General features: G+C 68.1%; 53 protein-coding genes and 1 pseudogene (1 of these 54 only partly in view). 24 read left to right on the top strand and 30 right to left on the bottom strand.

From position 1 onward, the window contains the following. Together MQH31_RS16320 and MQH31_RS16315 are read right to left on the bottom strand one after the other, a co-directional pair. On the bottom strand, positions 1–491 hold the beginning of the coding sequence (locus MQH31_RS16320; RefSeq protein WP_243012903.1) for an APC family permease. Its footprint begins 760 nt before the window's first position; the window shows 491 of its 1,251 coding nt (coding positions 1–491); the start codon lies at positions 489–491; its stop codon lies beyond the left edge, outside the window. A gap of 175 nt (positions 492–666) precedes the next feature. Continuing rightward, entirely contained in the window at positions 667–1,680 is a 1,014-nt protein-coding gene (locus tag MQH31_RS16315; RefSeq protein ID WP_134535800.1) for a LacI family DNA-binding transcriptional regulator, read from the bottom strand. 243 nt (positions 1,681–1,923) lie between these two features. Here MQH31_RS16315 and MQH31_RS16310 point away from each other — a divergent pair, with 243 nt between their 5' ends. The 5 genes from MQH31_RS16310 to MQH31_RS16290 all read left to right on the top strand — a co-directional run bounded on the left by MQH31_RS16310 (position 1,924) and on the right by MQH31_RS16290 (position 8,815). Next, positions 1,924–3,171: a sugar ABC transporter substrate-binding protein gene (locus MQH31_RS16310; RefSeq protein ID WP_243012902.1), complete on the top strand. Its 1,248-nt coding sequence runs from the start codon at positions 1,924–1,926 to the stop codon at positions 3,169–3,171. 39 nt (positions 3,172–3,210) lie between these two features. Then, positions 3,211–4,194 carry a carbohydrate ABC transporter permease gene (locus MQH31_RS16305; protein ID WP_243012901.1) on the top strand — a complete coding sequence of 328 codons (984 nt, stop codon included), beginning with the start codon at positions 3,211–3,213 and terminating at the stop codon, positions 4,192–4,194. Next, positions 4,194–5,012, top strand: coding sequence for a carbohydrate ABC transporter permease (locus MQH31_RS16300; RefSeq protein ID WP_134535797.1), 819 nt, complete (start codon positions 4,194–4,196; stop codon positions 5,010–5,012). Before MQH31_RS16305 ends, MQH31_RS16300 begins: the two co-directional genes overlap by 1 nt. Positions 5,013–5,122: 110 nt before the next feature. After that, positions 5,123–6,859, top strand: a complete 1,737-nt coding sequence (locus MQH31_RS16295) for an amylo-alpha-1,6-glucosidase (RefSeq protein WP_243012900.1) — start codon at positions 5,123–5,125, stop codon at positions 6,857–6,859. A gap of 15 nt (positions 6,860–6,874) precedes the next feature. Beyond that, positions 6,875–8,815 (top strand): glycoside hydrolase family 127 protein, encoded by a 1,941-nt coding sequence (locus MQH31_RS16290; protein WP_243012899.1) that lies wholly within the window; start codon positions 6,875–6,877, stop codon positions 8,813–8,815. 34 nt (positions 8,816–8,849) lie between these two features. Here the strand turns inward: MQH31_RS16290 and MQH31_RS16285 are convergent, their stop codons facing one another. Together MQH31_RS16285 and MQH31_RS16280 are read right to left on the bottom strand one after the other, a co-directional pair. Then, on the bottom strand, positions 8,850–10,583 hold the full coding sequence (locus MQH31_RS16285; RefSeq protein ID WP_243012898.1) for a SulP family inorganic anion transporter: 1,734 nt from the start codon (positions 10,581–10,583) through the stop codon (positions 8,850–8,852). Between the two features lie 145 nt (positions 10,584–10,728). Then, the gene (locus MQH31_RS16280; protein WP_243012897.1) at positions 10,729–11,772 is read right to left on the bottom strand and encodes a hypothetical protein; all 1,044 of its coding nucleotides are present in this window, start codon (positions 11,770–11,772) and stop codon (positions 10,729–10,731) included. A 244-nt stretch (positions 11,773–12,016) separates the two neighbouring features. Here MQH31_RS16280 and MQH31_RS16275 point away from each other — a divergent pair, with 244 nt between their 5' ends. Further along, complete coding sequence (locus MQH31_RS16275) at positions 12,017–13,111, top strand: iron-containing redox enzyme family protein (RefSeq protein ID WP_243012896.1); 1,095 nt, start codon at positions 12,017–12,019, stop codon at positions 13,109–13,111. On the opposite strand, the gene MQH31_RS16270 is transcribed toward MQH31_RS16275, so the two are convergent. The 6 genes from MQH31_RS16270 to MQH31_RS16245 all read right to left on the bottom strand — a co-directional run bounded on the left by MQH31_RS16270 (position 13,108) and on the right by MQH31_RS16245 (position 19,260). Further along, positions 13,108–13,704: an acetate uptake transporter gene (locus MQH31_RS16270; RefSeq protein ID WP_134535788.1), complete on the bottom strand. Its 597-nt coding sequence runs from the start codon at positions 13,702–13,704 to the stop codon at positions 13,108–13,110. The two genes, MQH31_RS16275 and MQH31_RS16270, sit on opposite strands and share 4 nt — an antisense overlap. A 51-nt stretch (positions 13,705–13,755) precedes the next feature. Next, positions 13,756–15,054: an MFS transporter gene (locus MQH31_RS16265; protein ID WP_243012895.1), complete on the bottom strand. Its 1,299-nt coding sequence runs from the start codon at positions 15,052–15,054 to the stop codon at positions 13,756–13,758. A gap of 64 nt (positions 15,055–15,118) precedes the next feature. Then, on the bottom strand, positions 15,119–15,529 hold the full coding sequence (locus MQH31_RS16260) for a GNAT family acetyltransferase (protein WP_243012894.1): 411 nt from the start codon (positions 15,527–15,529) through the stop codon (positions 15,119–15,121). 49 nt (positions 15,530–15,578) lie between these two features. After that, a complete protein-coding gene (locus MQH31_RS16255; protein WP_243012893.1) occupies positions 15,579–16,064 on the bottom strand; it encodes an aminoacyl-tRNA deacylase in 486 nt (161 codons plus the stop codon). A 30-nt stretch (positions 16,065–16,094) separates the two neighbouring features. Next, on the bottom strand, positions 16,095–17,021 hold the full coding sequence (locus MQH31_RS16250) for a Ppx/GppA phosphatase family protein (RefSeq protein WP_243012892.1): 927 nt from the start codon (positions 17,019–17,021) through the stop codon (positions 16,095–16,097). Between the two features lie 37 nt (positions 17,022–17,058). Next, on the bottom strand, positions 17,059–19,260 hold the full coding sequence (locus MQH31_RS16245) for an Ig-like domain-containing protein (RefSeq protein ID WP_243012891.1): 2,202 nt from the start codon (positions 19,258–19,260) through the stop codon (positions 17,059–17,061). A 233-nt stretch (positions 19,261–19,493) separates the two neighbouring features. On the opposite strand from MQH31_RS16245, the gene MQH31_RS16240 reads away from it, so the two are divergent. The 3 genes from MQH31_RS16240 to MQH31_RS20735 all read left to right on the top strand — a co-directional run bounded on the left by MQH31_RS16240 (position 19,494) and on the right by MQH31_RS20735 (position 23,890). Further along, positions 19,494–20,744, top strand: a complete 1,251-nt coding sequence (locus MQH31_RS16240) for an alanine racemase (RefSeq protein WP_243012890.1) — start codon at positions 19,494–19,496, stop codon at positions 20,742–20,744. After that, positions 20,741–22,054, top strand: a complete 1,314-nt coding sequence (locus MQH31_RS16235; RefSeq protein WP_243012889.1) for a D-arabinono-1,4-lactone oxidase — start codon at positions 20,741–20,743, stop codon at positions 22,052–22,054. Before MQH31_RS16240 ends, MQH31_RS16235 begins: the two co-directional genes overlap by 4 nt. 186 nt (positions 22,055–22,240) lie before the next feature. Then, positions 22,241–23,890: a glycoside hydrolase family 1 protein gene (locus MQH31_RS20735; protein ID WP_279239078.1), complete on the top strand. Its 1,650-nt coding sequence runs from the start codon at positions 22,241–22,243 to the stop codon at positions 23,888–23,890. Between the two features lie 29 nt (positions 23,891–23,919). Here the strand turns inward: MQH31_RS20735 and MQH31_RS16215 are convergent, their stop codons facing one another. Together MQH31_RS16215 and MQH31_RS16210 are read right to left on the bottom strand one after the other, a co-directional pair. Then, positions 23,920–24,654 (bottom strand): ABC transporter permease, encoded by a 735-nt coding sequence (locus tag MQH31_RS16215; protein WP_134535483.1) that lies wholly within the window; start codon positions 24,652–24,654, stop codon positions 23,920–23,922. Then, positions 24,651–25,445, bottom strand: coding sequence for an ABC transporter ATP-binding protein (locus tag MQH31_RS16210; protein WP_243012887.1), 795 nt, complete (start codon positions 25,443–25,445; stop codon positions 24,651–24,653). Before MQH31_RS16210 ends, MQH31_RS16215 begins: the two co-directional genes overlap by 4 nt. Positions 25,446–25,616: 171 nt before the next feature. On the opposite strand from MQH31_RS16210, the gene MQH31_RS16205 reads away from it, so the two are divergent. Together MQH31_RS16205 and MQH31_RS16200 are read left to right on the top strand one after the other, a co-directional pair. After that, positions 25,617–26,183, top strand: coding sequence for a LemA family protein (locus MQH31_RS16205; protein ID WP_134535485.1), 567 nt, complete (start codon positions 25,617–25,619; stop codon positions 26,181–26,183). 12 nt (positions 26,184–26,195) lie between these two features. Then, on the top strand, positions 26,196–27,083 hold the full coding sequence (locus MQH31_RS16200) for a M48 family metalloprotease (RefSeq protein ID WP_243012886.1): 888 nt from the start codon (positions 26,196–26,198) through the stop codon (positions 27,081–27,083). Between the two features lie 10 nt (positions 27,084–27,093). Here MQH31_RS16200 and MQH31_RS16195 read toward each other — a convergent pair whose 3' ends face one another. Then, complete coding sequence (locus tag MQH31_RS16195) at positions 27,094–28,305, bottom strand: winged helix-turn-helix domain-containing protein (RefSeq protein WP_243012885.1); 1,212 nt, start codon at positions 28,303–28,305, stop codon at positions 27,094–27,096. 59 nt (positions 28,306–28,364) lie between these two features. On the opposite strand from MQH31_RS16195, the gene MQH31_RS16190 reads away from it, so the two are divergent. Next, positions 28,365–29,732 carry an AI-2E family transporter gene (locus MQH31_RS16190; protein ID WP_243012884.1) on the top strand — a complete coding sequence of 456 codons (1,368 nt, stop codon included), beginning with the start codon at positions 28,365–28,367 and terminating at the stop codon, positions 29,730–29,732. Next, a complete protein-coding gene (gene ilvA / locus MQH31_RS16185; protein WP_243012883.1) occupies positions 29,729–30,964 on the top strand; it encodes a threonine ammonia-lyase in 1,236 nt (411 codons plus the stop codon). Before MQH31_RS16190 ends, ilvA begins: the two co-directional genes overlap by 4 nt. Before the next feature lie 29 nt (positions 30,965–30,993). Here the strand turns inward: ilvA and greA are convergent, their stop codons facing one another. Together greA and MQH31_RS16175 are read right to left on the bottom strand one after the other, a co-directional pair. Next, the gene (gene greA, locus MQH31_RS16180; RefSeq protein WP_134535490.1) at positions 30,994–31,485 is read right to left on the bottom strand and encodes a transcription elongation factor GreA; all 492 of its coding nucleotides are present in this window, start codon (positions 31,483–31,485) and stop codon (positions 30,994–30,996) included. A gap of 144 nt (positions 31,486–31,629) precedes the next feature. Beyond that, positions 31,630–32,061 (bottom strand): DUF4307 domain-containing protein, encoded by a 432-nt coding sequence (locus tag MQH31_RS16175; RefSeq protein WP_243012882.1) that lies wholly within the window; start codon positions 32,059–32,061, stop codon positions 31,630–31,632. A 69-nt stretch (positions 32,062–32,130) separates the two neighbouring features. On the opposite strand from MQH31_RS16175, the gene mca reads away from it, so the two are divergent. Together mca and MQH31_RS16165 are read left to right on the top strand one after the other, a co-directional pair. Continuing rightward, entirely contained in the window at positions 32,131–32,994 is an 864-nt protein-coding gene (gene mca, locus MQH31_RS16170; protein WP_243012881.1) for a mycothiol conjugate amidase Mca, read from the top strand. Further along, positions 32,991–33,275 (top strand): hypothetical protein, encoded by a 285-nt coding sequence (locus MQH31_RS16165; RefSeq protein WP_134535492.1) that lies wholly within the window; start codon positions 32,991–32,993, stop codon positions 33,273–33,275. Before mca ends, MQH31_RS16165 begins: the two co-directional genes overlap by 4 nt. Positions 33,276–33,303: 28 nt before the next feature. On the opposite strand, the gene trhA is transcribed toward MQH31_RS16165, so the two are convergent. Then, positions 33,304–34,059, bottom strand: coding sequence for a PAQR family membrane homeostasis protein TrhA (trhA, locus tag MQH31_RS16160; protein WP_279239077.1), 756 nt, complete (start codon positions 34,057–34,059; stop codon positions 33,304–33,306). 68 nt (positions 34,060–34,127) lie between these two features. Here trhA and MQH31_RS16155 point away from each other — a divergent pair, with 68 nt between their 5' ends. The 3 genes from MQH31_RS16155 (at position 34,128) to phoH2 (ending at position 37,588) form a co-directional block, all read left to right on the top strand. Then, positions 34,128–34,913, top strand: a complete 786-nt coding sequence (locus MQH31_RS16155; RefSeq protein ID WP_134535494.1) for an isoprenyl transferase — start codon at positions 34,128–34,130, stop codon at positions 34,911–34,913. Positions 34,914–34,921: 8 nt separating this feature from the next. Next, complete coding sequence (locus MQH31_RS16150; protein WP_134535495.1) at positions 34,922–36,043, top strand: aminotransferase class V-fold PLP-dependent enzyme; 1,122 nt, start codon at positions 34,922–34,924, stop codon at positions 36,041–36,043. A gap of 195 nt (positions 36,044–36,238) precedes the next feature. Further along, positions 36,239–37,588, top strand: coding sequence for an RNA 5'-3' helicase PhoH2 (gene phoH2, locus MQH31_RS16145; protein ID WP_372488177.1), 1,350 nt, complete (start codon positions 36,239–36,241; stop codon positions 37,586–37,588). Positions 37,589–37,678: 90 nt separating this feature from the next. On the opposite strand, the gene MQH31_RS16140 is transcribed toward phoH2, so the two are convergent. The 5 genes from MQH31_RS16140 to xseA are packed head-to-tail and all read right to left on the bottom strand — an operon-like array spanning position 37,679 to position 42,004. Beyond that, positions 37,679–39,097 (bottom strand): class II fumarate hydratase, encoded by a 1,419-nt coding sequence (locus MQH31_RS16140; protein ID WP_134535496.1) that lies wholly within the window; start codon positions 39,095–39,097, stop codon positions 37,679–37,681. Positions 39,098–39,155: 58 nt separating this feature from the next. After that, positions 39,156–39,821, bottom strand: a complete 666-nt coding sequence (locus tag MQH31_RS16135; RefSeq protein ID WP_277612636.1) for a carbonic anhydrase — start codon at positions 39,819–39,821, stop codon at positions 39,156–39,158. A gap of 17 nt (positions 39,822–39,838) precedes the next feature. Next, positions 39,839–40,501: a DUF4245 domain-containing protein gene (locus MQH31_RS16130; protein ID WP_243012880.1), complete on the bottom strand. Its 663-nt coding sequence runs from the start codon at positions 40,499–40,501 to the stop codon at positions 39,839–39,841. Further along, positions 40,498–40,752, bottom strand: a complete 255-nt coding sequence (locus MQH31_RS16125; RefSeq protein ID WP_243012879.1) for an exodeoxyribonuclease VII small subunit — start codon at positions 40,750–40,752, stop codon at positions 40,498–40,500. The genes MQH31_RS16130 and MQH31_RS16125 overlap by 4 nt, the downstream gene beginning before the upstream one ends. 1 nt (position 40,753) lies before the next feature. After that, positions 40,754–42,004 carry an exodeoxyribonuclease VII large subunit gene (xseA, locus tag MQH31_RS16120; RefSeq protein ID WP_243012878.1) on the bottom strand — a complete coding sequence of 417 codons (1,251 nt, stop codon included), beginning with the start codon at positions 42,002–42,004 and terminating at the stop codon, positions 40,754–40,756. Between the two features lie 89 nt (positions 42,005–42,093). Between xseA and MQH31_RS16115 the strand changes: the two genes are divergently transcribed. Continuing rightward, positions 42,094–43,134: a 4-hydroxy-3-methylbut-2-enyl diphosphate reductase gene (locus MQH31_RS16115; protein WP_134535584.1), complete on the top strand. Its 1,041-nt coding sequence runs from the start codon at positions 42,094–42,096 to the stop codon at positions 43,132–43,134. Positions 43,135–43,179: 45 nt separating this feature from the next. Here MQH31_RS16115 and MQH31_RS16110 read toward each other — a convergent pair whose 3' ends face one another. Together MQH31_RS16110 and fbaA are read right to left on the bottom strand one after the other, a co-directional pair. Next, positions 43,180–43,740: a DUF6264 family protein gene (locus MQH31_RS16110; protein WP_243012877.1), complete on the bottom strand. Its 561-nt coding sequence runs from the start codon at positions 43,738–43,740 to the stop codon at positions 43,180–43,182. Between the two features lie 97 nt (positions 43,741–43,837). After that, positions 43,838–44,863, bottom strand: a complete 1,026-nt coding sequence (gene fbaA / locus MQH31_RS16105; RefSeq protein WP_134449498.1) for a class II fructose-bisphosphate aldolase — start codon at positions 44,861–44,863, stop codon at positions 43,838–43,840. 246 nt (positions 44,864–45,109) lie between these two features. Here fbaA and glpX point away from each other — a divergent pair, with 246 nt between their 5' ends. Next, the gene (glpX, locus tag MQH31_RS16100) at positions 45,110–46,042 is read left to right on the top strand and encodes a class II fructose-bisphosphatase (protein ID WP_243013017.1); all 933 of its coding nucleotides are present in this window, start codon (positions 45,110–45,112) and stop codon (positions 46,040–46,042) included. A 142-nt stretch (positions 46,043–46,184) separates the two neighbouring features. Here glpX and MQH31_RS16095 read toward each other — a convergent pair whose 3' ends face one another. Genes MQH31_RS16095 through MQH31_RS16085 form a run of 3 tightly spaced genes read right to left on the bottom strand, consistent with a single transcriptional unit; the run spans position 46,185 to position 48,868 of the window. Beyond that, positions 46,185–47,555, bottom strand: a complete 1,371-nt coding sequence (locus MQH31_RS16095; RefSeq protein WP_243012876.1) for a DNA recombination protein RmuC — start codon at positions 47,553–47,555, stop codon at positions 46,185–46,187. Between the two features lie 59 nt (positions 47,556–47,614). Continuing rightward, positions 47,615–48,226: a hypothetical protein gene (locus MQH31_RS16090; RefSeq protein ID WP_243012875.1), complete on the bottom strand. Its 612-nt coding sequence runs from the start codon at positions 48,224–48,226 to the stop codon at positions 47,615–47,617. Between the two features lie 24 nt (positions 48,227–48,250). Continuing rightward, the gene (locus MQH31_RS16085; protein ID WP_243012874.1) at positions 48,251–48,868 is read right to left on the bottom strand and encodes an exonuclease domain-containing protein; all 618 of its coding nucleotides are present in this window, start codon (positions 48,866–48,868) and stop codon (positions 48,251–48,253) included. A gap of 63 nt (positions 48,869–48,931) precedes the next feature. On the opposite strand from MQH31_RS16085, the gene ychF reads away from it, so the two are divergent. After that, positions 48,932–50,005, top strand: coding sequence for a redox-regulated ATPase YchF (ychF, locus tag MQH31_RS16080; protein ID WP_243012873.1), 1,074 nt, complete (start codon positions 48,932–48,934; stop codon positions 50,003–50,005). A gap of 41 nt (positions 50,006–50,046) precedes the next feature. On the opposite strand, the gene MQH31_RS16075 is transcribed toward ychF, so the two are convergent. Continuing rightward, a complete protein-coding gene (locus MQH31_RS16075) occupies positions 50,047–50,844 on the bottom strand; it encodes a hypothetical protein (RefSeq protein ID WP_243012872.1) in 798 nt (265 codons plus the stop codon). Positions 50,845–51,098: 254 nt separating this feature from the next. Then, positions 51,099–51,830, bottom strand: a complete 732-nt coding sequence (locus tag MQH31_RS16070) for a hypothetical protein (protein WP_243012871.1) — start codon at positions 51,828–51,830, stop codon at positions 51,099–51,101. A gap of 248 nt (positions 51,831–52,078) precedes the next feature. Here MQH31_RS16070 and MQH31_RS16065 point away from each other — a divergent pair, with 248 nt between their 5' ends. Further along, the gene (locus MQH31_RS16065; protein ID WP_243012870.1) at positions 52,079–52,762 is read left to right on the top strand and encodes an SDR family NAD(P)-dependent oxidoreductase; all 684 of its coding nucleotides are present in this window, start codon (positions 52,079–52,081) and stop codon (positions 52,760–52,762) included. A gap of 54 nt (positions 52,763–52,816) precedes the next feature. Here MQH31_RS16065 and MQH31_RS16060 read toward each other — a convergent pair whose 3' ends face one another. After that, a complete protein-coding gene (locus tag MQH31_RS16060) occupies positions 52,817–53,956 on the bottom strand; it encodes a pyridoxal phosphate-dependent aminotransferase (protein ID WP_243012869.1) in 1,140 nt (379 codons plus the stop codon). Between the two features lie 118 nt (positions 53,957–54,074). Beyond that, a complete protein-coding gene (locus MQH31_RS16055; protein WP_243012868.1) occupies positions 54,075–54,857 on the bottom strand; it encodes an SDR family oxidoreductase in 783 nt (260 codons plus the stop codon). A gap of 229 nt (positions 54,858–55,086) precedes the next feature. On the opposite strand from MQH31_RS16055, the gene MQH31_RS16050 reads away from it, so the two are divergent. Beyond that, positions 55,087–55,755: a hypothetical protein gene (locus tag MQH31_RS16050; protein WP_243012867.1), complete on the top strand. Its 669-nt coding sequence runs from the start codon at positions 55,087–55,089 to the stop codon at positions 55,753–55,755. 63 nt (positions 55,756–55,818) lie between these two features. After that, a pseudogene (locus MQH31_RS16045) lies at positions 55,819–56,282 on the top strand (DUF8821 family protein). Positions 56,283–56,694: the final 412 nt, after the last annotated feature.

The following is a 56,694-nucleotide window of genomic DNA, read 5'->3' as shown; positions in this document are numbered from 1 at the left end:
CCACCGATCACGACGACCGCGAGCACGATCAGGACCAGGGCCACGATGATCCGGGTCAGGCCGGCCGTGCGCGTGACGCCGAAATAGTTGACCGTGGCCAGGCCCAGGACGGCGGCGACGGCGACGGGTTTCTCCCAGCCGGCCGGCGCAGCGTACGCGGCGAACGTCAACGCCATCGCCGCGCAGCTCGCGGTCTTGCCGATCACGAAACTCCACCCGGCGAGGAATCCCGGCCACTCGCCGAGGCGCTCCCGGCCATAGACGTATGTTCCACCGGATGTCGGGTACTGGGCGGCGAGCTGCGCAGACGACGAAGCGTTGCAGTACGCGACCACGGCCGCGATGGTGAGCCCCATCAGGAGACCGCCACCCGCCGCCGCCGCGGCGGGTGCGAATGCGGCGAAGATGCCTGCGCCGATCATCGAGCCGAGGCCGATGACCACGGCGTCACCGGTGCCGAGTCTGCGCGCAAGCGCCGGAGTGTTGGACATGACCGCCTGTCTACCGTGCGTGCTGTGCGGACTGCACGTGCTCTGCCGGAAGAGTATCAGCAGCAGTCGCAGGGGCGCGGCAGAGAGCGCGACCGCCGGGCGAGTCGGTCGTCACCGGGATGTCCGGGGTGACCTGTGCTGTGACGCCCGTCCTCCCGTGCCGGCCCCTGACCGGTCACAGCCGCGTCGTCGATGCGCGCGGGATGAGGCGCACCGGGACGCGGTGCACTCCCGGATGCGGCTGTCCCTTGATGGCGTCGATGAGTTCGCGTGCCACCGCCCGGCCCAGCTCCTGGAGATTCATGTCTATCGTGGTGATCGGCGGGCGTGAGTGCACGCTGAACAGTTCCCAGTTGTCGTAGCCGACGACGGCAACGTCCTCCGGCACGCGGAGGTTCTCATCGCGCAATTGCTCGATGGCGCCCCGGGCGATCTGGTCGCTTGCGCAGAAGATCGCGTCGAAGTGAAGCCCGGCCTCGACGAGGGCGTGCACGCACTGACGGCCCCAGTCCTCGCTCCAGTCGCCATACAGGTTCTCCCCGCCGACGAGCTGCAGGCCATGTCGCTGCATCGCCTGGGTGGCGCCGGTGAGCCGTTCAACAGCCGCCGAGAAGGTGGGATCGCCGCTGATCGCGACTATTCTGCGTCGGCCCCGGGAGACGAGGTGGTCGATGGCGAGGTCGGTGCCCTGCGAATTGTCCGTCGTGAATGAGGAGTCCTCCGGGTCCTGGCTGGCGGCGAAGGCATAGGCCACCGGCACTGTCACCTGGTCCGTGATCGAAGGGCGGGACGTGTCGCTGTCGCCCAGGACGACGATGCCGTCGACGCGTTTCGCCATGAGGGTGCGCAACTGGTGCGACTCCCGGATGGAGTCGTTTCGGGCATCCGTGAGGATGACCGACGTCGAGTCCGCACCGAAGGCGTCTTCGACGCCGAGAAGGATCGGAACGACGAACCGGTTGGCGAGGTCTGCGGTCAGGACGCCGATGGTACCCGTGATCGACGAATTGAGTGCGCGGGCGAACGGGTTGGGAGTGAAGGCGAGGCTGCGGGCCACCTCCTCGACATGGCGCCGGGTTGCCTCGCGCACGACGGTCTTGCCGTTGAGAGCCTTGGACGCCGTCGCGATGGACACGCCGGCGGCACGCGCCACGTCGGCGAGCGTGACTGCGTCATTCGTCTTGCCCATGGTGTCCTTTCGCCTATGAAACCGATGTCGACACCGGGCCATCCTGCGGCCGAGTCGAGTGAAACCCTACGAGAAAAGACTGTACCCCGCGTGCCCCGCAATTCAGTGACAAAAGAGACGAATTCCGATTGACGTACCGGGAAATTCAGTGCTAGCCTCGCCCTGTTGAAACTAGTTTTATTTGTTTCACAATTCTGCCCTGATATTCCTGCCCTATTCCAAAGAAGGAAAAACGTGATGACAATGAAGTTCGTACGTAGCACGATGGCAGTCGCCGGGGTCGCGACCCTCGCACTGGCCATGGTCGGATGCTCGGCTGCCGGCGGCGCCTCCAGCAGTGCTGGCAGTACCGAGTACACCGTGTGGGATCCGTATCCCCAGCACGACGCCAGCTCTGACTGGGCCAAGCGCATCGACGCCTGCGGTGTCGATGCCGGCGTGACCATCAAACGCACCGCGTACGACTCGCAGTCCCTGACCAACCAGTCCCTGCTGGCCGCCCAGGAAGGCACGGCCGCTGACGTCGTGCTCCTCGACAACCCGGCAGTGACCACGCTCGCCGATACCGGCGCCCTCAACGACATGGATTCGATCGGGCTCGACACATCGGCCATCGACCCCAACCTTCTCGGGGCAGGCGTGCTCGACGGCAAGACCTATGGCGTCCCGGTCGGGGCGAACACCCTTGCGCTCTACTACAACAAGGACATCCTCGATGCCGCCGGCGTCGACCCGGCAACGGTCACAGACTGGGCCACCCTCACCGCGGCCCTGCAGAAGGTCTCGACCAACGGGCACAAGGGCATCACGTTCGCGGGCTTCGCGAGCGAGGAGGGCACGTTCCAGTTCCTGCCGTTCTTCTGGGGAGCGGGAGCAAACCTCAACAAGCTCGACTCGACGCAGGCGGTCTCAGCGCTGACCCTCTGGACCGACTGGGTCAACCAGGGCCTCGCACCGAACTCGGTGATCACGAACTCCCAGAACACCACCTGGGAGGAGTTCCTCACCGGTGACTTCGGCTTTGTCGTGAACGGTACGTGGCAGGTCAACAGCGCGTCGAAGGCAGCCTTCAAGACCGGCTATATCACCATCCCGGCGGAGGCCGGGGGAGCCGCACCCGCCCCGACCGGAGGCGAGTTCATGGTCATCCCGACGCAAAAGGACACCGCACGTTACGACGTGTCCAAGAAGATCGTCGAGTGCATGAGCACCACCGCAGGCCAGGTCAAGACCGCAGACACGTTCGCGTACTACATCCCGGCGACGTCGGCCGGCCAGTCGGCCCTCCTCGTCGAGCACCCGGAACTCTCGGTGTGGGTCGATGCCGTCAAGGCGGCCAAGGGCCGCACGAGTGACAACCTCGGCGCGAACTACCCGAAGATCTCCGAGCAGGTCTACACGGCCGTTCAGAACGCACTGAGTGGAGCGATGACACCAGCGGAAGCCCTGAAGGAAGCGCAGGCGGCGGCCGCAGCAGCCACGACCAAGTAGCCCGAACCTTTTCCCACACAACACGAAGGGCATCCCACTATGACCACACTGCCTGTCCGCGTCGGGGCCGACCGCCCCGACGCGGGCGGGGCGGTCGGCACCCCCGCTCCGCTCCCACCGAAACAACGATCGAGGCGAACGTCCTTCGGCACCAACCAGTGGGTTGCCCTGGCCTTCGTGGCACCGCTCATCGCCTACCTCGTCATCTTCTATGCCTTTCCGCTCTATCGGAACATCGAACTGAGCCTCCACGACTACACACCCCGTGCGTTCGTTCAGGGCAACGCCGCATTCGTCGGCATCGAGAACTATGTGGCCGTCTTCGGATCGAAGACGTTCCCCAAGGCGCTGGCCAACACCGCACTGTTCACGATCGTCTCAATCGCGTTCCAGTTCGGAATCGGCCTCATTCTCGCGGTCTTCTTCCGCAACAACTTCCGGCTCAACGGCGTCCTCCGCGGACTGTTCCTGGTTCCCTGGCTGCTCCCGTTGATCGTGTCCGCATCGACCTGGTCGTCCATGATGAACTCGGACAACGGTGTCATCAACTCGGCCCTCGCCGTGATCGGGGTGGCGCCCGTGAACTGGCTGACCTCGCCCGACCTGGTGCTGGCCTCGGTGATCATCGCCAACATCTGGCTCGGCATTCCGTTCAACCTCGTCGTCCTGTACTCGGGCCTGCAGAACATCCCTGAGGATCTCTATGAGGCGGCCTCCCTGGATGGCGCGAACGCCTGGCAGAAATTCTGGCGGATCACATTCCCCTTGCTCCGCCCCGTGTCCCTCATCACGATCCTGCTCGGATTGATCTACACGCTGAAAGTCGTCGACATCATCTGGATCATGACCGCGGGCGGTCCAGGCGACTCGTCGACGACACTGGCGACCTGGTCGTACCGGGAGGCATTCGGAACGGGCAACCCCGACTTCAGCCCGGCGGCCGCCGTCGGCAACGTCCTGATCCTGATCGCCTTGATCTTCGGATTCATCTATCTGCGCATCCAGAACAGGACGGAGAAATAATGTCTCATCGACGCTCCTGGTGGAAGACCGGAATCGGACTCGTTCTCACCGCCGTGATGCTCTTCCCCGTGTACTGGATGATCAACGTGTCCTTCACGAAGACCAGCGACCTGCGCGACTCCCCGCCGAACCTCTTCCCGTTCGCACCCACACTCGACGGGTACACGGCGGTGCTCTCGCAGCAGCTGCCGTATCTGGGTACGAGCCTCCTGATCGGGCTCGGCACGGTGCTGGTCACACTCGTCATCTCGGCGCCCGCCGGGTACGCCCTCGCCAAGCTTCGCCTGCGCGGCGCGGCCCCGCTCACCTTCATCCTGCTGGTCGCGCAGATGATCCCCGGGGTCGTCATGGCGATGGGCTTCTACGCGATCTACCTGAACAGCGGGCTCCTCAACACCGTGGGGGGCCTGATCCTCGCGGACTCGACGATCGCCGTTCCCTTCGGGGTGCTGTTGTTCACCGCGTTCATGTCCGGAATCCCCAACGAACTGATCCAGGCGGCCACCGTCGACGGGGCCGGGCCGTGGCGCACGTTCCGCTCGATCATCCTGCCCGTCAGCCGCAACTCGGCGATCACGGTCTCTCTGTTCGCGTTCCTCTGGGCCTGGTCCGACTTCATCTTCGCATCGACACTCTCGCGGAGCGGACAGTTCCTGCCGATCACACTGGGGATCTACAAGTACATCGGCAACAACACCTCGCAGTGGAACGCCATCATGGCGACCGCCGTGGTCGCGTCGATTCCGGCGGCAATCCTGCTCATCGTCGCCCAGCGGTACGTGGCCGCCGGAGTGACCGCCGGCGCCGTCAAGGACTAATCAACCGGCACGCACCGGGCCCCTCGCCCGCCTCGACGGCGACGCGAGCGCCCGGGCGTGCCGCCGCGCCCGTATCGGCCCGACGCCGGGTACCTACCGAAAGGCTCAGCATGACCACCACCGTCCAGCCCCAGACAGCGCAGGCGCTCACCTTCGATGTTCGCGACATCCCGTTCAGCACGAAAGGCGCCTGGTTCGACCTCTCGCCGGTTGTGGCCCTGCACACCACCGCGGAGGACGTGCACCTGGTCTCGCACCAGACCGGAATGCACGCCGTCTTCGTCCTCGTTCCGGAGACCGACGGAACGCGAACCGAGACGACCATCACGGCGTCACCCTCCCTCCTGACCTGGACCGCGTCGGACGGCGAGATCGACGCGGCCTTCGACGGAGTGACCTGCCTGCGCATCCGTGGACGGGGAATCAGCCTCAGAATCGGGGACGCATCGACCGGCCTGACGCCGTTCACGGGCACGTATCTCTTTCGCGATCCGATCGACGGTGCCGCCGTCTTCACGTCGTACGAAACCGGGCGTCGGTATCGAGTCACGAGCCTGAAGGGCGACCTGGACCTGGTGGGCGCCGAGGCCCTCGGCGTCCACGTCCGGGATGCGGTCGCATCAGGGGACGACGGCTGGGAGGTCGCGATCGAGGAATTCGAATCGGCACGACCGAGCTACCTCCCCCTGCTCGGCTTCACCGACGTCGAACGCGCCACCGCCCGGGACTTCTCCGCCTACCTCGACCGGCTCGCCGGCTGGAGGGACGCGCGGACGCCCGCGGCAGACCTTGCCGCCTATGTGATGTGGTCGGCGACGGTTCGACCGCTCGGTTTCCTCAGGCAGGAATCGATCCTGATGTCGATGCACTGGATGGACAAGGTGTGGAGCTGGGACCACTGTTTCAACGCACTGGCGCTTGCTCCGGGCGACCCGGCCGCGGCACTCGCGCAGTTCCGGCTCATCTTCGACCACCAGGACGCGTCCGGGGCACTGCCCGACTCGGTCACCCACTCCGAGATCCTCTACAACTTCGTGAAGCCGCCCATCCACGGTTGGGCGTTCGACAAGCTCCGTCAGCGGATGCCCGGAGTTCTGTCACCGGAAGACCTCACGAACATCTACGACGAACTCTCGGCATGGACGGACTTCTGGCTGGATTCGCGCCGCATTGACGGACACGAGCTTGCGCACTATCAGCACGGCAACGACAGTGGCTGGGACAATTCTTCGACCTTCGACAGCGACAGGGTCATCGAGGCGCCGGACCTCGCCGCCTTTCTGGTATTGCAGCTCGACACGCTCGCGAGACTCGCCGACGAACTGGGCCTGGACGCCGGGGCGACCCGGCGTGCCGAACGCGATGCGATGGCAGCGGCCCTGCTCGCCGAGTTGTGGGACGGCGACACCTTCATCGCCCGTGCTCCGCTGAGCGGCCGGACGAGCTCCACGACGAGCCTGCTCAACCTCCTGGCACTCGTCGCCGCCGAATTCCTGCCCGTCGAGGTGCGGGAACGTGTGGCGGCCTCCATCGCCGGTCACCTCACCCTGTGGGGCCCCGCGACCGAGCTTCCCTCGTCGCCGAACTATGAGCCCGACGGGTACTGGCGAGGTCCGATCTGGGCGCCGTCCACGGTCATCGTCGAGGACGGGCTCCGGAGTGCCGGTTTCGTGACCCTGGCCGACACCGTCAGTGCGCGCTTCCGCCGCCTGTGTGAAAAATCGGGCTTCGCGGAGAATTTCGACGCACAGACCGGTGAGGGCCTCCGCGACCGGGCGTACACCTGGACCGCGAGTTCCTACCTCCTGCTCGCGCAGGAAGCGCTCATCCGAGCGTCCGACAGCTGACCGAAAGAGAGAAACATGCCGTCTCGCATCGCACCACCGACACTCCGCGGCGGTCCCGTCCAGCCGTCAACGGGCGCTCTCCAGGCACTCGGACCAGACGAGGTGTCGCTCACCGGGGGGTTCTGGCGGGAGAAGCAGGAACTCAATTCCGAGGTCATCCTCGGTCACTGCGAGCGGTGGATGGAGCGGATCGGCTGGATCGGGAACTTCGATCGTGCCGCCCTCGGCACGCTGGGGACCGACCATTCCGGAATCGAGTTCGTGGATTCCGAGGTGTACAAGCTGCTCGAGGCTCTGGCCTGGGAACTCGGACGGAAGCCGGACGATGCCCTCGAATCCAGGTATCGGGCCCTCGTCGCCCGCGTCGAGGCCGCGCAGGAGCCCGACGGTTACCTGCACACCAGCTTCGGGCGCGCCGGTCAACCACGGCGCTATTCGAACCTCGAATGGGGTCACGAGCTCTACTGCTTCGGCCACCTCATCCAGGCCGCCGTGGCGCGGCTGCGGTCCGGTTGCGACGATGAGCTCGTTCAGGTCGCCAGGCAGCTGGCCGACCACGTCTACACCGAGTTCGGTCCAGACGGCCGCGACGCGGTGTGCGGCCACCCGGAGATCGAGGTCGCTCTCGTCGAATTCTCCCGCGCCACCGGCGACGCACGCTACCTCGAGCTCGCGGGCATCCTCGTCGAGCGGCGCGGGCGCGGACTACTGAAGGCCGATCGGTTCGGCGCGGAGTACTTCCTCGACGACCTGCCGGTGCGGGACGCCACAGTGCTCCGCGGTCATGCCGTGCGGGCGCTCTACCTTGCCTCCGGGGCCCTCGACGTCGCCGTCGAGACCGGCGACGCGGCGCTCGCTGGGGCGATCGCCACCCAGTGGGAGAACACCGTCGCCCGGCGAACATACATCACGGGCGGCGTCGGTTCGCATCACCTGGACGAGGCCTTCGGCGAGGACTATGAGTTACCTCCGGACCGGGCGTACGCCGAAACGTGCGCCGGCATAGCCTCGGTGATGTTGAGCTGGCGTCTCCTGTTGCAGACCGGTGATTCCCAGTACGCAGACCTGATCGAGCGCACACTGCTCAACAACATCCTGGCCTCGCCTCGCGAGGACGGCCGGGCCTTCTACTACACCAACACGCTGCACCAGCGCGTGGACGGTACCGTGCCAGAAGAAGACGAGATCAGCGTGCGCGCCCAGTCGAGCTTGCGCGCGCCCTGGTTCGAGGTGTCCTGCTGCCCGACCAACATCGCCCGCACCCTGGCCAGTGTGAACCTGTACTTCGTGACCAAGACGGGCACAGGAGTGCAACTGCACCAGTACGGCGACTATGACGTGTCGACCCGGCTCGAGACGGGCTCGATGTCCCTCGGCGTGCAAACGGGATACCCGTTCGACGGCGCCGTCTCCGTGCTCATCCGTGAGGCACCGGATGCCGCGGCCTCCGTCTCGTTCCGCATTCCCGCGTGGGCCGTCGGCCGCGCGGTCGTGCACGTCAACGGGATACCCGTCCCGGGCTCCGGGGCGACGATCACGGTCTCGCGCGCCTTCCGCGCCGGTGACGAAATGACACTCCACCTGCCGATGACTCCGAGACTCACGCGGCCGCATCCGTCGATCGACGCTGTTCGTGGAACGGTGGCCGTCGAGCGCGGCCCACTCGTGATGTGCCTCGAATCCACCGACCTTCCGGATGGGCGGGCGCTGGCCGGAATCCTCCTCGACGACGGTGCCGACCTCAGGGAAACGGCGAGGGGTGTGCGTGCGCACCTCGTGCCCGCGGAGATCCCGAAACCCGACTGGCCCTATTCCGACGGCGCGTGGTCAGGCACCGGGGACACGGGCTTCGACGTGGAACTCATTCCCTACTGTGCCTGGGCGAACCGTGGCCCGTCCACGATGCGCGTCTGGCTGCCTGTCGCCCTCCCCGGCCGCGGGACGGCTCGGGCCTGAGCGCTGCCGGTGCGGCCGCGCGCGTGACCGGCGCTCAGGATCCGGCGTCGTCAGCGGCGGGGGCGTCGTCATCGAGCCCCGCCAGCCAGGCCTCCGCGGCGCTGTATGCGGCGAGGCTCGACTCGCCGACCTGCTCGGTCGCTTCGAAGATCTCGACATGCCCGGACTCCTCCACCGTGCGGTTGCTGCGCAGCTGGCGGAGAACACCGGGGTCGATGCCGCTGAGGAACAGGCGGCCACCGACGGCGGCGAGCCGGGCCGAGTAGTCGGAGAGCACGGCGAAGGACGTCGATCCGAGCGTGGCACGCCCGCGGAGCCGGATCACCACGGCCGGGTGCAGCGCAGGCGCCGGATCGGGGAGCCGCGCCTGGAGCGTGCGCGCTCCCGCGTAGTAGAGGCTGCCGTAGATGTCGAGAACGACGGCGCGCCGGGAGGCGAGCACTTTCGGAGCCGGACGCTCGAAGAATCGCCCGCTCGAGTCGGGTACCCATTCGACCACCCGCAGGTCGAGCGCCTCCTGATTTAACTGCATGAGCAGCGCGAGGGCGATGCCGATGCCGACCGCGGCGGCGACCGGGAGCAACAGGGTCGCGATGAACGTCGTGATCACGGCGATCTGGGAGATGCGGCCCGTGCGCAGAATCGCTCTGAGCGATCCGGTTCGAAAGGAACCGACCGCGGCGTAGATCAGCACGGCGGCAAGGGTCGACATGACCACACTCCCGACGAGGCCCGAGAATGCCACGATGATCAGGGCCATCCACAGCCCAGAGAAGATGGCGGCCCACCGGCCCCGCGCACCGGACGCGACATTGAGGGCGGTCTGGCCGACCGACCCGCCGACGGGCTGCCCCCTGAACAGGCCGGACACGAGGTTTCCGACGCCCTCGGCGATGAAGTCCCTGTTCGGATTCGACGGGGTTCCGTCCGGATTCGGCGCCGCTTCGCTCACCCCTGCGCCCTGGATGAGGACGAGAGCGGCGACGGAGAACGCACCTGTGGCCAGGCCGAACGTGAAGTCGCCGAGGCGCGGCAGGCTCGGAAGGGGGAGACCGGACGGGATTGCACCGACGTCGCTCACCAGGGGGATGGACCCGGAACCCCAGACGAAGACGGCGATGCTCGGGAGCACGAGCGCGATCAGCGCGGATACCGACCCGATTCGGGTGCGGCCCAGGACCAGAAGCAGGAGCAGCGCGGCCAGGCCGGCGACCGTCGTCGGGAGATCGACCAGGCCGGGGTGGATGATGACGTCCCACGTCTTAGCCAGTGCGAACTGCCCCGTCGCCTGCGCGCCGAGGAGGTCGGGAATCTGCCCGAAAATGATATTCGCACCGATACCGGACAGGAACCCGACCATGACCGAGTGCGGCACGAAGCGGGTGTACCGGCCGAGTCGGGCGACACCGGCGGCGATCATCAGAATTCCGGCGATGAGGGTGAGCAGGAACAGCGCGCGGGATCGATCCGCCTCGGGAACAGCGGCGACGGCAGAACCGGCCGCCAGCGCGGACGCGCTTGTCGTCGTGATGACCATGAGCCGGGTGCTCGAGGAGAGGCCGCCCGCGACCGGCCCGAAGATGCTCGCGTACAGGCCGTGCACGGGATTCACGCAGGCGAGGACACTGGCCGCCATACCGTCAGGGACGCTGCCGATCGCACCGGGGAGCCCGGCGATGAGGTCCTTGACCAGGGTGCCCCGCTCCGGTGCGACGCCACGGAGCCAGCGGAGTGCGGCACCGATCGCCCGGTCACGCCGCACGCTCATCGGGACTCGCTTTCAACGAACGCCGGTGCCTGCACCGCCGGACGGGCCGATCCGTCGAGGGCATACTAGTCCCGCGCCGGCTCCGGTCGAGCGATCTCGTCGACGCTCCGGGTCGGGTGTACCGCGCCCTGCTGTGGTCACCGGTTCACGGAAAGTCGTGAAGCGACCATTCGCCGGAGGCGCCCTCGACGAAGGTGCGGACGCGGGCCCAGTCTGAGAGGTCGAGTTGAGCCTCGGCCAGAGCGGGATCGGTGCCGGCACGGAAGACGATCTGAGCGTATGTGCCGGACACGGAATATCCGACGATGTCGTTGCGACCGTCGAGAACAGTGGCCAGGGCGAGTGCCCGGGTGAGGGAACCACCGTCGGACTCGAGCAGGACGGTCCGGGACCCGTTCGTCCCGTCGTCCGGGATCCTGTCGGGTGAGTATGCCTCGTGCCGGATCGTGGGACCGGGGAGGGTGGTCGTCACCGACGCATCCGCCAGGACCGTGCGCGCGACCCGCACCGAGCGTGCGGCCAGCTCCACGGCCGGCAGACCGGAGGACACGACGGTGACATCGAGGTTGGCGTTGCTCGTGTCGTAGATGAGGTCATCGTCCTGGTCCCGCCACGAGACGGTGACGCGGGAGACGCCGTCGAGGGCCAGCACCAGTCGGGCGAGCCTCAGCCGGGGCTCATTCAGTGCAGCCTCCTGGGAGATGCCGACGTTCAGCCGATCGACGTCGAGCCGGACCATCAGCCGCGAGTCGGAACTGAGCTGGACGCCGGCGAGGGCCTGGGAAACGTGCGCGGCCAGGTCGTCCACTGCCGTGTCCGTGAGTCCCGGTACGGCGGTGACGGTCAGGAAGCCGTTGTTTCGAAAGGACAGGTCGCCCGCGCTCGAGTGGGCGTCGCCCACGGAGGCGACACCGGGAATCGTACCGAGTGCCTCGCTGAGCCTGGCCAGCGAGGACGTGGAATCGGGGACGAATGCTCGCGTGACGGCCGTTCCACCCGTGGTCAAGACGATCGGGAGACCCACGCACACGACACCGATCACGGCCAGGACAACGATGCCGGCAGTGGCGGCGCCCAGGCGACGAGCCCACCGCGTGTGGCTTGTCTCGACGGGGACGTCGGCCTCCTGACGCAGCAGGTCTTCGATTTTGTCCCGATCAGAGCTGGGATCGCGATCGAACGGCTTCATGATCTCAACCTAAGACATTGTTGCGGCTTTCCGGTCATCTCCCGCCGTCGCCGGAGTATGGCATTCATCACCAACATTCCCTGCGATCGTGACGATTCGCCATCGAGGCACGTCTTACTAGTGACTGTTTCCAATCTTGAACCGGTGGACAGTCCACGCCTGCCCCCTCTCTTCGGTGGAGGGCGTTCGAATCGTCGCGTCGGCACGCCTTCGCGACTCGATCGCAGTACTGGAACGAGGCATCATGCTCCACTCCACCTTTGCTCCCGCGACCCTGTCGGCTCGTGGCCCGGTCAGCGAACGGCTCCTCGCCGCACTCTCCGGGCGTACCGAACGCGGAGGGACCGTCCTCGACGGGTTCGAGGCGCTCGCCGCAGGTGCCCTCGGACGCGCCCCGGACGTCCTGGTCGACGACGACCTGCAGCTGACTCTGTTCCTGCTCTACCGCCTGCACTACGACGGTGTCGTTCCGGGCGACGAGGAGTGGGAATGGCACCCCGAGATCCTGGCCGCACGCGTCGTCCTCGAGCGCGGTTTTGAGGCTGCACTGCGGGGCTCGGCGCCGCGGCCGCCACTGCCCGCGGCGACCCGTGACGACGTCGCCCGTGCACTGTTCACCCTGACCGGGCACGAGCACAACCCCGGCCTGGCACTGTTCGTGGCGCGCGCGGCCTCCCGGCAGCAAGCTGTCGAGTTCCTCGTGCATCGCTCGGTCTACGCGCTCCGGGAGGCGGATCCGTACGCCTGGGGGATCCCGCGTCTGTCCGGCCGGTCCAAGTCTGCACTCATCGAAATCCTCGCCGATGAATACGGTGACGAGCGGGTCGAGCGGATGCATTCGGTTCTGTTCGAGACCGCCCTGCTGTCGGCGGGGCTCGAGGGAGACTACGACGCATCCATCGACACCGTCCCGGCCATCACGCTCGCTTCCCTCAACGCGATCTCGATGTTCGGGCTCAACCGGCGCCTCCGCGGCGCGCTTGTCGGGCACCTGGCCGCGTTCGAGATGACCTCGACGATTCCCAGCCGCTTGTACTCCGATGGATTCCAGCGACTCGGTTTTGACGACAGCGTGGCCCGGTACTTCGATGTACACGTCGAATCCGGCTTTGCACGTGAGCAGTCGGCCTGCCGGGACCTGGCTGGTTCTCTCGCCGAAGACGACCCGGAGGCGGTCGGCGACATCATGTTCGGAGCGAGCGTGTTCCTGTCCCTCGATGACCGTCAGTCGGCGCATCTGCTCGGAAGCTGGGCGGACGGGTATTCGTCTCTGCGATCCGACGCGAGGGCGACCGCCGAGCTGCCCGCGGTCACGGTGGGGGAACCCTCCGGTTTTTAAGAGCGGAAAGCACCCACCGGGAACACGGCGCGTCCCCAGGTCGCGTTCACGACGGTGGCCGCCGAACCGTACCAGGCGGCTAGTGCCGTCGCGAGGCCGAGCCATCCGCCCGCCTGGCTGATGCCGCCGAGTCCAGTGAAGGCGCCGATCGCCAGGGCGAGGAAAGTGATGGTGAGCAACGCGAACACGGCGAGTGTGACCCGATTGGTCTTCACCGCTGCAATCGTCATGTACGCGGTGAAGATGGCCCAGGCCAGCAGATAGGTACCCACTCCGCTCGGTCCCGCCTGCTGGGCGACGGCCGGGTTGGTCTCGAGCCACCAGAACGACAGCCAAAAGGCTCCGAACGAGGTGAATGCCGTCGCCGCGAAGGTATTGCCTCTGGCGAACTCCCACATTCCGGCCGCGAACTGGGCCAGTCCGCCGTAGAAAAGCGCGACGGCGAGCACGGAGGCACCGGCCGCCGGCACCCAGCCGGTGTTAGCGAGGCTCAGCACGAAGGTGGTGAGTGCGAAGGCGCCCAGCCCGAGCGCTCCCGGATCCGCAAGCTTCACGGGGACGGGCATGGGTTCGGACACAGAGACGACACTCATCGGACAACCTGACTTTCACTCGCCAGCGGTGCACCGAACGATGATTCGACCCTAGCCGACCGATTCACGAGGCTGTGCCGGTCTTCCGCGTCGGATGGATCTGGCCGCCCGAGAGATGGACCAGACGACGACAACTCCCACCAGGACCATGGTGGCCAGGCCGAGCCCGGAGTAGCCGACGGCGCCGAGCACCAGGCCCGCCAGGGCTCCGCCGAGGGCGCCGGCCGCATTCATCGACAGGTCCGAGAAGCCCTGGAGGGCTGCCCGGTCGTTCAGGCCGACCGCCTCACCGATGAGGGCCGAGCCCGCGACGACGGATGCCGACCAGCCGAGTCCGAGCAGGATCAGGCCGGTCGTCATGGCGGCGCTCGAGTCTCCGGCGAGCCAGAAGAGCGTGAGCGACGAGAGCAGGAGGCCCTGGCCGACGAGGATGACCGGCATCCGCCCCACCCGGTCGGCAAGCCAGCCGAACACGGGGGAGAGAGCGTACATCCCGGCGACGTGAAGGCTGATCGTGAGGCCGACGACGGTGAGAGTGGCGCCGTGATCGCGCAGGTGCACGGGAGCCATCGACATCAGGGCGACCATCGTGGCGTGGCTCAGGGCGATCACGGCGACGGCGTAACGGGCGGAGGCTGTGGAGCGCAGGATGACCAGGCCGCCGCGGGGCCGGGGCGCCGCTGCGTCCGTTCCCCGGGCGGCGAGGGCGGTCAGGAGCGGGTCGGGTCGTAGCCCGATCGTGTACACGATGGCAGCGCCCACCGTGGCGACCAGGGAGAACGCGAAGGCCCCGGTCATCGGCGGCAGGCCCAGATAAGCGCCGACGACCTCGCCGGGTCCGAACAGGTTCGGTCCGAGGACCGCGCCGATCGTCGTCGACCAGACCACGATCGAGAGGTCACGGGCCCGGTAGGCGCGGCTTGCCAGGTCGGTGGCGGCGAACCGGGCCTGCAGATTGGCGGCCGATCCGGCGCCGAGCAGCATCAAGGCCAGGAGCAGGAGTGCGAAGACGTTGAGGGAGACCGCGGTGATCGCGAGCACGGCGCCGACGCCGGCGACCAGTGAACCGGTCGCGAGGGAGAGACGTCGCCCCCTGGCTCGGGCGAGCCTCGCGAGGGGCACGGCCACGAGTGCCGCACCGAGAGTGCTCATCGTCGCAGCCATGCCCGACCACGAGGGCGACCCGGACAGCTGAGCCGCGAGCAGGGCGCCGAGGGAGAGGGTCGCCCCCATGCCGATTCCACCGAGAATCTGCCCCGCGACGAGCACCCCGACAACCTTGCGCTGCAACGGACCGTGCCCGGGATGCCCCGCCAGGGAGGTCTCGGCGGCTGACGGGTTGTCGGACATGGGGTCCTTCCCTGGGTCGATGGTTCCGGTATACCTACAGGGGTATCAAAGACAGGCTATCGCCTCAGCGGAGCCATTTCGCGCGGACCTGGACGTCGGCATCCTCGTAGCCGAGGCGATCGTAGAAGTCCAGCACCCCTGCGTTGGCCGAGCGCACCATGAGTTGCAGCTTCACGACGCCCCGCTCGCGAAGCCAGTCCTCGGCGGCGAGCATGAGCCGCCGCCCGAGTCCGGTTCCGCGGTGGCTTTCGGCGACCGCGAGGTAGTACACCCAGCCGCGGTGGCCGTCATGGCCGACCATCACGGTGCCGACCAGGGTCCCCCCATCGAAAAGACCGAGGACGGTCGAGGTCTCCCCGGCGAGTGCGCGCAGCAGATCGGCCTCAGGCGGGTTCCAGGGGCGGGTGAGTCCGGCCTGGTCCCAGAGCGCGGAGGCGCCCTCGGAGTCCTCCGGGGTCAGGTTTGAGATGCGCATGACCCATTCTCCGTCTTCGACGGCGCGCCGGCGGCACCGAGCGAGGCGATCAGACGCGCGGCTTGAGCGGGTCGGTGATGTCGGCGACGGTTGCGCCGTACGCGTCGATCAGGGCGTCGGCGTCGACGAACGCGGAGTAACCGTGCTCGCCGGCGCCCATGGCGACCCGGCCGCCACGCAGACGTTCGTCGGCGAAGACCGGCCAGGCGGTTGTGCTGCCGAGCGGCGTGATGGTGCCGCGCGAGTAACCGGTCACGGCGAGGGCGACGTCCTCGTGCGGCAGGGAGAGTTTGTTCACGCCGACGAGCGCACGCAGTTTCGCCCAGCTGATCTGCCGGTCGCCCGGTACGAGTGCGAAGAGGTAGTCGCCGTCGTGCCGCTTGACGACGAGTGATTTCACGATTCCGGACGGGTCGATTCCGAGGAGTCGTGCGGCGCTCTCGAGGCTGTCGGCCGCCGGCCGGGGGACGATGTCGATCTCGAGCCCGCGGGCACGGGCATCCGCTGCCACCCGGTCTCGCCCTTGTTCAGTCATGGGGCGAGTCAATCACACCCGTGCGGCGGGTCAGCCGAGGTGGTCGAGGTAGCGCAGGATGATTCCCTCGCGGAGGGCCCACGGCGAGACCTCGAGTTCGTCCACCTTCAGGGCGGCCATCGCGGCCTGAAGCACGATGCCGCCCGCCACGATCTGGAACGTGCGGTCGGCCGTGATGCCGGGCAGGGCCGGGCGCGCGTCCGCGGGAATGCGGGCCAGCCGGGGCACCCAGTCGGCGAGCTGGGCGCGGCTGAGCAGCATCCGTTCACCCGAACCGAAACCGTCCGAGGTATGCCCGGCGAGCTTCGCGAGCGACCTGATCGTCTTGGACGAGCCGACGACGTGGTGCGGTGCCGGCTGTCCGGCGAAGGACGCGACGGCCTCGGCGAGCACGACGGCCGCGTGCGCGCGCAGGGCAGCAACCTCCTCGGGGAGCGGGGGATCGTGGTGCAGGAAACCCACGGTTGTGCGCCCGGCGCCGAGCGGGACCGAGAGGGCCACCTCCGGCGTCTCGTTCGAGCCGGCGGCGATCTCGAGCGAGCCGCCGCCGATGTCGAACAACAGGATGTCGCGCGCCGACCAGCCGTACCAGCGCCGCACGGCGAGGAAGGTGAGTCGGGCCTCGTCCTCGCCGGACAGGACCTGCAGGGCGACGCCGGTCTCCCGCTCGATCGTCGCGAGCAGCTCAGGGCCGTTCGTGGCGTCGCGGAGGGCGGAGGTCGCGAAGGGGAGCAGGTCGTCGACCTGGTGGTGGCTCGCCACATCGGCCGCGTGCTGCACCGCGGACAGGACGGCTGCGCAGCCCTCCTCGGTGATCGCCCCCTCCGGAGTGAGATACCGCATCAGCCGGAGGACGGCCTTGTCCGAGGCCATCGGCACCGGTTGGGCGCCGGCATGGGCGTCGACGACAAGCAGGTGGACGGTATTCGAACCGACGTCAATGACTCCGAGGCGCACAGGTTGACGATACCAAGGCGGGGGACACGTCGTACGCCTACCGGGTGGGCTCGGGGACCACGAAGCGCTGCCAGGCCCAGGCGCTCACGCTGAGGGCCGCGAAGAGTCCGGAGGCGACCCACATCAGGGTCACGCCGCCCTCGCCGTGCCACAGCCCGACGACGGGGCTCAGCACGGCGAACATGACCGTGAAGGCGGCGAGGGTCAGGCCGACCCAGACGAGCGGCGACCAGGCGACGATGCTCCGCCCGCTCGTGCTGCCGATCGGGATGAGCACGAGCAACGCCGATCCGATCGCGGTCAGCACGACGCTGTTGGCGACCTCCGCGGCGAGCAGGTCGCCGAAACCGCCACCGGTCGGCAGCACCCCGAGCACAAGCCAGCCGAGGATCGCGAGCACGAGCAGGCTCCCGGCACGCAGCGCCGCAAGCTGGCCGCGATGGATCGCGCTGTGGCCGTTCGACACGGCGACGCTTCCCAGCAGCCCGAAGAGGAGGGCCGGGTGGATCTCGAACGCGCGCGAGCCGAGCGCGGTCACCGCGACGAGCAGCAGGTAGCGCGGCAGGAATGTCACGGATGCCGGCACGCCCCACACCCGCGAGCTCCACCACTGCGGCACGAGGGCTCCGACCGCGTTGACGACCACGAGAGCGAGCACGACGGCGAGCAGCAGCCGCAGGTAGGCCGGCTGGCTCGACACGGTGCCGGAGAGCATGATGAGCGTCGCGGCAGCAGCGACAGAGGCGGCCGCGAGAAGCCAGCGGTTCACGATCACGGTGGGGGCCGTGTCGAATTCCTCGCTCGCCTGGTTGCGGCCCGCAAGGGCGGTCGTGTTCCAGAGTGGGCGGCCGTCCCGCGCGCGCACGATCGTTCCGCTCAGCAACCGGGCGGGAATGACGAGGAGCACGAGGGCGCCGATGGCGAAGAGCACGGCCTCGAACCAGGAGAAGTCGGCGTTCGCACCCGGGGGCAGGACCGCGCTCGTGAACTGGGTGGGGTCGTTCCAGCCGCCGGGGAGGGAGGGCTCGTGGCCGGATGCCGAATCATCGCCGCCCGCCGGCGGAGCGGGGGCAGGGAATGCCGGTGCCGGGGTCCCCGTGGGCGTCGGGGTGGCGGTGTCGCTCCCGGACGGCGTGCCGGGTGCGGTGGCGGTCGGCGAACCGGTCCCGGCCGCGGGCGGATCAGTCGGCGATGACGGCGGGGTGGCCGACGGCGTTCCGTCCGGCGCGGGACCGAAGTCGACGGCGAGGCCGGGGCTTCCCTGGCTCTGGTTCCCGGCGGCATCCTGTTGGGCGGCGATCACGAGGTAACTGCCCGCGGCGACCGTGCCCGTCGCGGTGCAGGCCCACGCTCCGGCGGCGACCGCGACGGTGCACAGCGAGTATGGGCCGGCGAACACGGTGACGGCGGCGCCGTCCTCACCCGTCCCCGTGTAGCTCGACCCTGCCTGGGGTACCCGGGTGCCGGCGGTCGGTGACGAGACGACGGGGGCGGCGGGCCGGTCGAAGTCGAAACGGATGCTCAGCGGCGCGCTGTCGTTCGACCACGAGGGGGCGCTGAACCCGGTCTGCTGCGTGGCCGTCACGGTGTGGCCGCCGCTGCTCGGAAGGTTCGGGAAGGTGCACGACCACGCCCCGCCCGTGTCGGCTGTCGCCGGGCAGCTCTCGCCGGTCGAGACCGAGGCGACGACGGATGCGCCCGGGTACGCGGATCCCCGGACGGTCCCGTTCGACGCCGGGTTGCCGAGCGGTCCGCCCGTGACTCCGGGCTCCCCGAGCACGTCGATCGTCTCCTCGGCGGCGAGGCTCGAATCACCCGTCACGACGACCTTCAGTCGGACGTGCTGCCCGCTCGGGAGGTTCGCGGTGCAGGACCAGTCCGTCGACGCGGTGGCTGCGATGATGCAGAGCGGGTCGCCCTCTCCCGGGTTGAGGAGCTGGATCTCCTGGCCGGCCGCTCGGGTGCCCGAGACCGTCGTGGTCGAGCGGCCGACGAAGGACCCGGCCGGGGGGCTGTCGATCGTGGGGGACTGCGACAGCGGGGTGGCAGCCGGCCCGCTCGGCGGTGGGGCGGGAGAGGTCGCGGCGCGCGCGGCATCCGTGCCGAGCAGGGAACCGCCGGGGGCGAGGCCTCCCGGCAGGAGGCCGCCGAGGCTCAGAAACAGAAGCCCGGCGGTGACGAGGATCACGGGCGCGACCAGCCGGGCCGGCGACCGGGCAGGACGAAGTTCGACGGGCATCCACCGGGGCCGTCGCCGATGACGGTCGTTCGGCGGGCCGTCGCAAGCGATGTCTGAGCGATGCATAGGTCCCCCTGTCACCATTTCAAGGGTCATTTCCCCGATTGTCAACGTGCAACGCGCAGTGTGACGATCTCCTTGCGCGATTGTTATCCGCCGGCGGACCCGGCGTAGGGCATACTGACGGACACGAGGCGGATTCGCCGCCCCGCCGTGAGACAGGCTCGATCGCTATGACGCTCCCTGACCTGCGCACTGCCTCGGCCGACAGGCCGTGGCTCCGGCCGGAGAGCTACTGGCCCGCACTGACCGAGGCCACCCGGCATCTCGACGCGCCCGTCGCGGCCCTGCACCTCGGTGCGCTCCGGCACAACACCCAGGACATGCTGCGACGGGCCGGGGGAACCCCGATCCGGGTCGCCTCGAAGTCGATCCGCGTCCGCGGCGTGCTCGAGGCCATCCTCGCGGTGCCCGGATACCGGGGGGTGCTCGCGTACACCCTCGCCGAGGCACTCTGGCTCGCGGACTCCATCGAGGACGTCGTCGTCGGCTACCCGAGCGTGGACCGGGAGGCGATCGGAGCCCTCGGCCGCTCGGCGGTCCTGGCCTCCCGGGTCACCCTCATGGTCGACTCGCTCGCCCAGCTCGACCTCATCGACGCGGTGATCCCGCCGCACCGGCGCGCGGCGATCCGGCTGTGCATCGAACTCGACGCCGGGTGGAACAACCCGGTGCTCGGACACCTCGGCGTGCTGCGCTCGCCGGTGCACACCGTCCACGAGGCGCACGACTTCGCGGCGGCCATCGTCGCGCGCCCCGGCTTCACGCTCGTCGGCGTGATGGCCTACGAATCGCAGGTCGCCGGGCTCGGCGACCGGCCGGCCGGCCACGGCCCCCGTGCGCTCAGCACCGGGATCGTCAACCGGTGGGTGCGCCGCCACTCGATCGCGGAACTCGGCGTGCGCCGTGCCGCCGCCGTCGCGGCGGTGCGCGAGGTCGCACCGATCGAGTTCGTCAACGGTGGAGGGACCGGGTCCCTCGAGAGCACCCACGCGGATGCCTCCGTCACCGATATCGCGGCGGGCAGCGGCTTCTTCGGCGGGCACCTCTTCGACAACTATTCGGCATTCACGCCGGCCCCCGCCGCGGCCTTCGCCCTCTCCGTGGTGCGGAAGCCGACCCCGGCGACCGCGACGCTCCTCGGCGGTGGCTGGGTCGCGTCGGGGCCGCCGGGCACCGACCGGTTGCCGGCTCTCGCCTGGCCGCCCGGACTCGCGGTCGTGCCGCGCGAGGCCGCCGGCGAGGTGCAGACCCCGCTCGCGGGCCCGGGTGCCGCTGCCCTCGGCGTCGGCGACCGGGTCTGGCTTCGGCACACCAAATCGGGGGAGCTCAGCGAACACGTGACGGAATTCGCACTGGTGGATGACGGCAGGGTCGTGGACCTGCTGCCGAGCTACCGCGGCGAGGGGAAGGCATTCCTGTGACGAACACCGGCGCCCTCTGGCGGAACTGGGCGCGCAGCGAATCCGTGCGCCCGATCAGGATCGAGCGGCCTACGAGCGTCGCCGCCGTGCAGCGCGCGGTGATCGCCGCTGCGAAATCCGGGATGTCGATCAAGGCCGTCGGATCGGGCCACAGCTTCTCCGGCATCGCCGTCGCTCCCGGCGTGCTCCTCGACCTGGCCGACCTCGCCGGACTCGTCGGCGTCGACACGAACACCGGCCGCGTCACCCTCGCCGCCGGTACCCGCCTGCACCGGATCCGCGGCCTGCTCGCACCCTACGGGCTCGCGCTCGCCAACATGGGGGACGTCGACCGGCAGACGATCTCCGGCGCGACCTCCACGGGAACCCACGGCACCGGCTCGGCCTTCGGCGGACTCGCCACCCAGATCGTCGGCCTCACCCTCGTCACCGGAGACGGCGGCCTCCTGCACGTGAGCGAGACGGAGAACGCGGAGATCTTCCCCGCCGCCCGCCTCGGTCTCGGCGCGCTCGGCATCCTCGTCGACGTGACGATCCAGTGCGTCCCGGCGTTCCTCCTGCACGCCGTCGAACAGGCCGAGCCGCTCGCCGAGGTGCTCGACACCTTCGATGAGCGCAGCCGCACCGCCGACCACTTCGAGTTCTACTGGTTCCCGCACACCGAGAAGGCCCTCACCAAGACGAACACCCGCCTGGACCCGGCCTCCGGGCGCGCGCCGCTCGCCCCGGTCTCCCGCTGGATCGACGACGAACTGCTCGCCAACGGTGCCTTCGGGGCACTCTGCACCGTCGGGGCCGTGGTCCCTCAGACCGTTCCGACTATCAACCGGTTCGCCGAACGATTCATGGCCCGCCGGGAATACACGGATGCCTCAACGCGCATCTTCGTGAGCCGGCGCGCCGTGCGCTTTCACGAGATGGAATACGCGCTCCCGATCGCCGCGATTCCTGCGGCCGTGCGCGAGGTGCGCGAACTCATCCAGCGCTCCGGCTGGCGGATCTCCTTCCCGATCGAAGTGCGGTCCGCCGCAGCGGACGACGTGTGGCTGTCGACGGCTCACGGCCGCGAGACCGGGTACATCGCCGTGCACCGCTTCTATCGGGAGAATCCGGGCGAGTATTTCGCCGCCGTCGAGGCCATCATGCGTGCCCACGACGGGCGCCCGCACTGGGGCAAGATGCACACGAGAGACGCGGAGTCCCTTCGTGAGGCCTACCCGCACTTCGATGACTTCCTCGCCGTCCGCGATCGGCTCGATCCCGAGCGGCGGTTCGGCAACCGGTACCTGGACCGGGTGCTCGGGCGTTAATCGAAGGCCGAACGGCCGCCGGGGCGCCGGCCCGCTCCCGTGCCGCAGTGCCGTCCCGGCACGGATCGCCGCCTGCCGGGCATGGATCGGCGCCTGCCGGTCCGGATTCCGCCCCGCGCGTGACAGGCTGGTGACCGCGGCCCGCGGCCGCTCCACGAATCACAAGCGGGAGAGACTCCTCGGACCATGAGCAGCAAGCCGATCAACACCAACACGGTCGCCGGCCGGGCCTGGCCGCACCGCGCCAACGAACTTGGCGACCGGCTCCCCGGCGGTTTCACGATCGGGGTGGCGAGTTCGGCATTCCAGATCGAGGGCGCTGCCCGCGACGGCGGCCGCGCCGAGTCGACCTGGGACCCGTTCACGGCCACTGCCGGCCGCATCGTGGACGGGTCGAACGCATCCGTCTCCGCGGACCACTACAACAAGTTGCCCGAAGACCTCACCCTGCTGAGCGAGCTCGGCGTCGACGCGTATCGCTTCTCCTTCGCCTGGTCGCGGGTGCAGCCCGACGGGAGAGGCTCCCTCGCGCGCACCGGACTCGCGTTCTACGACCGGCTTGTCGACGGGCTCCTCGCGGCCGGCATCCGCCCGATGGCGACGCTGCACCACCGCGACCTGCCGCTCGCCCTGCGCGGCGGCTGGCTGAACCGCGATACCGCCTCGCGCTTCGCCGACTACGCCTACGAGCTCGGAGCCGTGTTCGGCGACCGGGTCGACGCCTGGGTCACCCTCGACGAGCCGGCGACCGTGACGCTCGCCGGGTACGCCCTCGGCACGGATGCCCCCGGCGAGGCCCGTCTCTTCGCCGCGCTCCCGGCAGCGCACCACCAGCTCCTCGGCCACGGCCTCGCCGTGCAGGGATTGCGCGCGGCCGATGTGCACGGCGGCATCGGAATCGCCAATGCGTACTCGCCCGTGCAGCCGGCGAGCGACAGGGAGGCCGACGAGGTCGCCGCGGCGCTCTTCGACCTGCTGCACAACCGCGTCTTCGCCGACGCCGTCCTCCTCGGGAACTACCCGGTGCCGCCGGAGCCCTACGAGGCCGAGCTGCGGCTGCTGATCGAGACCGAGCCGGAGGACCTGCGCACGATCAACCAGCCGCTCGACTTCTACGGCCTCAACTACGTGCAGCCGTCGCGGGTCGCGGCGGGGCCCGTTCCCGTCGTGAGCGGTGCGATCGCAGGCGGCGGCGCCTCCGGCAACGGCTCAGGCGGCGCGCGCGGTGAAGCCGGCGCCGGCTCGGGACCCCGCGGGCCGGGATCCCGCGGCCCCGGTTCCCGCGGGCCGGCGAGCCGGGCGGGCGGACCCGGCGGGCCGGGCGCCGCGGGCTCGGGCACCGGGCCGCGCACCGCCGCGAACGCCGGCCGGGTCGACGAGAACGCGCCCGTGGTCTCCTTCCCGTTCCACGTGCTCCCGTTCCGCGAGTTCACGGTCACCGGGGCGGGACGCGCGATCGCGCCCGACTACCTCGGCGTCGCCCTCGCCGAGCTCGCGACCCGCTACGGCGACGGCCTCCCGCCGGTGTACCTCACGAGCATCGGCGCGAGCTTCCCCGACCAGGTCGACGGCCGCGGCGCCGTCGACGACCCGGCCAGGATCGACTACCTCGCCGAACACCTCGTCGCGGCGCTCGACGCCGTCGCCCCCGGCAAGCCGGCGGCGGCGGTGGATCTCCGTGGGGCCTTCGTCTGGTCGCTGCTCGACGGTTTCGAGTGGACCGCGGGCTACACGCAGCGCTACGGCCTGGTGCGGGTCGACTTCGCGGACCCCGAGCGGAAGCGCACGCCGAAGTCCTCGTACCGCTGGCTGCAGCAGGTGCTCTCCGCCCGCTGACCCGCCCCGGGCATCCGTTCGGGGGAGGGTCAGGGGGTGCGGCGGCGGAGCGTGATCGAGCCGAGGACGACGGCACCCACGATCCAGGCCCCGATGATGAGCAACTCGCCGCCGATGTACGCGGCGTCCTGCGAGTCGGAAGCGACCGCCTGGAGTGCGTCGATCGCGTGCGAGAGCGGCAGCCAGTCGCTGATGATGCGCAAGGTCTCCGGAAGCTGCTCGCGGGGGAGGAAGATACCGCCGAGCAGGATCTGTGGGAACACGAGCGCGGGCATGAACTGCACGACCTGGAACTCGGTGCGCGCGAACGCGCTCGCGAGGAGCCCGAAGGTCGTGCCGAGCACCGCGTCTGCGACGGCGACCGCGAGCAGCAGCCAGACCGAACCGGCGATCGTGAGGCCGCACACCCAGACCGCGTACCCGACCGCGACGGCGGACTGAATCACCGCGAGCAGCCCGAACGCGAGGGTGTAGCCGAGGATGAAATCACCTTTTCCGAGCGGCATCGAGAGCAGCCGCTCGAGCGTTCCGGTGCGGCGCTCCCTCAGGGTCGTGATGCTCGTCACGAGGAACATCACGATGAACGGGAACAGTGCGATCATCGCCGGACCGATCCTGTCGAACACGGGCGTGTCGGCGAAGATCCAGGCGACCAGGCCGATCAGGAGGCTCGGCACCACGAGCAGCAGCACGATCGTGCGCGGGTCGTGCCGGATCTGGGTGAGCACCCGCCCCGCGGTCGCGAGCGTGCGGCGCGGGTTCACCGGGCACCGCCCGTGCTGGTCGGCCCGTCGACGCCGGGGCCAGCGTCGCCCGGCGACCGGTCTTCCGGCGACGGATGCCGACGGATCAGGCTCAGGAATGCCGCCTCGACGTCGTCGGTCGCGGTCGAGGCGAGCAAGCCGGCGGGGGTGTCGTCCGCGAGGATCTCGCCGTCCCGCATCAGGAGGAGCCGGTCACAGCGGCTCGCCTCGTCCATCACATGGCTCGAGACGAGCAGGCTCGTCCCTCCGGCAGCGAGCCGGTGGAACAGCTCCCACAGCTCCACCCGGAGCACCGGATCAAGCCCGACGGTGGGTTCGTCGAGCACGAGCAGCTCGGGGGAGCCGAGCAGCGCGCCCGCGAGCGACACCCGGCTGCGCTGGCCGCCGGAGAGCGACCCGGCGAGCTGGCCGGCATACCGTCCGAGGTCGGTCGCGTCGATCACCCGGTCGACGTCGCTTGCCGGTGCGCCGAGCACCGCGCGGAAGTACGTCAGGTTCTGTCGCACGGTCAGGTCGTCGTAGACGCTCGCCTCCTGGGTGACGTAGCCGACCCGGTTCCGGAGCGAGACGGAGCCGGCCGGGCGGCCGAGCACCGTGACCTCCCCGGACTGGACGAGCTGGACGCCGACGATCGAGCGCATCAGGGTCGTCTTCCCGCATCCGCTCGGCCCGATCAGGCCAACGACCAGGCCGCGCGGCACGGTGAGGCTCAGGCCGTGCAGCACCGGATTCCTGCCGCGGCGGGCGTGCAGGTCCTTCACGAAGACGGCAGGTTCGGACGCGAGGCTCATACCAAGAATTATTCGCCGGTCAGACCCGAATGGAGCCTGGGCTGAGGGTGTTTCTTGGAGTCTGGTGGGAAGCGCATGAGAGTGTCAGGCCGCATCGTTATGATGGCAGCAACGTTCGTACGCCGCCGCGGCCCGCTCGCTCGCCCCGCTGAAACACAAGGAGACGCTGCCATGGAATGGCTCATCCCGTTACTCATCGTTGTTGTGCTCGTCGTCATCGTCGGAATTTACTTCTGGGCGACGTACAACACCCTCGTGACCCTCAAGGTGCGAGTGGACGAGGCCTGGAGCGACATCACGGTCCAGCTCAAGCGGCGGGCCGACCTGATCCCGAACCTGATCGAGACGGTCAAGGGCTACGCGGCACACGAGAAGGCCGTCTTCGAGAACGTCGCCAAGGCCCGCGCCGAATCGATCAGCGCGTCGACCCCCGCGGATGCCGCCGTCGCCGAGAACCACATGCAGTCGGCCCTGCGCAGCATCTTCGCGGTCGCGGAAGCGTACCCGCAGCTCCAGGCCAGCCAGAACTACCTGCAGCTGCAGGCCGAGCTCGTCGACACCGAGGACAAGATCCAGGCGTCGCGTCGCTTCTACAACGGCGGCGTCCGCGAGCTCAACACGAAGATCCAGGTCTTCCCGAACAACCTGATCGCGAAGAACCTCGGCTTCACCCAGCGCGACTTCTTCGAGGTCACCGACTCCGCAGCCATCGCGGAGCCGCCTCGCGTCCAGTTCTAGCGGCAGGCCCAGATGTACAGTGCGATCGCGCGGAACAAGCGCAACACGGTCTTCATCATCATCCTGTTCCTGGCGATCATCGCCGGGCTCGGCTGGATCGCGAACGCTGTCTACAGCCCCAAGGGTAGCTACGGCATCCTGATCCTGACGATCGTCGTCGCCGCCGGGTACGCCCTCGTGCAATACTTCGCGGCCGGGCGCCAGGCGATCGCGATGAGCGGCGGGATCCGGGTGAACAGTAAGGCGGAGCATCCGCGGCTGTGGAACACCGTCGAGAACCTGTCGATCACAACCGGAACGCCGATGCCGGAGATCTACATCATCAACGACCCCGCGCCGAACGCGTTCGCGACCGGTCGCGACCCTCAGCATGCCATCGTCGCCGCGACGACGGGCCTTCTCGCCATCATGGACGACTCCGAGCTCGAGGGTGTGATGGCCCACGAACTCGGGCACGTGCGCAACTACGACATCCGGGTGTCGATGATCGTGTTCGGCCTCGTCGTCGCGGTCGGTTTCATCTCGGACATGTTCCTGCGGATGGCGTTCTTCGGCCGCAGTAACAACAACAACGGCAACCCGGTCGTGATGGTCTTCGGCCTGGTCGCCATGATCGTGGCGCCGCTTGTCGCGAGCATGGTTCAGCTCGCCGTCTCGCGCCAGCGCGAGTACCTCGCCGACGCCACGAGTGCGCTGACCACGCGGCACCCGGACGCCCTCGCGAGCGCCCTCGCCAAGCTCGAGACCTACGCGCGCCCGATGCAGAAACAGAACACGTCGATGGCGCACCTGTGGATCGCCAACCCGCTCAAGCCCGGCATGATGGCGAAACTGTTCAGCACGCACCCGCCGATCGAGGACCGGATCGACCGCCTGCACGCCATGGGCAACAAGTTCTGACGGCTTCGCGTCAGGCGAGGAGTGCGGCGAGGTCCCTTGCGAGCGTGCCCCGCTGCACGACCGTGATCTCGGTGAGACCCTGCCAGAGCGCGGTCGCACGCAGCACCGGCGCGAGGCGTTCGGCGGTGTCGGCCGGGGCATCCGCTTCGGCCCAGGCCGCCTGTACCCGCAGCACCCCGGCCTGCCGGTCGTTCTTGAGGTCGACCCGGCCGACGAGGGTGTCTCCGAGCAGGATCGGCAGCGAGTAGTACCCGAAGACCCGTTTCGGTTCGGGAGTGTAGATCTCGATGCGGTAGTGGAAGCCGAAGAGGCGGAGCGCCCTGGCCCGGTCCCAGACCACGGGGTCGAACGGCGAGAGCACCGCAGCGGCATCCAGGGCCCGCGGCAGCCGGGCGTCCCGATGCAGCCAGGCGGCGCCGGGACCGCCACCCGGGCCCCAGCCGGGCACCGTGACGGGGATCAGCTCGCCGGCGTCCTCGAGCTCATGGATCGCGGCGAGGGTCGCCGGCGTCTTCAGCCGGAAGTAGTCGGCGAAGTCCTTCGCCGTCCCGATGCCGTGCGCCCGCGCCGACCGGCGGACGAGCTCGCGGTGCGCGTCGTCCCGGCTCACCGTGCGCTCGAGCAGTTCACTGGGCAGCACCTGCTCCGGCAGCGCGTAGACCCGCTCGAACCGGCTGCGGCCCGCTGTGACGACGTCGCCCCAGCGGAACAGCGTCTCGAGGCCGCTCTTGACGTCCGACCAGCCCCACCACGGGCCGCTGCGCTTGTTCGCGTCGTGCTCGATCGCACTCGCCGGCAGCGGGCCCGTGGAAGCGAGCTCCGCGAGCAGCCAGTCCAGCATCGGCCGGTTGGACTGCGACCACGCGCCCGGCGTGCGCGCCGAACGTTCGCGGAAGTCGTCCATTCGCCAGGCGAACAGCGGCCGGCTCTCGAGCGGCACGAACGAGGCCTCGTGCGCCCAGTACTCGGTGTAGCGGGCCTGCTTGCCGACCGCGAAGGTCAGCCGGTCGAGTTGCGCCTTGTCGTAGGCGCCGAGCCGGCTGAAGGCCGGCAGATAGTGGCTGCGCTCGAAGACGTTGACCGAGTCGATCTGCAACAGACCGAGCCTGCTGATCAGGGCGTCCAGCTGGCGGATGCCCGGAGCGGCCGCGGCGGGACGCCCGAATCCCTGGGCGGCCAGGGCCACGCGTCTGGCTAGTGCGGGGGAGAGGGACTGGACCATTCCTCGACCCTAGCGAGGACCGGGGACAGCGACCGCTTCCGATTGCCTAGACTGGTCCGATGACGGAATCCGCGGGTAGGCCGGGCTGGAGCGCACTCCTCACCGGGCGGCGTCGACGTGCCGCCCCGAGCGGCCGGGAACCCGGCAGCGGGCCCGGCACGGGGGCTCGTACCGCAGACGGAAACGCGGCCGGAAACGCGGCCGGTGCGCGGGCCGGTGCGGCAGCGGCCGCCGCCGTGTCCGCGCCGCCGAACGGCGTCGACGAGAACGTGCCGCCCGGCATCCGTCTCGCCGGTGCCTGGTCGTGGCGACTCCTCGCCCTCTTCGCCGTCATCGCCGTGTTTCTGTTCCTCGTCGTCCAGCTCCGGCTTATCGTCATCCCGTTGCTCATCGCCGTGCTGGTCTCCTCGATCGTCGCGCCCTTCGTGGCCTTCCTCGTGCGGCACCGCTGGCCCAAGGGCCTGGCCATCGCCGTCGCGGTCCTCACCACGCTCCTCGTGCCCGCCGCTCTGATCACCCTCGCCGCGACCCAGCTCGCCGGCGGTCTCGCCGGCCTCAGTGACCGGCTCGCCGGTTCGTACGGAGACCTCAAGGCGCTGCTGCTCGCGTCGCCGCTGCATCTCACGGAACCGCAGATCAACGACTACCTGCAGCAGGCGCTCGCGGCGATCCAGGCCGACAGCCAGGTCTTCCTGAGCGGCGCGCTCTCGCTCGGCACGTCACTCGGCCACGGCCTCACCGGGCTTCTGCTCGCGCTCTTCAGCCTGCTCTTCCTCCTGATCGACGGCCCCGGAATCTGGGCCTGGATCGTGCGGATCTTCCCCCGGCGGGCACGCGCGGCGATCGATGGCGCCGGGCAGGCCGGCTGGACCACCCTCGGCAACTTCGCGAAGGTGCAGATCCTGGTCGCGTCGATCGACGCCTTCGGGATCGGGCTCGGCGCGTTCCTGCTCGGAGTCCCGCTCGCGATCCCGATCGGCGTGCTCGTCTTCCTCGGCTCCTTCATCCCGATCGTGGGCGCCGTCGCGACCGGTGCCGTCGCCGTCGTGATCGCGCTGCTGTTCAATTCGTGGCCGATCGCCCTCGCCATGCTCGGCGTCGTACTCCTGGTCCAGCAGGTCGAGGGCCACGTCCTGCAGCCGCTCATCATGGGAACAGCCGTCAAGGTGCATCCGCTCGGTGTGGTGCTCGTCGTCGCTGCGGGGTCGCTGCTCGCCGGGATCCCCGGAGCGCTCTTCGCGGTTCCGGTCGCGGCCGTGCTCAATGTCATGATCAACTACATTCAGGGCGGCAGCTGGCGTGCCGACCTCCCTGAGCTTCCGCGCGGTACCGGTTCGCCGCTCTGGCGGACCGTGCCGCAACGACCCGGCTTCACCAGGACCAGAAGAAACCCGTCAGCCACGACCACTACCGAAGGCATCTCATGACCAACCTGTCTCTCGTCGGGCCGAGCCTCGCCGAGTTCGAAGCCGCCCGCGCCGTGGTGTCCCTGGTCGCCGCCGTGACCCCGATGGAGAGCTCACGCTACCTGAGCGCGGTCCTCGGCGCCGAGGTACACCTCAAGTGCGAGAACCTGCAGCGCACCGGCTCGTACAAGATCCGGGGGGCGTACAACCGCCTCTCGAAGCTCACCGACGAGGAGAAGGAGCGCGGCGTCGTCGCTGCCTCGGCGGGGAACCACGCCCAGGGCGTCGCGTTCGCCGCCCGCGAGCTGGGGATCAAGGCCACGATCTTCATGCCAGTGGGCGTCGCCCTGCCGAAGCTCCAGGCCACCAGGGACTACGGTGCGCACGTCATCCTCCGGGGCAGCACGGTCGCCGAGCCGCTGCTCGCCGCCGCCGCGTACGCCGCGGAGACCGGTGCGATCCTGATCCCGCCGTTCGACCACGCGGACGTGATCGCTGGCCAGGGCACGCTGGGCCTCGAGATCCTCGACCAGGTCCCCGACCTGCACACCGTGATCGTCCCGATCGGCGGTGGCGGACTCATCTCCGGCGTCGCGAGCGCGCTGAAGCAGAAGGCACTCCTCGACGGCCGCACGATCCGGATCATCGGCGTGCAGGCCGCCAACGCTGCCGCCTACCCGCCCTCCCTCGAGGCGGGGAAGGCGATCGAGGTGCCGATCCTGCCGACGATCGCAGACGGCATCGCCGTCGCCAAGCCGGGGCTGCTCAACTTCGAGATCATCCGGGACGTGGTCGACGAGATCGTCACCGTCACCGAGGACGACACCGCTCGCGCGCTGCTCGTGCTCCTCGAACGCGCCAAGCTCGTCGTCGAGCCGGCCGGAGCCGTCGCGGTCGCCGCGATCCTCGCCGGCAAGGTCACGGCGGACGGATCGACGGTGGCCATCCTCAGCGGGGGCAATATCGACCCGCTGCTGATGCAGCGTGTCATCAGTCACGGCCTCGCGGCATCCGGCCGGTACCTCACCCTGCGCATCATGCTGCCGGACCGTCCCGGACAGCTCGCGCGCATCTCCGAACTGCTCGCGGAGGCCCACGCCAACGTCGTCGAGGTGCTGCACACCCGGCACGGCGTCGGACTGCAGATCAGCGAGGTCGAGCTCAACGTCAGCGTCGAGACCCGCGGGCCGGACCACCGTCAGCACGTCGTCGACGTGCTCACCTCGGCCGGGTACGACCCCCAGATCGACTAGCGGTCTCGCCGCGGTCGCAGCGGATGCTGCTAGTTGCCGCCCCAGGTTTCGACCGCGAAGATCTCCACGGCGATTTCCTTGCCGTTCGGGGTCGTGTAGCTCGTCTTCGATCCGACCTTGAGGCCGATGATCGCGGCGCCGAGCGGGCTCTGCTCGCTGTAGACGTCGAGGTCGCTGTCGCCGGCGATCTCGCGGCTGCCGATCAGGAAGCGCTCCTCGTCACCGGCGATGGTGGCGGTGATCACGGTTCCGGGCTCGACGACGCCCTTGCTCTCGGGCGCGTGGCCCACCTCGGCGTTGCGGAGCAGCACGACGAGCGTGCGGATGCGCGCCTCCTGCTTGCCCTGTTCGTCCTTCGCCGCGTGGTACCCCGAGTTCTCCTTGAGGTCACCCTCTTCACGCGCGGATTCGATCTTCTTCGCGATCTCGATACGACCCACGGTGCTGAGAGCCTCCAGCTCGGAGGCGAGGCGGTCGTACGCCTCCTGTGTCAGCCAGGTGACGGTGGTTTCTGTAGTCATGGGTGGATCTCCTCCTCATGCTCGAGTCATGCGTGTAGTGCCGGATATGCGTGATCGTGCGGTGTCGTGTGCGTGCTTCCGGGCGGATCGCGGCAGGAAAACAACGCTCGCCCCGGCGAAGAACGTCGGGGCGAATACGTCAGTCTAGGTCAGCCAGCAGCGGTAAATCAATCCGGTGGTGGCCGGCTCGCTCGTCAGCAGCTGCTCCGTGAAGGTACGTGAATACTGGTCACTCGGCGGCAGGTCGATCACCTTCCACCCTACGACCGCGAAGCTCTGGTTGAGCGCCTCGACCGCGCAACTCGCCGATGCCCCGACCGGAATCGACGCCTCGAAGGTGACGGTCACGTTCCGCCCGTCCTGAACGACGTTGCGGATGTCCCTGGTTTCGAGCAGGGGCTGGGAGCCGCCCAGCCCGGCCCAGACGACCCACCCCACCAGGACGACGGCGAACACTCCGGACGTGATCCACAGGGACCGGCGGTCGCGCAGACGCCGGTCCGGGGCGCGGCCGTACCGGGAATCCAGGGTGCCCTCGCTGCGGGTACCGCTGTCGACGTTCCTGCTGCCGGTCACTCAGACTCCACACTCACGGTTCAACGATTAGTCTTGTCCCTAGGTTATCCGCCATTTCTGAGGAGTTCGATGACACTGCGCCTCCTGGCCGTTCATGCCCATCCCGACGACGAGTCGAGCAAGGGTGCAGCGAGCTACGCGTACTACCGGAGCCGTGGGGCCGAGGTCATGGTGGTGAGCTGTACGGGCGGAGAGGGCGGCAGCATCCTCAACGAGGCTCTGGCCGACAATGCGATGGCCCAGCGCGACATGGCCGGCCTGCGCCGGCTGGAGATGCGCCAGGCGCAACTGGCCCTCGGCATCGAGCACCGCTGGCTCGGATATCAGGATTCCGGCATGAACGAGGACGGTTCGGTCCCGGCCAATTCCTTCGCGACCATCGACCTCGAGTTCTCCGCGGAACCCCTCGTGCGGATCATCCGCGAATTCCGGCCGCAGGTGCTGATCACGTACGACGAGAACGGCGGGTATCCGCACCCGGACCACATCCGCTGCCACGAGGTCTCGATGGAGGCCTACCGCGCCGCCGCCGACCCCGCGCGCTACCCGGGCGACGGCGAGCCCTGGCAGATCGACAAGCTCTATTACGACCGCATCTTCAACCTCGAGCGGATCGACGCCCTCTTCCTCCTGCTCAGCGTCAAGGAACCCGAGTCGCCGCTGCTCGAGCCGCTCGGCGAAGCCCGGGACTGGATGAAGAACTACCCGGACCTGGCCACGACCCACGTTCCGGTCGGCGACTTCCTGGAGGCGCGGGACGCGGCACTGCGCGCCCACGCGAGCCAGGTTTCCCCCACGAGCAGCTTCTTCTTCTGGCCGAACGACCTCATCCGTGAGGCGTGGCCATACGAGGACTTCCAGCTCGTCGAATCGAAAGTTGACACGGTCATGCCTGAATCAGATCTGTTCGCCGGTATCCGGGACGAGGCATGAACGCCGTGTTCCCACTCTTCACCGACGCCGTGACGGGCTTCGTCCTCGCCAACACGCCGCCGCCCGAATTCAACCCCGACACCGTCACGCCCGGTCCCGCCGGCTTCCTGGCGATCCTGTTCGTCGTGCTCGCCGTCGTGGCGCTCGGCTTCGACCTGGTCCGCCGCATCCGCCGCACGACGTATCGCGCGGAGATCGCCGAGCGCCTGCAGGCCGAGCTCGCGGCGAAGAACGCGGCAGAGGCATCCGTCGCCGAGGGAACCGAGCACCCCCAGGCGTAGCCCCAGGGGCAGGCCTCAGGGGTACGACTCAGGGGTAGAGCGGATGCGTGGCGATGATCAGGATCGCCGCCCAGTGGCAAAGGAACGCGACCACGGTCAGGCTGTGGAAGATCTCGTGGAACCCGAAGACCCCGGGAAACGGGTTGGGCTTCTTGAGGGCGTAGATGACGGCGCCGACCGAGTAGCACAGGCCGCCGATCATGATGAGCGTCATCATCGCGGCGTTCGCCTGGAAGAAGTCGACGATGAACATCAGTGAGCCCCAGCCGAGCAGCAGGTACAACGGCACGTAGAGCCAGCGCGGGGCGGTGATCCAGAACACCCGGAAGGCGATGCCGAGAAGCGCGCCGCCCCAGACGAGGGAAAGCAGGAGCACCGACTTCGACGGCGGCAGCGCGAGCACCGTGATCGGCGTATACGAGCCGGCGATCAGCAGGAAGATGTTCGCGTGGTCGATGCGCTTGAAGACGAGTTTCGTGCGCGGCTTCCAGTTGATGCGGTGGTATAGCGCCGAGTTGCCGAACAGGAGCAGGGAGCTGATCACGAAGACGAGGCAGCTCCACTTCGCGGCCGGGCCCTGGGCGAGGGACAGCAGTACGATCCCCGCGACGATGGTGACCGGGAAGGTACCGGCGTGGATCCAACCGCGCCAGGTCGGCTTGAGGTCCTCGGGCCGGGGCACCTCCGCCTCGAGCAGCGGCAGCTGGGCGATGAACTCGTCGCCCTGTTCCGCCGAAGGCTGTCCTGCTGTTGCGTTGTCCCCGGTGCTGCTCTCTGCGGCCATGCAGCCAGAATACGACAGCGAACATGCCGGAAGAAGCACGGGCTGTCCGAGTGGGCTAGCGTAAATACGTGCAGAAGAGGCAGGTCCCCTTGGCGCGCGACATCCTCTACCGGTTGTACGAGCGTCGACTTCGGCGCGGGCTGACGCCGGAGAACCTGCCGCGCCACGTCGCGATGATCATCGACGGCAACCGCCGCTGGGCCCGGCAGCTCGGACTCGAGTCCGCCGCACACGGCCACCGCGCCGGCGCGGCGAAGATGCGGGAGTTCCTGCGCTGGTGCGACGACCTCGGCATCTCGGTCGTCACGCTCTACCTGCTCTCCTCGGACAACCTCACCAACCGCCCGAGCGAGGAACTCGCCGAACTCACCAAGATCATCGCCAAGCTCGCCGAGGAGCTCTCGCGCCAGCGCACCTGGCGCGTCCAGCAGGTCGGCACGAAGAAGGGCCTGCCCGAGCCGCTGATCGCGGCGCTCTGCGACGCGGAGACCCGCACCGCCGGCAAGACGGGGATGCACATCAACCTCGCGGTCGGCTACGGCGGACGCACCGAGATCACCGACGCGATGCGCAGCATCGTCGCGGCGCACCTCGAGAACGGGCACACCCTCGCGGACCTCGCCGAGACGCTCACCCCCGAGCTCATCGGCCAGCACCTGTACACGGGTGGTCAGCCGGATCCCGACCTCGTGATCCGCACCTCCGGTGAACAGCGGATCAGCGACTTCATGCTCTGGCAGAGCGCCCACAGCGAGTTCTACTTCGTCGAGGCGCTCGGACCGGACCTCCGCCAGGTCGACTTCCTGCGCGCCCTGCGCGATTTCGCCAAACGCCACCGCCGTTTCGGAAGCTAGGAGACCGGATGACCGAGATCGATGCCTATGCCGCGGGATTCGTCGAAGAGCCCGGCTACCTCGACTACGGCCGCGTCGGACCGCTCTCGGCGACGGTGCTGGCCGAGAGCCTCGGCCAGACCGAGATTCTGTCCCGGGCCCGGTTCGGCAGCCTCGACCACCTCGTCCAGCAGGACGAGCGGATGCGCGAGGCCGTTGCGGCCGTGACCGGTTTCCGGGCCGATCAGGTGGTCTGCGAGCCGAACACCACGACGGGCATCATGCAGGCCATGTTCGGTCTGACCGGGGGCGTTCTGCTCTCGCCCGGCGATTTCCCCACCGTGCCGTACGCGGCCGTGCGGGCCGCGGAGGCGCTGCGCGTCGTGACCCCGATCTGGCTCAAGACCGAACACGGCAGGGTGACCCCCGGCGAGATCCGCGAACAGCTCACGCCCGCGACGGTCGCCGTCGCCGTCTGTCTCGTCGACTCCCGGACCGGGTTCCGGGTCGACCTCGACGGCATCCGCCAGGTGATCGGCGACCGTCTGCTGATCGTGGACGCGATCCAGGGCTTCGGAGTCACCGACGCGGCATACGAGATGGCGGATGTCGTCGCATCCGGTGGTCAGAAATGGGTGCGCTCGGGCTGGGGCACCGGTTTCCTGGCGCTGAGCGACCGCGCGGTCGAACGGCTCGTCCCGGTTTTCTCGGGCTTCGCGGGCACGGACGTCGCCGAGCCGTGGGACGAGGTGCTGCCGCCGAGCCAGAGCGCCCGCGCATTCCGCGTCAGCAATGGAGACCCCATCGCGCAGGCGCGCTTCTCCGCCGCCCTCGAGGAAATTACCGTGACGGGCATTCATCACATCGAGGCCGCGGTCGCGGACAACGTCTCTCAGCTGATCGACCTCGCAGACGAGTACGCCGTGCCGGTCGTGTCGCCGCGCGACGAACGGGAACGGGCGGGGATCCTCGTGCTCGAGCCCAACCCCGCCCAGCTGAATACGCTCACGATCGCCCTGCACAACCACGGGATCACGGCGACGACCCGCGACGGCCGGGTGCGGCTCAGCGCCCACGCCGTGCTGAGCGTCGACACGGTGGACATGCTGCGCGGGGCATTCACGTCGTATGCGACGGCCGCCATTTACTGAGTCCCAGATGCCGTGCCCATTAACGTCTGGTGACAATGTGTGTGTCGCACTTCCGATATCCGGCCAGGGTAAGTAGCGTCGTGCTCATCAGGTACGGCGCCTGATCGAGACGGCCACATAAGTACGGCTCGAGAACCCCCGTGGCCAGCTCGCCAACACAATCCGCGCCTCTCGGGGCACGGGGTGGGAGTGGTTGTGACCGCTAATCAAACCGACTATCTGGGTTCGAACCAGACGGCTTCCGACACCAAGCAAACCGAGCGCACCTTTGTGCTGGACACCTCGGTGCTCCTGTCGGATCCCAAGGCGATCTTCCGGTTCGCCGAGCATGCCATCGTGCTGCCGGTTGTCGTGATCGCCGAACTCGAATCCAAGCGCAACGACCCGGAGATCGGGTACTTCGCCCGGCAGGCACTGCGGCTCCTGGACGAACTGCGGGTGAAGTATGAACGGCTCGACTTCCCGATCCCGGTCGGGGAGGGTGGCAGCCTGCGTGTCGAGCTGAACCACTCCAACATGTCGGTACTCCCCTCCGGCCTGCAACTCGGCGACAACGACTCGAGGATCCTCGCGGTCGCGATGAACCTCGCCAACGACGGCCTCGCCGTCACGGTCGTCTCCAAGGACCTGCCCTTGCGGGTCAAGGCCGCGTCGATCGGCCTGCTCGCCGACGAGTACCGCCACGAGCTCGCCGTCGATTCCGGCTGGACGGGGATGGACGAGATCACCCTCGGGTCCAACCAGATCAGCGAGCTGTACGACAACGAGGTGCTGAACACCCGCCTGGTGCAGGACATGCCGATCAACACCGGCCTCGTCGTCCACTCCGACCGCGGCTCGGCGCTCGGCCGGGTCACCGGTAAGGGCGAGATGCGGCTCGTGCGCGGCGACCGGGACCTGTTCGGCCTCAAGGGGCGCTCCGCGGAGCAGCGCCTGGCGATCGACCTGCTGCTCGACCCCGAGATCGGGATCCTCTCCCTGGGAGGGCGAGCGGGGACGGGGAAGTCGGCGCTCGCGCTCTGCGCGGGACTCGAGGCCGTGCTCGAACGCCAGCAGCACCGCAAGATCATGGTGTTCCGCCCGCTCTACGCGGTCGGCGGCCAGGAACTCGGTTACCTGCCCGGTGACGCGGGCGAGAAGATGAGCCCGTGGGCCCAGGCGGTCTTCGACACCCTCGGTGCTCTCGTGTCCGAGAACGTGCTCGAGGAGGTGCTGGAGCGCGGGATCCTCGAGGTGCTGCCGCTGACGCACATCCGCGGCCGGTCGCTGCACGACGCGTTCGTGATCGTGGACGAGGCGCAGTCGCTCGAGCGCAACGTGCTGCTCACGGTGCTCAGCCGGATCGGGCAGAACTCGCGGGTGGTCCTCACCCACGACGTCGCGCAGCGGGACAACCTCCGGGTCGGCCGCTTCGACGGCGTCGCGTCCGTGATCGAGACGCTCAAGGGACATCCGCTGTTCGCCCACATGACGCTGACCCGCTCGGAGCGTAGCGCGATCGCTGCGCTCGTCACCGAGATGCTCGAGGGCAACGACCCGAACTAGCCCCGGCCATCCGGCGACGGTGCCCTTTCCGGTCGAGAGTGACCCGCGGAAAGGGCACCCTCGACCGGAAAGGTAGGGGGACGGGGTGGGCTAGGCGGTGCGCGCGGGCGGACGCGTCATGCTGAGCAGGTCCAGGGCGGTGTCGAGCTGGGCCAGGGTGACCTCGCCGCGCTCCACGAAGCCGAGGTCGATGACGGCCTGGCGCACCGGAACGCCGTGTGCGACGGCGTGCTTGGCGACCTTCGCTGCGGCCTCGTAACCGATCACCCGGTTGAGCGGCGTCACGATCGCGGGAGAGGAGCCGGCGAGGGCCTTCGCCCGGTCGAGGTTGGCCTCGAGCCCGTCGATGGTCTTGTCCGCGAGCACGCGGGTGGCGTTCGAGAGCAGCCGGATCGACTCGAGCAGCGCGGTGCCCATCACGGGGATGGCCACGTTGAGCTCGAACGAGCCGGAGGCGCCGGACCAGGCCACGGTCGCGTCGTTGCCGATCACCCGCGAGCAGACCATCAGCACCGCCTCGGGGATGACCGGGTTGACCTTGCCGGGCATGATCGAGGAGCCGGGCTGCAGGTCGGGGATCTGCAGCTCGCCGAAGCCCGTGTTGGGGCCGGAGCCCATCCAGCGCAGGTCGTTGCAGATCTTGGTGAGGCTGACGGCGATCGTGCGCAGGGCGCCGGATGCGTCGACGAGGCCGTCCCGGTTGGCTTGCGCCTCGAAGTGGTCGCGCGCCTCCGTCACGGGCAGCTCGGTCTCGGCCACCAGGAGCTCGATGACAAGCTGGGGGAAGCCGGCGGGGGTGTTGATGCCGGTGCCGACGGCGGTGCCGCCCAGGGGCACCTCGGCGACGCGGGGGAGGGCGCTGCGGATGCGCTCGATGCCGAGGCGCATCTGGCGGGCGTAGCCGCCGAACTCCTGGCCGAGGGTGACCGGGGTCGCGTCCATCAGGTGGGTGCGGCCCGCCTTGACGGCGTCGGCCCAGAGCACGGACTTCGCCTCGAGTGCGACGGCGAGGTGGTCGAGCCCGGGGATGAGGTCGTCGATGAGTGCGCTCGTGACGGCGAGGTGCACGGATGTCGGGAAGACGTCGTTCGAGGACTGCGAGGCGTTGACGTGGTCGTTCGGGTGCACCGGGCGGCCGAGGGTGCGGGTGGCGAGGGTCGCGAGCACCTCGTTCATGTTCATGTTCGAGGAGGTGCCGCTGCCGGTCTGGTAGACGTCGATCGGGAACTGGTCGTCGTAGAGACCGGTGATGACCTCGTCTGCTGCACCGGCGATCGCCTCGGCGATGTCGCCGTCGAGCACCCCGAGCTGCGCGTTGGCGAGTGCCGCAGACTTCTTGATGCGTGCGAGGGCCGAGATCTGCGCTGGTTCGAGGACGGAACCGGAGATCGGGAAGTTCTCAACGGCTCGCTGGGTCTGGGCGCCGTAGAGGGCGTCGAGCGGAACCTGCACCTCGCCCATGGTGTCGTGTTCGATTCGGTAGCCGGCATCTGCGGTTTTTTCCACCACTGTGTGTAAGACCTTTCGATTGTGAGACGGTACTGCCTGGCTCGGTGGGCCAGACGATTCAGACGTTTCCGACGACGACGTCGGGAACGGCCCGGCCTTCGAGCAGTCGGTAGTTGGCGCCGACGATAGCCAATGTACCTGCTGCGACGGCGTCGCTGATCACCTCGGACTGTTCCAGGAGCTCGGTCACGGTGTCGCGCAGGTGTTCCCTGCCCACCCTGAGCGCATCGATGCTCCCGGGGTCGGTCAGTGTCGCATCCGTTGCCGCGACCACGCGGTGCACGGCGGGCACGATCTTGTCGATGATGCGGCCGATGTGCGCGGGCAGGGGCATCGCGTCCGGCGCCTGCGCGTCGACGGCGGCCTGGACCGCGCCGCAGCCGTCGTGGCCGAGCACGAGGATGAGCGGAACCTTGAGCACGGCGACCGCGTACTCGAGGGAACCCAGCACCGAATCGGAAATGACCTGGCCGGCATTGCGCACGACGAAGAGGTCGCCGAGGCCCATGTCGAAGATGATCTCCGCCGCGAGGCGGGAATCGCTGCAGCCGAAAACCGCGGCGGCGGGGGTTTGCGCGGTTGCGAGCTCGGTGCGACGGTCGACGTCCTGGCGCGGATGCTGCGGCTCGCCATCCACGAACCGCTGGTTGCCGCGTTGCAGCCTGCTCCAGACCGCAGCGGGGCCCACGGCGTCGCCGGGTGCGGCAGCCTGGCTGATGAACACGTCTTTTCCTTGCCCGTTCACTGGGTCACCGCCGGTCCGTTGGAGCTGATCTGAGGGGCGATCGCGGTTGCGAGTGCCGCGAATTCGTCGTCGTCGGCCGTTCCGACGAGCAGGTAGCTGCTCGTTCCCGCGCTCGTCACGAGGGCGTACACGAAGTTGCCGCGGTCCTTCTCGGCCGCAGGGTTGCGGTAGACGTCCCAGGTGACGCCGCCGAGGGTGAGCGTCTCCGATGCGGGGGCGTCGTTCAGCTGCTGGCCGACCCAGGTCGGATTGGCGCCGAGGGCCTGGGTGAGGCCGATGAACTCGTTGCGCGGGGTCAGCAGGCCGATGTACCAGGACGGGATCTTGTCGGTGCCGCCGACACGCCATTGCGCGGCGTTCGCCCGCCAGCCATCCGGGAGAGCGGGAACCACGAGGGGTTCGTCGATCCCGACCTGCACCTGGCTTGCGACGGCGGCGAAGTCGACGGTGCGGTCGACGGGCCCGTCGCTGCGGGGAACGAGGAGCACGAGCACGAAGACGGCGCCGAGCGTGGCGAGCAGGGACAGGACGAGGTTGTTGACGGTCTTGCGCGATCGGTAGTTCCGCGAGTTGGTCGCGAGGCGGTCGGCCGTCTCCTGGGCGGTTTCCGGCCGGCCGAGCTCGGCCACGACCCGGGGTGGCCGCTTCGCGGTGCTCATTCGGCGCTGGGGCCGGTCGAGGGGGAGGCGGAGTCCAGCTGGCGCGCGCGGGCGGCGTCAAGGCGTGCCTTGGCTCCGATCAGCCATTCCTCGCAGCGCCGGGCCAGTTCTTCGCCGCGTTCCCACAGGGCGAGGGACTCTTCGAGGGTTGACGAGCCCTGCTCGAGGGCGCTCACGACCCGGACGAGTTCGTCCCTGGCCTGCTCGTAGCTCAGGGTGGCGATGTCGGCGGGAGCGGTCATGGCGTCCATTCTATTGAGTCCTGTCTGTCGTGTTCGGCTCTGTCGCCGGGTCCGCGGCGGGGCCGGCTGTGGCAGCGAGGGTCCCGCTGCCGAGCGTGATCCTGAGCCGGGTGCCGTCCGGAGCGTCGGCGGCGGCGCGCAGCACGTGGCCGTCCGGCACCTGCACGATCGCGTAGCCGCGGTCGAGGGTGCCCTGCGGGGAGAGCGTGCGGAGCCTCGATCGGAGCTCGACGATGACACCGGCGGATGCCTCGACGACGCGTTCCACGAGCTCCGTCCCGCGGGCGACGTAGCGGGTGAGGTCTTCGGCACGGGAATCGACGATCCAGGCGGTCGTGCTCAGCACGGGGCGTGACCGGAGCTGGCCGATCCGGTCGACCTCGGTCGCGAGGATTCCGGTGAGCCGGGTACTCAACCGGGCCCTGGCCTGCTGTACGCGGTTGAGCTCGTCAGAGACGTCGGGGACGACGCGCTTGGCGGCATCCGTCGGGGTCGATGCCCGGAGGTCGGCGACCTCGTCTAGCAGCGGCCGGTCGGCCTCGTGGCCGATCGCGCTGACCAGGGGGGTGTGGCAGGCCGCTGCGGCGCGGAGTACGCGTTCGTCGCTGAAGCCGAGCAGGTTCTGGAAGTCGCCGCCGCCGCGGGCGACGATGATGACGTCGACGTCGGGGTCGGCGTCGAGACGCTGGATCGCCGCGACGACCTCGGCAACGGACCGGTCGCCCTGCATGGCCGCGTATGCGAGGTGGAAATCGACGGCGGGCCAGCGCAACTGGGCGTTGCGGATGACGTCCTTCTCGGCGTCGGAGTCCTTGCCGGTGACGAGGCCGATGCAGTGCGGGAGGAAGGGGAGCGCCTTCTTTCGGGAAGCTGCGAAGAGCCCTTCGGCGGCGAGTTGCTTGCGGAGACGCTCGAGGCGTTCGAGCATGTCGCCGAGGCCGACGTGACGCAGGTCGAAGACCTGCATGGTGAGCGTGCCGCCCTTGACCCAGTAGTTCGGCTTGACCAGGGCGATGACCCGGTCGCCCTGCTTGAACTCGTCGCTCAGCCGGGCCTTGACGGAGGACCACACGGTGAAGCCCACGGTGGCGTCCTCGCTGAGGTCCTTGAGCTTGCCGTAGACATTGCCGCCGCTGACGCCCCACTGGGTGATCTCGCCCTCGACCCACGCCGTGCCGAGCCGTTCGATGTACCCGCGGATCTTGTTCGCGAGCAGGGCGACGGGCCACGGGGCCTCGAGGGTGGGTGGTGCATCGGTCATGAATCGTTCCTCCCACGGCCTGTCCAGTCACGCACCCATAGAATGAGCCGGTGACTATCAGCTCGGATTCAAGCGTTATCGGCCTCGGCATGCCCCGGATTCCCCGGGCACGCAACGTCCTCAAGGATACCCCGGTGGATGGGCCGAAACGGGTGCTGCTCGCGGCACCGCGCGGCTACTGCGCGGGCGTCGACCGCGCCGTGATCGCCGTCGAGAAGGCCCTCGAGCTCTACGGCGCCCCCGTCTATGTGCGCAAGCAGATCGTGCACAACGTGCACGTCGTCTCCGAACTGGAGAAGCAGGGCGCCATCTTCGTGGACGAGGTCGACGAAGTTCCCCGCGGCTCGCACCTCGTGTTCAGCGCCCACGGAGTGTCGCCGGCCGTCGTCAACGCGGCCGCGGCACGCGGACTGCGCGCCATCGACGCGACCTGCCCGCTCGTCACCAAGGTGCACCGCGAGGCCGTGCGCTTCGCGCGCGATGATTTCGAGATCCTGCTGATCGGCCACGAAGGCCACGAAGAGGTCGAGGGCACGGCCGGGGAAGCCCCCGAGCACACGACCCTGGTCGGCAGCCCGGACGAGGCGGACACGATCGTGGTGCGCAACCCGGAGAAGGTCGTCTGGCTGTCGCAGACCACCCTCAGCGTCGACGAGACGATGGAGACCGTGAGCCGGCTGCGTGCCCGGTTCCCGCTGCTCCAGGATCCGCCGAGCGACGACATCTGTTACGCCACCCAGAACCGTCAGGTGGCGATCAAGAAGATCGCCGAGGCCTCCGACCTCGTGCTCGTGGTCGGTTCGGCGAACTCGTCCAATTCCGTGCGCCTCGTCGAGGTCGCCCTCGAATACGGCGCCCGCGCCGCCTACCGGGTCGACTTCGCGAGCGAGGTCAAGCAGGAGTGGCTCGACGGCGTCGCGACCGTCGGAGTGACGAGCGGGGCATCCGTGCCCGAGGAACTCGTGACCGAGCTTCTGCGCGACCTCGCCGGTGCCGGCTTCGGCGACGTGCAGGAAGTGAAGACCGCGGAGGAGGACCTGCTCTTCTCGCTTCCGAAGGAACTGCGGAAGGACCTTGCGGGCAACAACGACGCACGGGCCCTCGGTGGGCGCGTGACGCGGACCGAATAGCGCCGACGCGGGTGGGGCCCCGTTCGGGCGCTCCCACGCGGATGCCTAGGGCTGGCTGTAGAAGTTGATCAGCGTCGGGTCTGTCGTCACGACGACCATCATGAAGGCGAAGATCACCACGAACGCGATCACGGCGCCGATCAACGGAACGTAGAACGCCCGCTTGCCGCGCGTGAGGAGCAGAATCGATGCGGCGGCGGTGAGCAGCCAGAGGATCGCTTCGGTGATGCCACCCGCCGCGACGAGCCCGGCGACGGAGGAGTCCGGCACATAGGTGCCGAGGTGGGACTGGGTGTACAGCATCTGGATCGCGTCGGGAAGTGCGTTGAGCACCCCGATCGACAGGAAGGTCGCGGCGAGGCCGAGTACAAGCAGGCCGAGGGTGACCCGCCGGTCCCAGACGGGCACGGCGGGCTTCGACGGCCCGGTCAGAGTCCCGAGCGTCGGCGAGGAGTTCGGCTCGCCGGTGGGTGACCGCGGTGACGTGATGCCCGGGTCCCAGCTCCACCCCTCAGGGGCCAGTTCCCCGTAACGGGGCTGGGGCCGGGGGTCCCGGCGGGGGCCGTCAGGGAGGTTATCGCTGGGCACGGGGGTCGCTACGTTCACTTGTTTCGCTCTTTTTGATTAGGAACAGATGATGTGCCGGGGTGGAATCGTATGAGTCCACCCCGGTGATGCATTCAGTCCTGCGTGGGGCCGAAGATCAGCTCTCCGAGTGTCCAGCGGAACCGAGCTGCTGGGTGGCTTCGACGACGCGGGCGGCCATGGCCGTCTCGGCGACCTTGCCCCAGGCGCGCGGGTCATACAGCTTCTTGTTGCCGACTTCGCCGTCGATCTTGAGCACGCCGTCGTAGTTCTTCAGCATGTAGCCGGCGACGGCGCGCGTGAACGCGTACTGCGTGTCGGTGTCGATGTTCATCTTGACGACGCCGTTGGCGACGGCTTCGGCGATCTCGTCGGCGGTCGAGCCGGACCCGCCGTGGAAGACCAGGTCAAGCGGCTTCGGGCCGGTGCCGTACTTGGCGGCGAGGCCGTCCTGGATCTCCTTGAGCAGCTCCGGGCGCAGCTTGACGTTGCCGGGCTTGTAGACGCCGTGCACGTTGCCGAAGGTCAGCGCGGCCATGTAGCGGCCGTCTTCGCCGAGGCCCAGGGCGTCGATCATCGCGCTCGCGTCGGCGAGGGTCGTGTACAGGTTCTCGTTGATGTCGCCCTCGACACCGTCTTCTTCGCCGCCGACGGCGCCGATCTCGACCTCGAGGATCGCGTTGATGTTCTTGGTGCGCTTGAGGATGTCCTTCGCGATGACGAGGTTCTCGGCGAGCGGAATGGCGGAGCCGTCCCACATGTGCGACTGGAAGATCGGGTTGCGCCCGGCCTTGACTTCAGCCTCGGAAGCGGCGATGAGGGGGAGGACGAAGTCGTCCAGGGCGCCCTTGGGGCAGTGGTCCGTGTGCAGGGCAACGGTAACGGGGTAATTGTCGGCGACGGACTGCACGAAGTGAGCCATGGCGAGCGCACCGGATGCGCGGTTCTTGACCGTGTGGCCGGCGAAATAATCGGCGCCACCGGTGGTGACCTGGATGATGCCGTCGGAGCCGGCTTCAGTCAGGCCCTGCAGGACGGCATTAATGCTCTGGGAAGACGCAACGTTGAACGCCGGGTAAGCGAAACCCTGGGTCTTGGCTTTGTTGAGCATCTCTGCATACTGGTCTGGGGTTGCGATGGGCATGTTTCAGCGTCTCCTCGGTTGTACAGATTCGGTCTTCCCATCCTACCGATGGCGGCTGGATGGCTGGACGGGAAACATCAGCCGTTCCCGCTGGGCGGGCGCTAGGCTCTTAAACGGCAGCGCTGGGAAACCGGCGCCGGCCCAAAGCTGGGCCTCGCCACTGCCGCACTCTTCGTCCGGGAAGGACCATCTGTGAACAGCCCCGAAATCGCCCCCAATTTCACCCACCCTGACCGGAACCTGGCCATGGAGCTGGTGCGTGCGACCGAAGCCGCGGCTATTCGCGCGGTGCCGTTCATCGGTCGCGGAGACAAGAACGCCGCCGACAAGGCCGCCGTCGACGCGATGCGGGTCTTCCTCGGTACCGTCAACTTCGACGGAGTCATCGTCATCGGCGAGGGCGAAAAGGACAAGGCTCCGATGCTCTTCAACGGCGAGCACGTCGGGAACGGCACCGGTCCGGCCTGCGACATCGCCGTGGACCCCATCGACGGAACGAGCCTCACTGCCGAGGGTCGCCAGAACGCGCTTTCCGTGATCGCCGTGTCGTCCCGCGGCACGATGCTCGATGCCTCCTCGGTGTTCTACATGGACAAGATCGTCACGGGAGCCGCCGGATTCGGCGTCGTGCACCTCGACCAGCCGATCGGTGACAACCTGCGTGCCCTGTCCCAGGCCACCGGCAAGCCCATCGGTGAGATGGTCGTGGCCGTGCTCAACCGTCCGCGCCACGAGGGACTGATCGACGCGATCCGGGCCGCGGGAGCGGGAACGCGTCTCATGTCCGACGGCGACGTCGCCGGCGGTATCAACGCGGCCCGCTACGGCACGCGGATCGACATGTGCGTCGGTATCGGTGGCAGCCCGGAGGGCATCACGACGGCGTGCGCGCTCAAGGCGCTCGGCGGGTTCATGCAGGGCCGACTCGCCCCCAAGGACGACGCCGAACGCGCCAGGGCCATCGCGGCCGGCCTCGACGTCGACAAGGTGCTCGACCTCGACGACATGGTGTCGGGCGACAACACCTTCTTCGTCGCCACCGGCGTGACCGACGGCGGACTCGTGGACGGCGTGCGCCGCAAGGGTCCGATCATCCGCACCGAGAGCATCGTCATGCGCGGCAAGTCGGGTACCGTCCGCCGCGTCGTGGCCGACCACCTCGCCGCCAAGTGGCTGTAGCCCGCGCGCACTGACCGCACACTGACATCACCCCGCGTCTCCGCACGCGATAATCGCCGTTCCTGCCCAGCCATCCCGTTTCCCGGGAGACACTCGGCCGGAACGGCGATTGTCGTGCGGCACACTGCCGCGGGGCGCCGAGTCAGTCGGCGCGCTGGGCGGATGCTTCGAGCTCGTCCGCCGCGAGTCCCGCGGCTTCCAGCTCGGTCACGAACTCCCAGGCGACGAGTTCCCGCGGGGACTCCTCGATACCGGCCAGCGGGGCGAGCACCTTCGACTCGTCGAGAGCGTTGAGCTTGCGCGCCGTCGGCAGGACCTGGCGTTCCATCGACCCGACGAAACCGTTGTAGTCCTTGACGGTGCGCTCGATGGAGCGCCCGAGCTTCTCGATATGGGTGGCGGTGACGGCCAGCCGGGCGTAGAGCTCACGGCTGAGGTCGAAGAGCAGTTTCGCGTCGCGGGTGAGCACGTCTTGTTGCCAGGTGAACGCGACGGTCTTGAGTACCGACCAGAGCGTCACGGGGGAGGCGAGAGCGACCCGTTTCGAGAAGGCGAACTCCATGATCGAGGGGTCGGCTTCGAGCGCGGACGACACGAGCGATTCGCTCGGGATGAACGCGATCACGATCTCGGGGGACGCTTCGAGGCCTTGCCAGTACGCCTTGCTGCCGAGGGCGGTGATGTGGTCGCGCACGGCTTTGACATGGGCGCCGAGGAGCGCCGTGCGCCGGGCGCCCTCGGCTCCGGTGGACGTCGCCGGAATCTGGCTCGCCTCGAGGAACGCGGTGAACGGCACCTTGGCGTCGACGGCGATGTTCTTGCCCCCGGGCAGGTGCACGACCATGTCGGGACGGCCGGCCCCCGCGTCGGAGCTAATGCTCGACTGCACGTCGAAATCGACGCGCTCGATGAGTCCGGCGGCCTCGACCACGCTGCGCAGCTGGGTCTCTCCCCAGACGCCGCGGGTGTTGTTGGCGCGCAGGGCCGAGGCGAGTGACTCGGCGGTGCTGCGCAGGCGCTCCTCCGATTCGGTGGCGCTGCGGAGCTGCTGGCTCAGTTCCCCGTGCTGCAGGCTGCGCTGGGCCTCGAGCTCGGAGACTTTGAGCTGCATGTCGTGCAGGCTTTCGCGCACGGGGGCGAGGGCCTGGAGGACCTTGCTCTCCCGCTGTTCGCGTTCGGTGCGGGCGGCGGCCTCCTCGCGGTGCCGTTCGTCGAACTCGCGCGCCCGGCGCTGCGCCTCGGCGAGCTGCTCGCGGAGGGCATCCGTCGTGGCCTGCACCGACGCGAGTTCTTCGCGCAGGATGGCGGCCACCGCGGCGTCGGCGGACCGCAGCTCGGCGAGGTCGACCTGGTGGCGGGCTTCGAGAACCGCGGGATCGACGACGTATGCACCAGCACCGGAGGTGGCCGCGCCGGACCGGGCGGCGCGGCGTTGCAGCACGATGACCGTGCAGAGGGCGCCGAGTAGCCCACCGAGGACAATGCCGAGAAGAAGTGTGAGCCAGGGATCCATATTTCAACTCTGCCAGCGGCCACCGACACTCAGCGTGCAGGCCCCTGGAGAGTCGCGGGTCAGGCTTCGAGCGTGAGCGCCTGAGCGAGCATCTCCGGGTCATTCCGGGTGGTCCGGGACACGACGAGGTGCTCCCGGTTGATGCGTTGGGCGAAGAACCCGAGGTAGGGCAGCTGGATGATCGTCGTGAGGCCACCCTGCCAGGCGGTGACGAGCGCGGGGATCACTCGGTTCTCCGGCAGGGCGCCGAGCGGCGCCGGCATCGTCGTGCGCCACATTCCATAGGCTTCGTCGTCGATGCCGGAGTTCCAGAAGTCCGAGGGCCAGGTCGACGTCGAGGTCGCCGCCCAGAGTTGCTCGTCGGTAAGGGTGTCCAGGAGGTGCCGGGTCTCCTCGTCGGGCAGGTGTATGGCGGGATCTGCCGCGTCGAAGTGGGTCCAGGCCCGCCGCCACTCGGCCAGCCAGCGCTGCACGGCGGCGTCGACGTCGAGGTCGGCCGGGCGGCGGGAGGTGCCCGGGTCCGGTTCGGAATCCAGGCGGGGGACGCTGTCGATGTCGAGGTGCCAGGCGCTGCGCACGAAGAGCAGGAAGGTCAGGGGCGACCAGCACTCCTCGACGTTGATCTGCATGTCCTGGGGCCAGGGGCTCTGCGGCAGCTCTTCGGAGTTCATGACGGCGGCGGTATCGATTCGCGGCTAGTTCAGCGCCATCGGCCCGTGGACCGCAGCTTTCGCTGCGACGGCGACCGGTCCGATGGCTCCGACCGAGACCTTGGTGATTCGGGCCAGGTCTTCGACGGTGTCCGCGCCGTGCCGCTTCGCCGCGTGGATGATGATGGCGGCGCAGGCCTCGGCGTCGGCGAGGGCGTCGTGGTGGGCGAAGTCCTCGAAGCCCGCGGCCATGGCTGCGACCGGGAGCCGGTAGGAATCCAGGTGGTAGGTGCGGCGGGCGACCTGCAGGCTGCACACGTAGCTGAAGTCGGGCACCGGGAGTCCGGCGACCGTTGAGGCGGTCTTGATGACTCCGAGGTCGAAGCCGGCGTTGTGGGCGACGAGGGTGTCACCGTCGGCGAAGGCGACCAGCGCGGGGAGCTGCTGGGCCCAGGTCGGGGCGCCGAAGACATCCGCCGGGTAGATGCCGTGGATCTTGATGTTCCACTTCAGGAACTCGTCGTGCCCGGGCGCGGGCTGGATGAACCAGCCGACCCGGTCGGTCACGAGCCCGTCTCGCACCTTCACGAGCCCGACCGAACACGCGGACGCGCTTGAGGAGTTGGCGGTTTCGAAGTCGATGGCGGTGAAGTTGAGAGGCACCCCTTCATGCTCTCACGCGCCACCGACAGGCCCGGCGGGGCCCGCCCGGTACGATGGACTCTCGTGGCTCTTACTATTGCAATCGTCGGACTGCCCAATGTCGGCAAGTCCACCCTCTTCAACGCGTTGACCAAGAACAACGTGCTCGCGGCGAACTACCCGTTCGCCACGATCGAGCCGAACGTGGGGATCGTGAACCTGCCGGATTCCCGGCTCGCCGCGCTCGCCACGATCTTCGGCAGCGAACGCCTTCTCCCGGCACCGGTGTCCTTCGTCGACATCGCCGGCATCGTGCGTGGCGCGAGCGAAGGAGAGGGCCTCGGCAACAAGTTCCTCGCGAACATCCGTGAAGCGGATGCGATCGCCCAGGTCATCCGCGGATTCGCCGACCCAGACGTCGTGCACGTCGACGGCGCCGTGAACCCGGCCGGCGACATGGAGACCATCAACACCGAGTTGATCCTCGCCGACCTGCAGACCCTCGAGAAGGCCATCAGCCGGTTCGAGAAAGAGGTCAAGGGCCGCAAGATGCCCCCGATCGTGCTCGAGACCGCGCTCAAGGCGCAGGCCGTGCTCGACGCCGGCCAGCCGCTCTCGTCCGCGAAGCTTGACATCGAGCCGATCCGCGAACTCGGCCTCCTCACTGCGAAGCCCTTCATCTACGTTTTCAACGTCGACGAGGCCGTGCTGCAGGACGCCGAGAAGCTTGCCGTGCTCGCCGACCTCGTCGCGCCCGCCAATGCTGTGTTCCTCGACGCCAAGCTCGAATCCGAGCTCAGCGAGCTCGACGCGGCCGACGCCGCGGAGATGCTCGCCTCGACCGGTCAGGCCGAGAGCGGTCTCGACCAGCTCGCCCGGATCGGCTTCGACACCCTCGGCCTGCAGACCTACCTGACCGCAGGCCCCAAGGAGACCCGCGCCTGGACGATCCACAAGGGCTGGACCGCCCCGCAGGCCGCCGGCGTGATCCACACCGACTTCCAGAAGGGCTTCATCAAGGCGGAAGTCTTCTCCTTCGACGACCTGATCGCCGCCGGCTCCATCGCCGAGGCCCGCGCCAAGGGCAAGGCCCGCATCGAGGGCAAGGAATACGTCATGCAGGACGGCGACGTCGTGGAGTTCCGCTTCAACGTGTAGCCGAATTCCTGCCCGGGTCGGTCCGGCGAGGGGTGAGGGTGTCAGACGCCCCAGTTCGCCGACGGTGCACGAAATACTGTGATCGGCCCGAGTGGGTCGGGAGCGCTGAGCTGGACGGAAAACGTGAGCTGGGATCCTGCATAGCTCTCATATCCTGCATACGTATTGGAGGGTGGGAGCGGCACGAACCCAACGCCGATGTCGAGTTCGGGCTGGTGTGGGTACCGGAACGAGGTATCGGGATATCGTGCCTCGAGTTCTGCGGCGCTGTCGCCGACAGCGATCCCGTCGACGGTGCTGATGTGAATACCGTTCACGGTGTCGGCGGCGACCAGGACAAAGGTGTTGGGTTCATAGGGCGCCACCCCGACCGGGTCCTCGTCGGTGAAGACGAAATCACCCTTCGTATAGGGGTTCAAGCCAAGACCAGGATCCTCGACGTAGGCATTGCCCCACACATACCTGGTGCCGGGGTGCTGCTCGTTGTGCTCGCTCGCGTAGTCTTCTGTGATCGGTGGGCTTCCGAAGGCTGCGGACAGCCCGGCGACCACCTCGTTGGCAGGCTGGAAGTAGCCGAACGTGGCCAAAGTCTGCCCTGAGTCGTCTCGCAGCTCGAGTGAAGTCGCACTGATGTACAGGTCCGTCACTGCGGCTGCGGCCGGAGGAGGCTCCGACGCAGTCGGGGCAGATGCAACTGCCGTCGGCGTTGCGGACGCAGCCGGGGTACCGCGGACGGGACTGGCTTGACCGGAACACCCGGTGAGAAGGAAGAAGCCGGCAATCACAACGACTGCTGAGAGCGCTGTGCCGCGCCCGTACTTTGCGCCGCGGACAGTCATGGTTCCCCCAGAAGGCATCGAGCAGGTGACTACACTAGCGGTCATCCTTGCAGGGGTTGTCGTCAGGGTGGCAGGCAACGCGCCGGGATGAAGCATCCCTCCGCGGTAGTCAGGTCTTTAGGTGACGGAATGTGGTGAAGTTCCGTTTCACCGTGTAGCCGGTGCTGGGGGCGCCGCGCGCGCAACAGTTGCCGATGCGGACAACGAGTTATCGGCGGTTGGCCAGGTGCACCTGTTCAGGGAGTTGTGACCCTTCACGCGCCCCAGTCTGCGGAGGGCCCCCAGATTCCTGTGATCGGCCCGAGCGGGTCAGTGGCGTCAAGTCGGACTGAATACGTGCGGTCCGAATTCCCTCCCGATTCCTCGCACGGTGGGAGAGTGACCTGACCAACTGCGATATGCAGTTCGACGGAGTCGCCCTGAGGCTCGTCGGCCGGAGCGTTGGTCCAGGAGGAGTCGGGATATCGAGCCCTGAGCTCGGCAGCGTTGTCGCCGACGGCGATTCCGTCAACTGTGCTGATGTGAATCCCATTCACGGTCTCAGCCGCTACTGAGAAGCTGGAATTCGGGCAGTTCCGCGTTTCCCCGTCAGCCACCCGGTTGGAGTCGCGGAGGGCGAAATCACCCCAGGTGTACGTGATTCCCGAGTGTTTGTCGTCCTCGCCCCACGCGCCTACGAGCGGAGTGCTTCCGAGTGCCGTCGTCAGTGCTGAAACCAACTCGTCCGGCGGCTGAAAATAATCGAATGTGGACACGGACGTCCCGGACGCATTCTGCAATTCGATTGACGTCGCGCTGAGGACGAGGTTCGTCACCTTGGCTGCAGCTGGCTGTGCCGATTCAGTCGTCGTTGTTGCCAGGGGGGAGATTGTGGCGGAAGGCGGACCTGCTTGACCGGAACAGCCGGTCAGGAGAACCACGCCAACAGTCAAGACGAGTACTGCGAGCACGTCCCTGTTCCCACTCAACGCGCCACGAACGGTCATGCTTTCCCCCCATATCATTCGGTGGGACGGAGAACCGCCCCCAAGCGTATTCTTGCACTAGTCAACACGACAGCGTTCCTGGACGGCGGTCTCTACTCGCAGGGTCGATGAAAGTCGGATACATGGAGAACGGGACCGCCCGTCGCAGTCGGCGCGACGGAGAGACGGCCGTGACCCGGAGACTGGCTGCCACGGCTGGCGCGCTCAACCGGCAGCCATCACAGCAGCATCAATCGAAGGAGACCATCGTGCCTGTCATCGCCATCATCGCCATCATCGGAGCCGGACCGGGGCTCGGCGCGGCCGTTGCACGACGGTTCGGGCGCGAAGGCTTCGCCATTGCCCTGATATCCAGGAACCAGTCGAAACTCGACGCCATGGCAGCCGAGCTCACCGCCGCCGGCTTCACCGCGCGTGCGTACGCAGCGGATGTCCTGACACCGGCGTCGCTCGAATCCGCGCTTGCGCGTGCCGCAGCAGAACTCGGACCGATCACGGCCGTGCAGTACAGCCCGCTCCCGTCGCGCGACTACCTGAAGCCCGTCCTCGACCTGACGCCGGAGCTGGCGCTGGAGGCACTGCAGTTCTCGGCCCTCGGGCTCATCCACGCGGCGCGTGCGGTGCTCCCCGCGATGCGGGAGTCAGGTGACGGCAGCATCATCCTGATCAACGGCGGCACCTCGGTGAAGGCCCGCGCCGGCTTCGCGGGCACCTCGGTAGCGTTCCCGGCCGAGAGCGCCTACGGCGAGATGCTCCACGATACCCTCGCGGGTGAGGGCATCCGGGTCAACCAACTGGTGATCCCGGGCGGCATTCCGCAGCTGCAGCTGGACAACGGCATCGACGGCGTCGCCGATCGCATCTGGGATCTCCACGCCGTTGCCGGTCCGTTCCGCACCATGCTCATCCCGCTCGAAGACGGTCGGGAGTAGCGCAGGAGCCGCCGGTCCCTCCCTGTGGCCGCCGGCATCCGTCGGGGGAGAGGCTCAGCGTTCGGGCAGGCGGGAGAGTGCCGTCAGGAGTGGTTCCTGCTGGCCGGCCAGGCAGACCCGGATCCAGCCCTCGCCTGCGGATCCAAACGCGGAACCCGGGGCGACGGCCACCCGCTGCGTGAGCAGGAACGCCTCTGCCCACTCGGCGACATTCCCGCCCGAACAGTAGGAGACGTTGATCCACAGGTAGAAGGCGCCGTCGGGGCGGGAGAACTCGATCCCGCGGGTTGAGAGCGCCGCGCAGGCTGCGTCGGCGTTGCTGCGGTAGTGCTCACGCGCATCCGTGATGGCCGACTGATCGCCCTCGATGGCCGCGACGGCGGCGAGTTGCGCGGGCGTGTTCACACAACTCACGGTCGCTTCCTGCGCGGCGCGGAACGTGCCGGAGACCCCGGGCGGCGTGACCAGGTAGCCGATCCGACCGCCGGTGAGGCCGTAGGTCTTGGAGAGGGAATACACGCCGAAGACCCGGTCGGTGGTGTCCAGGCTCGCCACACTGGTGAAGGGGCCGGTGAAGGTGAAGTACTCGTACACGTCGTCGCTGATGACCCAGAGGTCGTGCCGGGCGGCGAAGTCGAGCAGTTCGCCGAGCACGACCGGTCCGTAGACGACTCCGAGCGGGTTGGACGGACTGTTTATCAGTAACACCCGGGTGCGCGGGGTGATCAACTGTTCGAGTTCGGCGAGATTCGGTGCGAAACCGCGGTCGGCCGTGAGCAGATACGGCACCGGTACGGCGCCGACGAGCCGCGAGGCCATCGAGAACGTAGCGTAACCGGGGTTCGGAATCAGGATTTCGTCGCCGGCGTCGAGTGTGAGGCACATGGCCATGTGCAGGGCTTGGGAGCCACCCGCGGTGATGTGCACCTGGTCTTCGTCAACGACGACCCCGTTGTGCTCGGCGAGCTTGCCGACGAGGGCGGAACGCAGCAGCATCAGGCCGCTGTTCGGGGTGTAGTTGGTCGTATCGCTGGACCAGGCCTGCGCACCCGCCGCGAGGATATGCGGTGCGACACGCATCTCCGGTTCACCGACGCTGAGCTGGATCACGTCGTCGAGGGCCGCTGCGAGCTCGAAAATACGACGAATCCCCGACCCGGGGACGGAACGTGCCGTGGCCGAGAGGTGCGGCATGGAGACTCCAAGGGTGGGGGGCGGGGAAAGACGGAACCGGCCGCTGGGGCCTGGTCCATTGTCTCAAAGACGATCCGGCCGGCTGGCGACCGTCCAAGCCGCGTCTCATGCCGTCGTTCTAGAGCTCCTTCGTCAGCCCGCCGTCGATTCTGAAATCGGCGCCTGTGACGTTACCGGCCCGCCCGCTGGCCAGCAGGAGCACGAGGTCCGCGACTTCCCCCGGTTCGGTGAAGCGGCCGGTGGAGAACCCGCCGCCGGCTTCGATGACTTGCTTGCGTGCCTCGTCGGGCGAGATACCCATGGCCTTGGCGACCGTCGCCGCCACCCCGGTTTCGCCCAGCCACAGCGGCGTCGAGACCGGCCCGGGGCTGACCGTGTTGAAGCGGATGCCCCGGTCGCCGAATTCCTTGGAGAGCGACTTCGAGAGGTTCCAGACGCCCGCTTTCGCGACCGAATAGTCAATGACCCCGGGGTCCGGAAGATAGGCGTTCACGGAAGCGATGGTGACAACGGTCCCGCCTCCTCGCTCGATCAACAGGGGAATCGCCGCGCGCGTTGTACGCACGACGGCCATCAGGTCGAGGTTCAGGGTGCTGAGCCAGTCCTCGTCGGTCACGTCGAGGAATCCCGAGGTGCGCGGAGTGAGAGCACCGACATTGTTGACGAGGATGTCCAGGCCGTCGGTGGCCTCGGCGATCAGCGTTTCCGGGCCGGTCGCGGTCGACAGGTCGACGGCGACGAATCTGACCGCATCGCCGAGAGCGTCGAGCTCGGAGGACGACGATCGGGAGCCTGCGATCACTCGCACACCCTCGGTGACAAGGGCGGCGGTTACGGCGAGTCCGATGCCTTTGCTGGCACCGGTGACGACGGCGGTCTTTCCGGCAAGATCGAGATCCATGTTCGGGTTCCTCTTTTCGAAGGTCGACTGGTGAATGTCGTTGCGGTGACGGGACGGGGTGTCCGGCATCCGTGGATCTACGGAAGCACTGTCTATTCCCCTGTGCAACCGGGTGCCCAACCGCCGGAGGAGAAGTCCCACGTCAGTCGCAATTCCGGCCTATTAGGGCCGGGACTCCGGGTGAGCTAGCCTTCTGGATAGGTAGATCAGCAGACTCGGGGGAATCGGAATGTTCGACGAGGTATCCAGGTACACCACCGTACGGCTCGCGGGAATGCTGGCGTTGGCCATCCTGCTGTCCGGATGCGCCAGCCAGAAAGCGGATGCGCCGTCACCGGGCCCGACCGCTTCTGCAGCTCCGACCGTCGGCACGCTCCAGCCCACGCCTGCACCGACGGCGACCGCAATAGTGGCTCCACTGAACTTGAGCGACCCGAGTTCGTGGATCATCGGGTTCGCCGGTGTCGGACCACTGGTGCTCGGGGCTGATCTGACTTCGACAAAGGAGTCAATGACCGCCTTCACCCAAACCGTCTGGGACGATTGCCCCTCACGTTCGGTCGTCACTTTCGACGGGGCCGGATCCTCAAGCTTCGTCATTGCCGATCAGGGCAGCGACGGCATCATCCAGCAGGTTGTCGTGCAGGCCGGGGAGAACGCTACTGACTCTGCCATGCTGTCGGCGCGGACGAGTGCAGGAATCGGAATCGGTGCCACGCTCGACCAGCTCACGATCGCGTACCCCTCGATCACCTCCCAGGATGCCGGCACCCCTATAGCCCAGTACGCACTGGCGAGCGGACAGGGGAAGTGGATCCATTTTGTGGTGCTGGAGGACAAGGTGAGCCAGATCATCGTGTCATCCCAGGCCGGCATCGCCAAAGAACTCTGCGGCTAGATCGATACTCTGAAGGCGGATGCGGCGCCAGCGTGGGCGGCACCACCAACGAAGAGGGACCGCATGTCCTACATAGTCGACTTCGTGAATGTATCGCCCGTCGGACTTGAGCCGTCACCGGTGGTCGACGCGCTCGCCGGCTTAAGAGCCAATGAGGCGCGCTACTTCAGGAACAAGTAAGACCACGTCTTCACCGTCAGCCCTGCGAGTGATGCTCCGGGCGTGCTCGAGTGGGTACGTCGCATCCTCCCGGAGGAGCGCGACATCGTCATCGCCTCGGGCTCGCTCGAGGTAACTGCCTTCGAAGTCGAAAGAATTCGCATGGCGTACGTGTTCTACGAGTCTGGATTGTCGATCAACGTGATGTAGGCGTCGAGGAGGGCCAGAAGCGAGCCGTCGGTTTCAAGCTCGCCGACGGTATGGAGGTCCCCGAGGAACCGGCCACTCGCTTCAAATTCGCTCGGCAGAAATCGAAGCTGGCCGGCGTCATCCGGAGCTCGTACTTCGTGATCAAGGGTGAGTATTGAGATCGTGACCCCTCGACGGGAACCGTGGTGGCGTGGCTGCGGCTGATTCGCCCACGGGTGGCGTACGTGTCGGCCTGTCCTCAACAAAGTGGTTCTGACCGGCTTATCCACAGGTGGCGGGTGGAGTGGCGGGTGCCGAGCGAATGTCGGTGGTGGTCCGTAGAGTGACCGGCATGACAGCTGAAGAACCCTCAGAGACTCATCGGGAAAGCCCTCGGCAAATCCCCTTGGAAAGCCCCGTGGAAATCCCCGTGGACAGCAGTGTGGACAGCACTGCGGAACCCCCTCCCGACACCCCTCCCGGGGCCCCGCCCGACAGCTACCTCAACGCGCAGCACCTCGGCCTGGTGGAGCCGTCCTTGGCCGAGGTGTATGACGCGATCAAGGAGGCGGACCGGGAGATGAACCGGGC

The sequence above is a fragment of the Cryobacterium zhongshanensis genome, from assembly GCF_022760445.1.
Lineage (GTDB): Bacteria > Actinomycetota > Actinomycetes > Actinomycetales > Microbacteriaceae > Cryobacterium > Cryobacterium algoricola.
This window is presented reverse-complemented; position numbering and strand designations above follow the sequence as displayed.

Coding starts and splice junctions, on each gene's coding strand:
- ilvA (WP_243012883.1), top strand. CDS start 29,729: ATGACCAACCTGTCTCTCGTCGGGCCGAGCCTCGCCGAGTTCGAAGCC.
- MQH31_RS16270 (WP_134535788.1), bottom strand. CDS start 13,704: ATGAGTGTCGTCTCTGTGTCCGAACCCATGCCCGTCCCCGTGAAGCTT.
- MQH31_RS16240 (WP_243012890.1), top strand. CDS start 19,494: ATGACGCTCCCTGACCTGCGCACTGCCTCGGCCGACAGGCCGTGGCTC.
- MQH31_RS16055 (WP_243012868.1), bottom strand. CDS start 54,857: ATGGATCTCGATCTTGCCGGAAAGACCGCCGTCGTCACCGGTGCCAGC.
- MQH31_RS16115 (WP_134535584.1), top strand. CDS start 42,094: ATGCCCCGGATTCCCCGGGCACGCAACGTCCTCAAGGATACCCCGGTG.
- MQH31_RS16310 (WP_243012902.1), top strand. CDS start 1,924: ATGAAGTTCGTACGTAGCACGATGGCAGTCGCCGGGGTCGCGACCCTC.
- MQH31_RS16315 (WP_134535800.1), bottom strand. CDS start 1,680: ATGGGCAAGACGAATGACGCAGTCACGCTCGCCGACGTGGCGCGTGCC.
- MQH31_RS16205 (WP_134535485.1), top strand. CDS start 25,617: ATGGAATGGCTCATCCCGTTACTCATCGTTGTTGTGCTCGTCGTCATC.
- MQH31_RS16050 (WP_243012867.1), top strand. CDS start 55,087: ATGTTCGACGAGGTATCCAGGTACACCACCGTACGGCTCGCGGGAATG.
- fbaA (WP_134449498.1), bottom strand. CDS start 44,863: ATGCCCATCGCAACCCCAGACCAGTATGCAGAGATGCTCAACAAAGCC.
- MQH31_RS16125 (WP_243012879.1), bottom strand. CDS start 40,752: ATGGACGCCATGACCGCTCCCGCCGACATCGCCACCCTGAGCTACGAG.
- MQH31_RS16150 (WP_134535495.1), top strand. CDS start 34,922: ATGACCGAGATCGATGCCTATGCCGCGGGATTCGTCGAAGAGCCCGGC.
- MQH31_RS16060 (WP_243012869.1), bottom strand. CDS start 53,956: ATGCCGCACCTCTCGGCCACGGCACGTTCCGTCCCCGGGTCGGGGATT.
- MQH31_RS16200 (WP_243012886.1), top strand. CDS start 26,196: ATGTACAGTGCGATCGCGCGGAACAAGCGCAACACGGTCTTCATCATC.
- MQH31_RS16255 (WP_243012893.1), bottom strand. CDS start 16,064: ATGACTGAACAAGGGCGAGACCGGGTGGCAGCGGATGCCCGTGCCCGC.
- MQH31_RS16280 (WP_243012897.1), bottom strand. CDS start 11,772: ATGAAGCCGTTCGATCGCGATCCCAGCTCTGATCGGGACAAAATCGAA.
- MQH31_RS16305 (WP_243012901.1), top strand. CDS start 3,211: ATGACCACACTGCCTGTCCGCGTCGGGGCCGACCGCCCCGACGCGGGC.
- MQH31_RS16195 (WP_243012885.1), bottom strand. CDS start 28,305: ATGGTCCAGTCCCTCTCCCCCGCACTAGCCAGACGCGTGGCCCTGGCC.
- MQH31_RS16190 (WP_243012884.1), top strand. CDS start 28,365: ATGACGGAATCCGCGGGTAGGCCGGGCTGGAGCGCACTCCTCACCGGG.
- MQH31_RS16300 (WP_134535797.1), top strand. CDS start 4,194: ATGTCTCATCGACGCTCCTGGTGGAAGACCGGAATCGGACTCGTTCTC.
- MQH31_RS16245 (WP_243012891.1), bottom strand. CDS start 19,260: ATGCCCGTCGAACTTCGTCCTGCCCGGTCGCCGGCCCGGCTGGTCGCG.
- trhA (WP_279239077.1), bottom strand. CDS start 34,059: ATGGCCGCAGAGAGCAGCACCGGGGACAACGCAACAGCAGGACAGCCT.
- glpX (WP_243013017.1), top strand. CDS start 45,110: ATGGAGCTGGTGCGTGCGACCGAAGCCGCGGCTATTCGCGCGGTGCCG.
- MQH31_RS16070 (WP_243012871.1), bottom strand. CDS start 51,830: ATGACCGTTCGTGGCGCGTTGAGTGGGAACAGGGACGTGCTCGCAGTA.
- xseA (WP_243012878.1), bottom strand. CDS start 42,004: ATGACCGATGCACCACCCACCCTCGAGGCCCCGTGGCCCGTCGCCCTG.
- greA (WP_134535490.1), bottom strand. CDS start 31,485: ATGACTACAGAAACCACCGTCACCTGGCTGACACAGGAGGCGTACGAC.
- MQH31_RS20735 (WP_279239078.1), top strand. CDS start 22,241: ATGAGCAGCAAGCCGATCAACACCAACACGGTCGCCGGCCGGGCCTGG.
- MQH31_RS16210 (WP_243012887.1), bottom strand. CDS start 25,445: ATGAGCCTCGCGTCCGAACCTGCCGTCTTCGTGAAGGACCTGCACGCC.
- MQH31_RS16090 (WP_243012875.1), bottom strand. CDS start 48,226: ATGAACTCCGAAGAGCTGCCGCAGAGCCCCTGGCCCCAGGACATGCAG.
- MQH31_RS16265 (WP_243012895.1), bottom strand. CDS start 15,054: ATGTCCGACAACCCGTCAGCCGCCGAGACCTCCCTGGCGGGGCATCCC.
- MQH31_RS16075 (WP_243012872.1), bottom strand. CDS start 50,844: ATGACTGTCCGCGGCGCAAAGTACGGGCGCGGCACAGCGCTCTCAGCA.
- MQH31_RS16260 (WP_243012894.1), bottom strand. CDS start 15,529: ATGCGCATCTCAAACCTGACCCCGGAGGACTCCGAGGGCGCCTCCGCG.
- MQH31_RS16275 (WP_243012896.1), top strand. CDS start 12,017: ATGCTCCACTCCACCTTTGCTCCCGCGACCCTGTCGGCTCGTGGCCCG.
- MQH31_RS16165 (WP_134535492.1), top strand. CDS start 32,991: ATGAACGCCGTGTTCCCACTCTTCACCGACGCCGTGACGGGCTTCGTC.
- MQH31_RS16295 (WP_243012900.1), top strand. CDS start 5,123: ATGACCACCACCGTCCAGCCCCAGACAGCGCAGGCGCTCACCTTCGAT.
- MQH31_RS16290 (WP_243012899.1), top strand. CDS start 6,875: ATGCCGTCTCGCATCGCACCACCGACACTCCGCGGCGGTCCCGTCCAG.
- MQH31_RS16130 (WP_243012880.1), bottom strand. CDS start 40,501: ATGAGCACCGCGAAGCGGCCACCCCGGGTCGTGGCCGAGCTCGGCCGG.
- MQH31_RS16285 (WP_243012898.1), bottom strand. CDS start 10,583: ATGAGCGTGCGGCGTGACCGGGCGATCGGTGCCGCACTCCGCTGGCTC.
- MQH31_RS16095 (WP_243012876.1), bottom strand. CDS start 47,555: ATGGATCCCTGGCTCACACTTCTTCTCGGCATTGTCCTCGGTGGGCTA.
- mca (WP_243012881.1), top strand. CDS start 32,131: ATGACACTGCGCCTCCTGGCCGTTCATGCCCATCCCGACGACGAGTCG.